Source organism: Sphingobacterium sp. JUb20 (assembly GCF_004342035.1).
Classification (GTDB): Bacteria; Bacteroidota; Bacteroidia; order Sphingobacteriales; family Sphingobacteriaceae; genus Sphingobacterium; species Sphingobacterium anhuiense.
Genome location: NZ_SLYV01000016.1, coordinates 57,672 through 115,342 on the forward strand (window position 1 = coordinate 57,672; position 57,671 = coordinate 115,342).

Sequence of the window (57,671 nt, forward strand, 5' to 3'; positions counted from 1 at the left end):
CAGCCCATTATGGTTTCATATTCCTTTTCATAGTCTGTTGGTATTTTTTCGGATAAGTTGTCAAAAACTACTTGCAATAAGTTCTCATCCGAAGTCGTGTCAATAATCTGTTCTGTCAATTCTTTGTGAATAGGTCTATTTTTAAATGCTTCAACAGACTGGGTTAGTTGTTCTTCTATTTCTTTTGTAAGCCCACTCACATTTTTATTTGTCTGTCCTGTACAGCCAAATAAATTTAAGATTACCGTTATTAGTCCCATAATTATGATTCATCTTATCATTGGCGTTTTGTATTTTTTTTTAGGCTGACCACTAACATTTTGTAAAAGGAAACTAATATATAAACTCTTTCTGCAATCTAATTCTCAAAGCGTATTTCGTTGCATAGAACTTTTTATTAATAAATTATTTATTCGCTACTTGATATCTTTATTAGTATTCTCAAATTCGACAAATAAATCAGCTAATGAAATTTTTTCAAATTTACATAGTTTAAAAAGTGTAGATAATGGGACATCATATCCTAAACCTTCTGTGATTCTTGTAAGAGTAGAACTTCCAATATCGCTTTTTTCAGCATACATATTTCTTGAAACTTTTTTATTATCGATTTTGTAAGGATCACAAAATTTGTTTTTTAGAAAATTAACAAGATTTTTTTGATATTCTTCTAGTTCTTCTGATGTTTTCATTGTCAAAATTTTAAAAATTAAAATAACTGGTCGATTTGTCGACCAGTTGATTTTTTATTATTATATTTGTATAACTAATTGATATTAAGCTGACCTCTAGGAGGACAGTCAAAATAATTTACGAGACTCGATGCTTGACTAACGACCACTTTCGAGACAGTAAGAATTGCCCTTTCAAAGGAAAGTACTATCTTTGTGCTTCCCTTAAAGGGAGGGCATGCCTTACTGGAAAGCTATTGTGGTGGTCGTTATCAAGCACTTTGGTGAGTACAGTAAGGCATTGCTCTTTTTGTACTTCCAGAATGTCTTGTTCACATAACAAAAATTAATTATGATAGAACGACTATTAACCACCCAAAGAACCAACCACGACATAATCCAGGATTATTGTCTCCGGTTCGCACATTCCCATTTTATAAAGAACATATCCTGTCCGCCAGAATAGGGCGTTTAGTAAAACATAAGTGCAAATAGGGAAGGGGAAAGCTAGTCCTGAATCAAAAGGTGCGCAGATAGTAGAAAGCATGGTGTGATGACCATACCTCATACTAAAAAATGCGAGCTCTTGACAGGTTAATATCAGCTTCTTACCATCCTTAATGGCTTATGTTACCGACTTTCATTTTGATATACAATTGCTTGCATAGGCTAAATTGGATCGGATTTTAACGTTTTGCAACTTAAAATTACACTTTTCTAGTCATAAAGCAAATCATTGTCATCAAGTTTTATTAAATTACATCAATAATGGAAAGTCGGATCTTGTTCTTTAACCCAAATAATGCAATAATGAAGACCATTATATAACCAATTGATGACGACGTAAAATTGCATTTTCTTGATTTAATATTTTTTAACTGGTTTCCTTACGGCGCGAGCCATGTCCAAAAAGTAAGGTTTTAAGGGAGCCAATTTAAACCTTAAAAAAATGCAAAATACTTGCTACTGGGACAGGTATGTACATGTACCAATAAAAGGAGAAATATGTTCTAAGTAGTAACTTCTGTAATGCATTAATTATTCAAAAAACAATTAAGACAATGAACGCAGATTTTTTTAAATTAATACCATTTGACCAGGTCTTTAATGAGGTCCATGTTGAAGGATACAATCCAATATTAAATATTGAGAATTTTTGGAAGAAATATGATATAAACAGTAGTAGAGATCATATTGTAGCTATGTTTTTGGGAGATGTAGATGATCCCGAAGGTATAATGGAGCAACCTGATAAACGTTATCTAGAAGCGTATTCGCTAGACTTGTTTAGAGCACTGGTTGCGTATTATCTAGCACATAAATATAAGATGAGTATGGAAGATTTAGAAATACCATTGCTTCCTAGCAAAAAGCTAACGGAACAAGAAGTGAGGTTAAGACAATCTAACCATTCACTCTTTGGGAAAAAGGATTGACGTAGATGAAGACTGTTGCATCATAAATAATTGGAGAGAACTAACTTGATGCAAGTCTAAATTGAAATGCAATAATGAAGACCATTATATAACCAATTGAAGACGACGTAAAATTGCATTTTCTTGATTTAATATTTTTTTAACTGGTTTCCTTACGGCGCGAGCCATGTCCAAATAGTTCGGTTTTAAGGGAGCCAATTTAAACTTTAAAAAAATGCAAAATACTTGCTACTGGGATAGCTATGCGCTAACCCTAAGAGAGGAAATGTCTTCTTATCTGCGTGAAATTCGTGTTCCTGTTATTAAAAAACGAACTATGATCACTCTTTTACCCGAACGATTTTTTAAAAATGCGTCGTTACCAATTTCCGAAAGCTTCGCGCAATCGGCGATGAAGTATGTCATGAAAGAAAGACCGGAGCACCGTTATTACTCGCTCATGATCCGTCTGTTAGAGCCTTCCGATTCTTTCAGTATGGTTGTGCGCAATGACAATACCGATGTACTGCGGATCTCACTGATCAATATGACTGTCATTGAGATTTATCTCTTTGCTTTGGGACTACCTGCTAATTTTCCGATTAACCAAATACTGGTTTTGGGAGAGCATAAGGAACAGTTCATACCAAAAGAGAAAGGGGAGAGTATCTCCTCATATTGCTATGAACTAGCGGTGCCAGCACGGACAGAAAGGGAACAGTACCGACAACGGATATTGAACGATCTCAACAAGCACTTCGGAATAGAAGTGACCTTAGAAAGATTGACCATCGTAAAAGATAGTCGCAAAGTATTGAGCATAGCAGGAGAGTCTGTAGAGTTGATCTGGGAGGAACAGCTTATGATGATCATTAAAGCCAAAAGAACGGTTAAAGAAAACCAAGAGTTAATCTTAGAAAAGTATTAGTAAAGTTTCACTACCTGTGATCTCCGGATGCTGCCAAGGGAAAAAGGCTTCATGATTAAGCCTCCCTCGGCAGTAAAAGGAGCAGGGAAGCTTTATGTCTAAAAAATTAAAATAATGAACATAAACATACAATATATAGTCAAGTTCTGGGATTATCTTCGGAAACTATTTAAGCCTGAAAGGGAAGGTGTGCTATTGAGCAAAAAGGATACGGAATTACCCGAATGGGCTTTTGCTAAAAATGTGTTTAAAAATAATATTGCACATGCAACTAATTGTAGTTTAATCGCTCGTTTATACGATGCTGGTGAAGCTATGGTTATCCTTAGGGACCGCCTTGCACCTGAGTATGGACTGGCTCGGCAATCCATGGGTAGATCTTTGATAGCTGATCGGCAATATACCGAGCAAACAGTAATAAAAGAGCACAGAAAAGGCAAGCAAGGTGTAACGGAGTCTGCAAGGAGAAGCCTGCAAGAAGTAAAGAATAAGCCTAGAAACGGTAACGAATTGGCAATGAAATGCCAGACAAACGGCAATGAATCGGCAATAAACAAGCAAGGAAATACCAAAGAAATAGCAGAAGGTAAGCAAAGAAAAACTAGAAAAATGGAAAGGTTAATAAATTCTAATTTTTTCCTGACCAACTTAACACCAACTTCTAAGTTTCTGCGACTGGGCTTCGACTCTGCATCGGGATTTCATCGGCTACAGTGCATGAAAAGTCGAAGGATAGTCGAGCAAAAGTCAAGTGGAAGTAGAAAAAGAGGTGAAGAAAGGGTTGAGAAAGTTAGTAGCAATTTACTGGATGTGGCAAACAGTAAATTGAGGCATTGTCTGGGAGGTACCCGATATCTACCTGCTTTTAACCCGTTTCGGACCTTGTTTTACCTCCGGTCGTCGATGCACCGTATGTGCACCGTACCTCTCCCGTCCCTGCACCAGGAAAAGGACGGTGCAACTACGGTGCAAGTGTGGTGCAGTTACGGGGAAACTTGCTACAAGGGTAAAAGACGGTTAAAAGAAAGTCCGAACAAGATCCGAACCAATGGCTTTGCTTTTTTTATGATTTTCATGAAGAATGTACTTGCTAAAATCGGTCTTGCTGTACGGTCAGTGTACGGTTTATTCACCAATGCCCTACTGAAAAGGTACCAAAAAGGTACTGCGAATGTACCTGAGAGCTACCAAAGAGATACTGAAGATGGTAGCTTAGCAGTGCTGGGACTGGCTTGTGCTAGGCTAGTATGGAAATTTAGTTTTCCATGTATAGCCCAAGCGTCCGTAATGCGTATGCTAAGTACTGGTAAAGCATGGATAGTGCGTAAAACGGTACCGATTTACGCACTACTAACGCACTATCAACGCTTTATCTATGCTTCATCCATACTTAATCCCTACAAGGAAAGTGCTTTATCTAAAATAAGAGGATTTAAGCGATCTAATTTGTTTTGTCAGGCATCTGAGTGGTTTTGCATTAATAATTTGTCTAATCGCTTAAAATGCTTTTCAAATCAAGTGCAAGGGGGTGTTAGAGATGTTGTGAATGAGGGATTTGTAAAACGATCGCTAAAATCAACGTTCTCACCAGTGCTGCTTTTACTTCTGATGATGACTTTCGGATCGGTATCTGCACAAGCTCAGAATAAGCAAAATTATGTGCTGCAGGGAACGGTTATTTCTGCTGTAGATAAGAATCCATTACAAGCTGTATCCGTGCGTGTTGAAGCGGACAATGTGAAGACATCGACCAAGAAAGATGGCTCTTTTAGCATCTCTATATCCCAGCGTACGGGCAAAGTGAAGTTTACCTCTGTCGGCTACAAAACCCAAGAGCTGGAGTATACTTCTGGAACAGTGTTGCATGTGCAACTAAATCCTGTCGAAAATCAACTTGACGAAGTGGAAGTGGTGTCTACGGGATACCAGAAAATACCCAAAGAAAGGGCGACCGGAAGCTTTGAATTTGTGGATAATAAGTTATTCAATAGGAAGGTTTCGACAGATTTTGTGAGTAGGCTGGAGGATATAGTTCCGAGTATATCTACAAACAAAACTTATGCACCTAGCCGAGGTAAATTATTGGGGATCAATATTAGAGGAACGAGTACAATGGACTGGAATGTATGGCCATTAGTTGTAATTGATGGAGTACCCTATCAAAATAATTTTGATCCTCTAAATGGTAGCTTTAATAATATCAACCCGAATGATATCGAGAATATCACCGTATTAAAGGATGCTGCAGCTTCATCAATTTGGGGAGCACAATCTGGAAATGGGGTAATAGTGATTACGACAAAGCGAGGTAAATACAATCAGCCTTTTCAACTTTCAGTGAATAGTAATGTGACCATTGCGCAGAAACCCGATCTCTATTATTATCCTCAGATGAATACATCAGACTATATCGATTTGGAAAAAGAACTGTTTGACAAAGGCTATTGGAATAGTAGGATCAATCGGTACGATGTTAATTTAACACCCGTGATTCAATTGCTAAAAAAGCACAAAGAAGGTGATTTGAGCCAAATGGATTTGAACCAACAATTGGATGCTTTACGTGCTATCGATATGCGGGAAGATTTTCTGAAATACATTTATCGCGAGTCTGTTAATCAGCAATATAATGTGCAGTTGAGTGGGGGCTCGGAAAAGATGAATACTACTTTTTCTATTGGTTATGATAAAAATTTGGCCAATCTGGTGACTTCTTCCTATAATCGTTTGATCGTTAAGAATAATACCCAGCTTAGACCGATTAAAAATCTAACCTTGGATTTAGGTATTACCTATACCGAGTCTAAAAGAAAGGACGCCATGGCAAATATGGTCGGTTATAATAGTATGGGGCGAGGAGCTGGAAATTTCCCTTATATGCGTATGGCGGATGATAATGGAAAACCATTAATTGTAGATGCTATTGGTTATAATCCAATCTTCAGGGATACTGTAGCAGGAGGAAGGTTGTTAGACTGGAAATATCGACCGCTTGAAGAATTGGATGATACGCACTTACTCACTAATATCAGGGAAACGTTTTTAAATTTTAAAGCTAAGTATCAGATTTTACCTTCAATAAGTGCATCAGTTTTATATGCGTATCAAAGAGCATATCAACCTACTGATGAATGGCAAGGGTTGGGCTCAGTTCATTTGCGTGAAACAATTAACTATCGTGCATCGTGGAATAAGGATAAAGTGATCTGGAATTTACCTGTAGGTGATTACCTCAATACATCTCACAGAAACAATGATACGTATCAGATTCGCAATCAACTGGACTTTCATAAAAAATGGAACGAATTGCATGAAATAAGTGCTATAGGAGGTGCAGAGGTACGTCAAATTAGAACTACAGTGCAGAATGCTGTGTATTGGGGTTATGATCCAGAACTGTTGACACATCAGCCAGTCCAGAATGGTAAACTTATTCCTGCGTTAAATGGTATATCAGGTTCCTTGTATTTGAGAGATTTTGCAAATATGGCAGCTTCTACTAATCGCTATACTTCGTTCTTTGCAAATGCAAACTATACGTATAATGATCGCTATATAATAAGTGGAAGTGTCCGTAAAGATGCGTCCAATTTATTTGGTGTAAAATCAAACGGGCGTGGGCAACCTTTCTGGTCAATAGGTGGATCATGGTTGTTATCGAAAGAATCTTTTATCAATGATCAGCTATTTCCTTTATTGAAATTGCGTGCAACTTATGGTTATAATGGCAATGTTAATAACAGCACGGCTGCTTATCCGATTATTAGTATACAGACAAGTCCTGATTATATAACGGGTCAGCCTTACGCAAGTATGCAGTCGCCACCGAATCCTTCATTACGTTGGGAGCGGGTGGGAATGTTGAATCTGGGATTGGATTTTTCTTTTAAAAATCGGATATCGGGCTCATTGGAATATTATATTAAACGTCCAAAAGATCTGATAGCAAGTGCTAAGATTGATCCGACAACGGGCTATAGTTCGCTTAACGTGAATTCAGCAAATTTAGATGGTCGGGGTGTCGATATTTCATTGAATAGTGTGAATATTAAGAGTAACCATTTTAATTGGACTTCTAATTTAGTTTTCGCATATAATCGTACAAAAGTACTCAAATCTTATCTTACTAGTACTAGAGGGAAAGATTACATAACAGGTCCTTATGGTATGACAATGACTCCAATAGAAGGTATGCAGCTTTACAGCCTTTTGACTTATAAGTGGGCCGGTCTAAATCCTGAAACTGGAATGCCACGCGGTTTTGTAAATGGAGAAGTATCCGAAGATTATAGTACAATAGTCAATCGCGGAACTATTGAAGATCTGGAAAATCATGGTTCTCTACAGCCGGTGTATTTTGGTTCGTTCCGGAATAATTTTTCGTATAAAAATTTAGAACTATCCTTTAATATTTCTTACCAATTAGGTCATAAATTTTTAAGGAATTCTTTTAGTAACCGTTGGTTTATTGACAATGGAAGAGGGCATTCTGATTATGCTCTACGTTGGCAAAAACCTGGGGATGAACAACAGACAAATGTACCAGCGTTTATCTATCCAAATAATTTATATGCGAGTGAATTGTATTATTATTCCGCAGCATTAGTAGAACCTGCTGATCAAATCAAGTTACGTGATATCCAATTGAGTTACAATTTACATAGCTTAAATAGAGCAGGTTTTAAAAATGTTCGCCTTTATGCCTATATCCAAAATCCTGGTACGATTTGGCGTGCAAATAAATTAGGTCTAGATCCGGAATTTGGAGATGCGATTCCAGATCCGATGTCCGTTTCCTTAGGATTGAATTTTAACCTTTAATTGTAAGATGATGAGAAGAATAATAAATATGTTAATTATTGTGGCACTGCTTTCCTTGAGTTCTTGTTCTAAATTTTTAGATCTCAAACCCGACCAGAAAATGGCTGTTCCTAAGTCATTAGAGCATTGTGAATTACTGTTAAACGATTATTCAACTATGAATACTGGTTATCCTACATTGGGTGAGATTGCTAACGATAATTATTTTTTAAGAACATCAGATTGGTTTTCATTGTCAGAATTTGAAGAACAGCAGACTTACATCTGGTCAACTGATATGATTAATTTAAATTCGCAATGGCAAAATCCTTACAAGACAGTATATCTCAGTAATCAGATCTTGGATGTTGTCCGTAAACTGGATCCAAATCAGTATCCTCAAAAGTACAGTAACGTATTAGGTGCAGCTCATTTTTTTAGAGCTTTTGCCTTTCATCAAGTAGCTACCACTTTTACAATGCCATACCGGGAAAGTACTGCTGCTCAAGAAATGGGTATTCCACTGCGATTGAAACCTGAAATGGACTATAAATCGGTCCGTGCAACTTTAAAGGAAAGTTATGATCAGATCATTTCCGACTATAAAGCTGCCATAGCACATCTTCCTAAGTCGGAAGTATTGAAGGGTAGGCCTCATAAAGCTACTGCCTATGCGGGCTTAGCCCGTGTATACTTGGAAATACAGGATTACGCCAAAGCTTATTTATACGGAGATTCTTGTTTGCAATTGCAACATGAGCTGTTGAATTATAAAGAGCTTAATGCATCTGCCAGTTTTCCTATGGCACGTTTTAATAAAGAAGTACTTTTTCCTGCTACTGGTCTGTATACACCAATATTGTCTCAATATATTGCTCGTGTGGATTCAAATCTATATCTAGAATATGGCCTCCATGATTACAGAAAAAAACTGTTCTTTCAGCCTAATGATTCCGATCTGGGTACTTATGGGTTTAAGGGTTCTTATGATAATTCGGATGCACAGCCTTTTGTTGGCCTGACAACCTGCGAGGTCTATTTGATCCGGGCGGAATCAGCTGTCCGTACTGGTAAAGTCAACCAGGCTTTGTCTGATATTAATATGCTGTTGAAAAATCGGATCGATGCTAATCATTTCATCCCGATAACAGAGACTGATCCAGATAAATTGCTTCGTATTGTTCTTGAAGAGCGTCGAAAAGAGTTGATATTTCGCGGTCAGCGCTGGTCTGATCTGAAGCGTTTGAATCAAGATGATCGATTTAAAAAGACATTGGTACGTGTTATCGATGGAAAGGAATATCGCTTAGAACCTAATAGTTTAAAATATGCACACTTGATACCAGAGTTAGTGATTTCAGAATCTGGTATGTCCCAAAATAAAAGATAATCTAATGAATAAGAAACTGATAATAATAGCAATCATGATTTTTTTGTGCCCAATAGTCTGGGCACAAAAACAAATCGACCGTAGTCAAGAACTGAAAATAGGACAGGTCATGCCTAATATGCCAGTTCAGCCCGTTCTTAATTATAAAAAGAGTAATATCGATATTAATTCGTTTCGGGATAAAGTGGTGATCCTGGATTTTTTTGATACTTTTTGCACCAATTGTATTTCGGCTATGCCGAAATTACAGAAGCTCCAAAACGAATTGGGAGATAAGCTGCAAGTGATTTTGGTGACTTGGCAGGATCAAAAGACAATTGAGAAATTCTTTCAAACGAATAGTTTCTTGAAGGAAAATAAAGTCAGTTTACCAACGATATATTCGGCGGATCTTTTACGTAATTATTTCCCGCATAAAGGTGTGCCACATACGGCATGGCTTTACCACAATAAGGTGCAGGCTGTAACTCACTCTGATTTTGTGAAAAATGAAAATGTTGAGAAGCTTTATAAAAATGGTTTCATTAAGTTGCCTTTGAAGTCTGACTTTAATGATGGATTACAAGATGCAAATTTGTTGATTCAAGATGAAATAATCGGATCTGTAGATATTTCTAAATATAAAGATGGGGTTGAAACAATAGGTATTCAAATAAAATACGATTCTATTTCGAATCTTCAAAAAACGAACTTTTACAATATGGATATACTAGGTGCTTACACTGGCGCTTTGAGTAAAATCAAAAAACCTAGCTTTATATTGAAGGATGAGCGTATTTTTTGGAATGTTCAAGATTCCAGCAGGTTTAAATATTTCAAAGGTGCGGAGGGAGTCAATGAATGGTTGGTGAAAAATGGAATTTGCTATGAACGCTCTGATAAAATTAAAAGATCGGAAGCGGCGCAGGCTCAGATCATACTTGATGACCTCAATGCATTCTTTGGTTTGAAAGTATACTGGACTAAGAAAGAATTACCTTGTCTAGTTATTAAGAAGCTAAAAGGAGAGAAAAAAGCTGTTTCACCATTGAAAAGTGATGGAGGTGTAGAAGGTACTGGTGTACTCGCTTTTATGATTGATTATCAGGGTAATTATCCTCCTGTGGTGGATGAAGTAGATGGAAAGATGAATATTCAGATTGATGATTACTCGAGTTTAGAGAAATTGAATCAACAATTGAAAGCTTATGATCTAGTAATTATAGCGGAAAAGCGACCCTTAGAGGTGTTGCTTTTTGAAGAGATCATATAAAACAGTTACGGGGTAGCCAATGGTTACCCCGTTCTAAATCTTTATATTTCGCTTCGGAACCCAGTTCCTAGGCATTTGCTAGCGTGCTAATCCTAAGCATTCTTTAACTCTACATTAGTTGATGCCGTCCTGTTATGTAGGGCTTCGATCATTTCATCTTTCAATGCTGCAGAAAGCACAGGAGTATTACCTGGACCTGTAGTTGCTTGCACTGCACAGATTTGATTTGTACCGCTACAACCCGTTGGAGGGTTAGTCAATAATGTATAGTCTGAAGGCTGTATAGGATTACCGCTTGGTTGTAATGAGAACCATGCCATAATATGCTACAATCTTATACTTTATCATATTTTGTGATTTATATTGGCCCCGGCTCACCCGTAAGTGTGCCTACAGTAATTATGGCGTCGGGACATTGTTTCATTCGGCCACACTGTTTTGTTTTCTTCTTACCCTGCCCAATGGGGAAGGTCGTAAATCTGCGTCCATGTGCATCTCTGACCGGACCGGCGCAACAACAGCTTCCTTTCAAAGAATGGTGGCGGTTCCCAATTCGGTCAACCATTCTGCAGCATATCGCTGTGGTTGCATAGCTTACACCTGCTAACCGTTTTCTGTGCGGTGGTTTTCCAAATTGTCCTTTTCTATTTGCCTGCTCTTGCATGATCGTTTATTTTAGTTTTTTCTTATTTACATTTTAAATGCGCCAGCTCTTTTGGAGCCGATTAGTTATACTTGTTTGCATTCCCTGTATTGTATTAATATCATATCTCAAAGGTATAGCTAACATTATATCGTGTGTTAGGTAGAATTCATTTCTTGACTATGCAGAATTCATCATTTGATAAAAGGAAACTTTTTAGTTAATTGTAGTCCCTTGTATTAACTGAATCATTTTCTAGCTTTAATGAACCTTTTGAATTTAATTCCTTCAGTTATTGCAGTTCAATTTCATGTCGCTAAATTATTGCAACTATTTATTAATCAGTTATTTGTATTTGTTTATTTAATAATTGTGTTGTATCTTTATATTACCATTTATAAATTTCATTTCGTGTATATATAACTATCCCAACTATGGGAAATATACCGCCTGTATTTTCATTTAATTTTTAATTAATTGATTATCAGCGGTATAATTTCACTTTTTTTCATTGGGATAGTAGAGGAATGGACATAAAACCTAAGATATGGTAAATGAAGCATTTAGAATATTAATTGATGATCCGGATCTGGGACTCCGGCTTATCATGGAGCTGCATGGCCCTGAGCTGGTGAAGCAGATAAGCCGTTGCATCCAGAATGATGATGAATTGGTAAAAGATGTTTATCAACTTACCCTGATCGCGATATGGACGGATCATAAAAAAATAGGGAAATTGGAAGACCCTTTTGCATGGATAATGGTCATTGCCCGAAATACAGCACTTAGTACGCTTCGGTCCGAAAGAATACGACTAAAAGAACCGATTGAAGATCATGAAAACCTACGCAGTTCTGAACAGGCCGATACGGCTCTGGTCTATAAAGAGACGCTCGATGAACTGCTGCAGCACGCAAAACAGCTTACACCACGGGAAGAAGAGATTTTTATAGCCTCTAAAGTGGACGGAATGGATAATAAGGAGCTGGAAAAAGTCCATAACCTCAAGGCTCAACGAATCAGGAACTTGCTGAGTTCTGCAAAAAAGAAGATCCGGAAGTTGCTAAAACGGTGAGCGCAACAGTTAATTGAGTTATTCATGCATTAGAACTATACACAATGGGACACACAGATATAAATATAAAAGAGTTAATCAAAAAGCAGTTATTGGAACAGTTAACTGTGGAGGAAGAGAAGTTGTTGGAGCGTGAGAAGATAAGGTATACTGAAGATGAATATGAGCTTATGGTTATAGAGGTGTTGCGGGAACTGGGCGGACAATTGCCCAAAGGTATTCTGCAGGATTGGCAACCGGATGTTGATGCGATCATCGAAAAAGCGAAAGCCTTAAAAGCCGAAAAGGAAAAAGTGGTTAAAGTACAAAAGGAAGAAAAAATTTACTTGGCTGTTGCCGTTGCAGCCCTCTTATTTTTTGGACTCGCTACGCTAATATATTTTGCCTTAAGGCAGGAGGTTACGTATGTCCTTCCTGCTGGAAACAACAGTCTGCACTTTGCTAATGATGGAGATATTCCTTCTGAGGAGTCCTCCTGTATGCTTCTTGTCGGTAAGTCGACCTGGATTAAAGTTTACCCCGATCATGTCGGCAGAATCAAGCAGATAGGGGATTTATTGATCAGCAGGACAAAAGAGGGTGTGTTGAAAATTGAAAGAAGGGCAGGGAATCATGAAGCGCCAACGATCGCAAATCTAGAGATCCACACGGAGGCGAGACAACAATGTGTCCTGGAGACTGAAGATGGTACACGTATCAGGATGAATGCACAGACCTGGGTGCGCTACCCGATACAGAAAAGGGACACATCTTATATTGATTTGATAGGTGAGGCTTATGTAGTGACCAGTGAGAAAACATTTATTGTCGGTACTGTGAAGGGTAAAGTGACGGCAACGGCGAGTGATTTTGTGATTAAAGCGGTAAAAGAATCGACCAAAATCGTACTCAATAATGGGAAGTTGGATCTATACGCGTACAGCCTTAAGAAAAGTAAGACGATGTATTGTCCCGGTGATCTTGGGGTACTGGTGGCAACAAAATCTGCTAAATCCAATGTGCCTAAAGATACGCTATTCCGTATGGAGAATATGGATTTTGAGATCGCTAAAATGTGGACCCGTAAAGTGCGCATTTATAAAAATATACCATTGCGTGCTTTCGTTGAAGAAATGAGCCGTTGGGAAGGATTTACAATCAAGCGGTGGGATTGTGTGCCCAAGAATAAATTAGTCACAGCATCTGTACATTATCGAAGCGATAAGCAAGAGGTATACAGTACTATACGCGATGCTGGTGTGCTTTTATACGAAGAAAGAGGAATGCTCAGTTTCTGCCCAGAAGATAAAAAGAATAAGATCGCAATGACTGAAAGGAGGAAATATCATGAGTAGTTATAAAAAGTTTGTGGACAGTGTGTTTTACAGTATCGAGATCAACGAAGTGATCGAGAGGCGCAAATGCCGAGCAACTGGGAAAGTAAGATTCAACGGTGTGGCAGAAGCGACCTTCTTTATTCATTGGCTTAAATGGCGGATTCGGAAATGGCTAGAAAAACCTGTGCGGCGGAAGCACCGAAATAAAGGTTTCGGTGCGAAAACTGCAACTCCGCGATATGTATACCACTGTGAATTTTGTGAGGGATATCACATCACGAAGGAGCATCCATATGATTACCAACTGAAAAAAGAAAAGTATCATCGGAAATATTTCGGATAGTTATGTTTAACGTCTTTAGGAACGAATAGTATGTGTTATTATAATTGACCATTAACTTTTTCTAAAAATATGTTAATTTTAAAGTTGGTAAGGGAACAAGGGGATTTGATTAAAATTAATTTTTTAAGCTCATTGAATTTGGTTATATTATAGATTTTGAAAGCTGATTATATAAACTAAAAGAGGAAAAGAAACAAATGCCTAATTCAGTAACTTTCCATCATGATGGAAAGATCGTGAAACAATTGGAAGGGATCACAGAATGCCCTGCTTTTTGCAACTATTCGATTAATGGATTACCTTGGGATGTCGCAACCCATAGCGATTACGTTTTCAGTATGCAACAAATGTTTTTTCTGGGGAATAATTTGCGGCTTATAGAATTTGAATCCAAAAGGAATAGTTTCATACATTTTTCTGTAGAAGCACCGACAGTTTTTGTCGTTATCATGATAGCAGGATTTGTTAAATTTCAGCGGAATGATACATTAGTGTCGTATGCTACGGGTGGAGTCTTTTATATGTGCTATAATCCAACTACCGATTTTATTCTTGAATCAAATCCAGGAAAGCATGCTATGATGGTAATATCTTTAAATCGTGACTGGTTCATAACTACTGAACGTGCATATCCACAACTTAGAGAACTAGTTGCTGGTGTGCGAGAAAATATCCAAAACGAGGTGATTCTTCCTATGTGTCGGCTTACTCAACCAATAACGGAAATATGGAAATCTATGAGGGTAATAAGTGTCGAGCCATTTAGACATCGTTCGAATCTTACGCAAAGACTAGTTGAGCTTTTAACATTTTATGACCAAGAATTAGAGAGGGAGAATTTTCTCAAAGGTCAACTTTCGGTTGATATTGCCAATCTAATGTTTGAGTATATTCAAAAACACTATTCTGATTCTGATCTTAGTATTGATAATGTTGCTATGTATCTTAAAGTCTCCAAATGGAAGGTTCGGGAGTATTCAGGCCTGTTATTCGGAAAGTCAATTCATAAATATATAAGACAGTTAAGGATGACAGAAGTAGTCCGTTTGCTAAAAACCACTAATCTTTCTATTGGAGATATAGCACTTCGCGTAGGGTATATCAACCTGCCTAATTTTTATGAAATGTTTCATAAATATTTTGGAATGTCACCAAATTCGTATAGAAAAATTGATGCGGAATAATCTACAGGTAGTATGCTATCTGTGTTATTTAGAGAAATTTGATACATCCAATTCACAAAAACCATTACTTCTCTGCAAGATATTCCATTTAACTTTGTTTAAGTATAGACCTAGGATCTTAAGCTAAACAATAAAATTCATAAAAAAATTAAATGAAGACTATCATGAGTAAAAATGAAATTAAAACAGATGATGTAAGTACTGCGATCTATCATTTACTAAATTTAAAGAATGATTCATATTCCCTTGATTTAACCTTAGAAAAGGCTTTAGAGATGGGGATTTCAAAAAAGGATTTTGATTATGTTACGGAAGAAATAAGGAAAACCAATGAACGAATTAAAGTAATAAAAAACGAAGAAAATCATGAGCTGGTTTTAATCGATCCTCAAAGTGTTAGTGAAGAAGTTTTAAAACAAACTATGCCGAGTGGGCAGCTTTCCAGTAATGGACAAGAGCAGGTTGGAGATGCATTTTTTGCGCCTTACGCCGCTACTAATGTTAATTTTCAATGTAAGGGAGGAGGTGCGCTTACACCAGTATATACCTGTAGAACTAAAGCCTTAGGAGGATGGAAGTCAAAGTCAGCAGTTGGTAATCCAATTTCATGGACTTCAATAGATGTAGGTCTTGATGCTTCAAATATCTCAGTTAGTATTACCTTTCAAACTACTGATTCTAATGGAGGTAAAGCAAATTGGAAGGCAACTACATAAAAAAAACGTTATCTTAGAAGGATGAAAAAGCTTGTTTTTATTCCATTTATAATTTTAATATTATTCTCATGTCAGAATAGTAATAAAACAGTAGAAAATAAAAAAGTAACGGAAATTAAGAAGGATGAGCCTTATTTTAAACCAGGTTATCATTATGTACAACAGATACCGGATAGTTTACGAACGCCGGAACAGCAAGCATTATTAAAAAAGCTTGCGACTGTTACTTATGAAAATCTTGCCGTAAAAGATAATAAGATGGTGTTTAACTTAAGTGAAAAAGAGTTTGTAGCTAAAGGAATTCCTGTTGAATATTATGAATTAATCCAAAAAGATCTGGTCAATAATAATAAATTTATCAAAGAAAGTAATATTACTAATATGGATTCTATCTTAAAAGAATCTAATAAGCAGATCAGAGATTCACTAGGGTTATAGCAGTTTAATAAACTACTCGTATCGTTGTCAAATCAAAAAAAAGCCGTTTGCAATTATGTAAACGGCTTTTTTAAAAAATAAGTAGTTGATTAAATAAATCCTTCTTTTGTGTCAATAATTTATGAAGTGAATGTTCATTATACTCTTCAAATATTCCTACGGAGTATATAACATAAAGCTATCCTTTAAATCACATACAGTAAACCAGATTGGTCTTAAGAAGACGCTAAGTTGTACAACAAGTAGTCTGGAGGGTGGTGTATACCATATCAAACTGTACGAATGAACACAAATACCTTACGAATTGTAAACGATGCCCCTCAAATATTAATTGGTTATAGAATGCTACCGATAAAACTTGTAATTTACGGGAGTTCTTCATTTTGCTAAATGAATATAATCATGATGAGAAAATATCTTTGTATAATGCTTCTTTTTATCGCTGCAGTGGATGCTCTGCATGCGCAAACGGTGACCAGTAAGTTGCTTCCAATCAAATTAAAGGCAAGTTTTGAACGTGTAAAAGATGCTATCCCAGATATGGATGGCTGGTATATTGATCAGGATATGGAGGTTAAAGCCCTGGCGCATACAGATACTACGGCGACCTTTGAAATCCAGGAGAAGGGTTTAAGTACTGAAATTCTTGTTGACAACGAAAAAGAGTATAATAAGCTGGTCGCAGCAGCAGCGAAAGACGTTTCTAAACCAAGTATTTATATGCTCTATAATTACAAGTTAAAAGGCAAAAAAACGCAATTTGTGCCGATAAAAAAAAGCTTTTTATTCTTTGAATACGGGTTTATCTGGACACTGACCGTAAAAAAAATAGCAGAAAACGAAACTGAGCTTTCATTTGCATATAAATCGCTGGCCCCCACATTTGCCAATAAAATTGAAAGCGAATTTAAAAGCGATACCTATTATAGCAACAAAATTCTAAAAATTTCGGTCGATGATAAGCGCATGCGTGAACGGATCAACGATATTTTGATCAATAAAATGCATGTCGACAGGGATTATCCTGCGCCATCATATCCAATGCGTAATTAGGTTTTATACTTTGTGCCAAGCTATAATCAATGAAATGTGATCCTGTTCAAATATTTCTACGGAGTATAGACCATATAGCCATCTTTTAAATCAACTCCAGTAAACCAGATTGGTCTTAGGAAATCCTCTTTTGTAATAGGAGTAGTCATATAATGACGAATGATTTCAAAGGGGTCTCCGTCCTGAAGGTCTACTTGTTTTGTATCCGAAATTTGGAAATGAATGGTTGAATTTGCCAAGATTGCCTCGTCCTGCTCGGTTACTGCTCTTTTATAATATTTTTTTTCTATCAATGTTTTTATCGTTTCATAGTCCGCATCAGACTCAATAAAAATTGATGCAGCCCTACCAAAGGAGATTCCATCAACATACATATAGTCCTGTGGGTCACGACCTTTCATAGCAACATGTGCTCTTGCTTTGGCATAATCAGGCATACAATCTAAACTATAGATAAGATTGGTGAATTTTGCAGCATAAATCGGTTTGGAATTTTTAGCTTTTGGGTTGACGGCAAGCATTATTTCTGGATTTATCTTTTGACCAAAAAATGCCCCTAATTTGTCATAAGATGTTACTTTTCGGGTATGGGGTGACGATTCGCTTACTATTACTGGTAATACATCCTCATCAAAATCTTTCATTATAAAGTTGATCATCGCAGATTTGCTCGGAACTATGAGCGTGACATCTGTTGTTTGTAAATAGTCTACAGGCGGGAGGTTTGCAGCTTCGACAAATTCATAATTATCGGCATTGAGCGAACTGATCTTCATTATTGCACCCAGGTATAGTTTCTCAATATTTTTATTGGTGAAAATCCTGTCTCTGTCATCCTCGACTTCTTGTGCTATGACGTTTAAACAAAATAGGTGCAATAATATGATGAGTATTTTTACTTTCATGACTTTATATTTTCGGGTACATAAATAACCTTGATCTTTAACCAGATCGTTTTCATAGCGGCTCTACTTTTATCACTCAATATTTCATTTATCGACGATGGGTTGTAAAGCTGACCCGAGCGGAGGGCATTGGAATTCTCGCTTTTTAATTGGCTGTTATAGAGTGCAATATTCAATGAGATTTCATTTTTATCGTTCTTGGTAGCAAAATGTTTCCAATCCTTGTCTTGATCCTGATAAATAAACAACTCTTCTATTTCCCATTTTATTTTATACGACTCCTTATAGCCACCAGCTTTAGTAATGAACAGTGAATCCTTTTTGAGGGTCATAGCCTGAGGTCTGAAATATTTTGGACGGTTCTTGAAGTTCTTATCTTGATCAGTCGATCCAAATGAAGATATTAACGCATTATTTTGATATAGGCCAAATTCCAATTGGCTCTCCGTGCTGTAAACATATGTCTGATCCTTGATCGGGTCTGGACCTTTCTCAGGTTCTGGCTCAGGTATTACTTTTGGTTCTTCGGGAGTTGTTTTTGTACAGGATTGGAATACGATGGCTCCTAGAAAAAGTATAAGGATATATCGAATATTGATAGCGGGTATCTTCATTTCATTAAACTTATAAAGTTAAAAGCTCTATTTTTGCTTATATCATATTTGGTTTTCTTTATAAATGTAGTGATTGTAAAATAGATTAACAAAATTAAATTCTCTTTGTGGTGAATGTTTTTTGGCGTAAAATATATTTTTTGATAAAATATTCAAAAATTTTCAACTACTCTTTTTGGACGGGACAATTTAACTGCTGGACCGTCTTTACTAATCTAAAATTATTATAAAATGAAGAAAATTTTATTAACATTTGTGGCTCTGATGGGTCTAACCGTAGCTTCACAAGCACAAGAATTTGGTTACAAAAAAACTGATTTTATCATTGAAGGATTTTTTCAGTCTTCTAACAAAAATGACAAAGGAGCTGACGAAAAAACATCTCTTTTTAATTTCAGTCCAAAATTTGGCTATTTTGTAACGGACAAGATTGCTGTTGGTATGCAGTTGGGGATTGGTAACGAGAAAATCACTAAAATGGCAAATGATGTAGAGATGGTCGATAAGACAAATTCTTTTGGAATCGGTGCCTTTGGTCGTTATTACTTCCTTGAAGTTGGTTCACGTTTTAAAACTTATGCTGAACTAGGTGCTGGTTATAATCAAATAGGAGGTGAAATGAATGATGGTACTAATACAGTTGATGATATCAAAACTAAAGGTTTTGGAATCAATGCAGGTATAGGTGCCAACTACTTTTTGACAGAAAGAATTGCAGTTAGCTTCGCTTTTGCGGATGTTTTGTCATTCAATTCATATAAATTGGATGTAGACGGTGCCAAATCTAATACAGAATTTAATTCAAACATAAATGTGTTTGACAACTTTTTTAGTACTGCTAAATTTGGTTTGACTTTCAAGTTATAGACCAATTAATATGGGACGAAAGCGCAAAGGAATTTTCCTTTGCGCTTTTTTGTTTAGGATATATACCAGATCCAGCAGGATATACCTGATTTAGTTAGTCACTTATTTAGTCTTAGAAGGAGAAGATGTCTTTGGAAAATGTTGATTAATAAGGGACAATATTTGTTGTAAATCGTTTATAGTTGTGTAAACAAAAAAGTAATCTATAAATTAAGGACCAGCAACGATTTACTTTCGTAAATAATAATAAAGACAGATATGTTTAAAATTACATTTATTCTACTTGTAACGGTTTTCTTCACGCTTTTCATCACTTTAACAAGTTTTGCATTCGAACAAGATAGTACAATCAGTACTGAGGGTCTTCAATTTCAGACTTCAGATGACACTTCAATGGCTATTGAATCATCAACTGAAGGGTTGTCCTTTTCAGAAAGTCCTGATACTCTGAGTCAAGATACGGCTAAAACAGTAATACAGACCGCAGTTGATCAAGTTCCCGAAGAGAAAAAATCACTTTGGGGTATATTCTTAGCAGGTTTAGCCGGAGGTTTTATAGCATTATTGATGCCTTGTATCTTTCCGATGCTTCCCTTGACCGTCAGTTTTTTTACAAAACAGTCTGGATCAAGAGCAAGCGGAGTAAAAAAAGCTTTATTATATGGATTATTTATCATCATCATCTATGTTGCACTGGGCATGATCATTACCATATTCTTTGGTTCTGATGCACTTAATGCGCTTTCTACAAATGGTATCTTTAACTTTTTATTCTTCCTACTACTAGTCGTTTTTGCAGCGTCATTTTTTGGTGCATTTGAAATCACGCTACCAAGTTCATTTGTCAATAAAATGGATGCCAAATCGGACAAAGGTGGTTTGGTAGGTCTATTTTTCATGGCATTTAGCCTTTCTTTAGTTTCCTTTTCCTGTACAGGACCTATTATAGGTACGTTGTTGGTGGAAGCAGCATCCAAAGGCGAGCGCTTAGGGCCAGCAATCGGTATGCTTGGTTTTTCTATTTCTTTAGCAATTCCTTTTGCATTATTCGCAATGTTTCCTTCATTATTAAAATCCCTTCCAAAATCAGGAGGCTGGTTAAATAGTGTAAAAGTAGTCCTCGGATTTCTGGAGTTAGCCTTAGCATTAAAATTCCTATCAAATGTTGATCTTGCCTACCATTGGAATTGGTTTGATCGTGAAGTATTCCTTTCCTTATGGATCGTTATTTTCGGTTTAATGGGTCTCTACCTGATTGGTAAAATTAAGTTTTCTCATGATAGTGAGCTCAAATTCTTATCCGTACCACGTACATTTTTAGCGATAACAGTCTTTGCTTTTGTGATGTACATGATACCAGGACTATGGGGGGCTCCTTTGAAATCCATATCCGCATTTTTACCACCATCAGCAACTCAGGATTTTGATCTATCTGTCGGAATAGCAAGTACGCCAACGCATTCGGACGGTAAAGTGAAAAAATATGCAGAGATATTCCATGAACGTGGTACTCCCAAAGGATTTGATCCTTACTATGACTACGACCAAGCTTTAGAAACTGCTAAAGAATTGAACAAACCTGTCCTAATTGATTTTACAGGTTGGGGTTGTGTCAATTGCCGTGAAATGGAAGCAAATGTTTGGACCGACCCCGGAGTTGCAAAATTATTGAAAGAAGGTTTTGTAATGGCGGAGTTGTTTGTTGATGATAAGACCGATCTTCCAGCAAGTGAGCAATTTGTCTCTAAATATAGTGGCAAGAAAATTAAAACAATTGGTAATAAAAATAGTGATTTTCAAGCTTCGGCTTTCAACAGCAATTCGCAGCCTTTATATGTAATTGTAGATCCATCTGGCAAAGTATTAGTCCCGCAGTCAGGTGCCAATAGAAATATTGCTGAATACAAAGCTTTTTTACAGAGTGGAATTGATCAATATAAAATTAAAAAATAGTATAGTTTTTAAAAGTACTGCGTTCAATCTTTAGCTGAACATCAAATCTGTAATTATAGGCATCAAATTAACAATCATTTAGCTAAACGAAATGATGAAAATAGGAATTAGACTGCTAGAAAAAAAATCGTAACTTACTGGGGTGTAGTGTTAAAAAATAATTATTTTTAGCATATTGTCGTGTAAATGTCGTGTATTTGTAGTTGTGGTACCAAAACCTTCTTACTTAATTTGAAATAAAAATACCGCCATGAAAACAGGACAATTGATAAGAGACTTAAGGTTAAAAAAGGGTATCACACAGGAGGAACTGGCGGCAAAGACAGATATTAGCGTGAGGACAATACAGCGCATTGAGAGCGGAGACGTAGACCCACGTGCCTATACACTGCAAGCTATAGCGTCAGCATTGGAAGTGGAATACCATGTACTTGTTAATAGTGAAGGTGACTTAGAGATGTCTGACGAAAAAAGCACAGATAAATGGTTACCGCTATTGCATTTAAGTGGCTTACTGCTGTTCATTATACCGCCGATCATCATTTGGATCTTAAAACGTGATCAAGTTAAAGGAATTAGAAGACATGCTACAGATGTCATTAACTTTCAGCTGAGTATGAACCTTTATATCTTACCTTGTCTGCTTCTTTCTATCCACCCGATATCGATAGTCTTAGCTGTGTTTAGCCAGGTGATGATTATTGTAAACACCATAAAAGTGACAAATAAGCAGGCGTATAGATACCCTTTAAATATTAACTTCCTCAAACAGTCTCCCGTAGATTGATGACGTTCAGTATACATCACTCACGTCTAAAACTTATTTTTTGCCATTTGACAAATAATTATATTTTTGTTGATCCAAATTGGATTTTTATTTTTAAAGTCATTAATCTGGCACATAGGTTGAATTGAAAATATTAATTATGATGAATATGAAAAAAATGCTAGGTATTGTCATCCTTTTACTGGTCACCCAGATGAGTTTTGCTCAATATTTTAAACTAACGCCTAAGGGTTTTGTATCCAGCGACAACAGTGATTATACGGTGGTGGAAGTCCCGAATGTAAAACAAACGGATCTGTATAAAAATGTCCTCAATGCGATTAATAGCATATACAGAAATCCACAGAAAGGGCTTAGTGTTGTTGAGGGTGAAAGTATTAGTATAGCAGCGTATGAGGAGGAAGTTCTACCCATAAAACTTTCTAATGGTCTCGGAAAAACCCTTCGTAAATATGATTTATCGTATACACTGACTTTTCTTTTTAAAGATGGCAAGATTCGGATCAACAGTCCTGCTTTTGAAGCGAGACGATATGTTGAAGGTTCTTACAAAGGGGCAAGTGGCTGGAGTGGGGATGAATGGGTTACGCTAAACCTGATAAAAGTCGGAAAATCGAAATTATATCTTTTTGAAGATAATGGAAAAGTAAGATTTGAAGATGCCTACGATGGTTTAAACAATCATTTTAATACGCTTCTAAAGCAAATTATTGATAAGTCCGGAACGATAAATAACTGGTAATTTACTTTGAAATAAAGCCGTGGCCTTCTGAAAATCACGTATCTCTAAAAACTTATTTTTTGCCATTTGACAAATAATTATATTTTTGTTGATCCAAATTGGATCATGCATGATTTAAATCATGAATCCAGCAACAAAGGTAGAATTGAAAATTTTCAAAATGATGAATATGAAGAAAATGCTAGGTATGGTGATACTTCTGCTGGTTACACAGCTGAGTTTTGCGCAATATTTTAAATTAACAGCCAACGGTTTTGTATCTAACGACAATAACGATTTTGCGGTCGTAGATGTGCCTAACGTAAAACAGGCGGACTTGTACAAGAATGTACTCAATGCCATAAATTCGCTGTACAGCAATCCTCAAAAAGGCCTCAGTGTCTTAGAGGGTGAAAGTATTACCTTGACAGCATATGAAGAAAAAGCCATACCTGTAAAACATAGCAGTGGTGGTTTTGGAAAAACGAATTATAAATATGACCTGTCGTATACCTTGTCCTTTCTTTTTAAAGATGGCAAGATTCGGGTCAACAGTCCTACTTTTGAACTTAAAAGATGGTACGAAGGAACTTTCAGAGCTGGAAGAGGCTATGGTAATAGTGGCTGGACGACGCTAAATCTTGTTAAAGGCAAGAAGGATCGAGTGGCGATTTATGACCAAAATGGCAAATTGCTATTAGAGGATGCCACCAATGGATTGAATACTCATCTTAATGCAATCGTAAAACAGATTATTGATAAATCGAATACGATCAACAATTGGTAATAAGTGTTTAAAATAGATTTTAGTTAGGATAAGTTATGGCAGAAAAATGGATTCATTCCATGAACGGAGTTCCTTGGACAAACGTTAAAATGAATGATGCAATTCAAATATTGCGACCTAATGCTTCTGTAACATTTGCTTTTGGAGCGGAAGAATTATCAGTATTAAAAGAACTAAATGACATCGTTTTTCAGGTAAGACCAGATTTAATTCTTCATGTTTGGAGTGTTGCTGACAATCGCATCATAACAAATGAAGAATTGTCATTATTGACAAAAATGGGTAATGTCAAAAAGCTTTATTTCAATGGTTTTAATAATACTTCTTTACAAGAAGTTGCAGAAATGGTGCAACTGACAAGTTTACGACTTGAACCTAAAAAAAAGCTTGATCTTTCCTTTATTGAAAAATTAAATCACCTGACCAATATTAGTTTGACAGGAAAATTTATGGATTTAGAGCCTTTGTCAAGTTGTAATAAATTGACTAATCTACATTTATCTACTACAATTAATTCGTTTAGTTTTTTCAAAACTTTGAACAATATTAGGCATTTGAGTATTGATAATTGCATGACGTCAAGTGATTTTAACCAATTTAATAAGGAGACCCTGATCAACCTGAGCATTACTTCGATAAAAATGTTAGAAAATGTTGATTTTTTGGCAGACTTTCAAAACTTACAGTCTTTAAGACTTGGTGCTACAAGAGTAAAGACCTTACCAAGCTTAGCTAAACTCACAAAGTTGAAAAAATTAGAATTTGATTGTATGAAAGTTTGGGAAAATCCCGAAATTCTGCAAACCTTGCCCATGTTAGAAGAGTTATTACTAAAAGAAATTAACACGAAACTAAAAGCAGAGCAATTTTATTTTTTAACAGCAATGGATACTTTGACATCACTTGACTATAGGTTTATGGACTTCAATAAAAGTAGAATTGAAAAGCTAAATAATTGGTTTAAAGAAAAAAGTAAGGAATATATCCTAAAAAATAATAATACGTAATAAGTTGGTTATTAGTGGTTATGTAATGCAGTACTTAGCCCTTGACTTTGAGATCCTTGACAGATGGCAATAAAATAACCAATTGTTGCAGGATATGCTCTTGGTAAAGCAATAAAATTGATTATTACAGTACTACCGTCGATAACCGATCCGTTAAATAGGTATTCAAGGTCTTTAAACAAGAAAAAGCTAATCGAAAGATTAGCTTTTTCTTTTTGGATCTCGCTGACATTCGAATAACAAATGTTGCAGCTGTAAACCATCAATTATCTAGTCCAGACTTGTTTCCGGTGCTTTACCGATAAGTTCCATAAACTGATCTAACTTAGGGGTAATGATGATCTGTGTTCTTCTGTTTCTTGCTTTTCCAGCTTCGTTATCGTTAGGAGCGATGGTGTTATATTCGCCACGTCCCGCTGCGGTTAAACGTTTTGGATCTACTCCATAATTGTTCTGCAAAGCCATCACTACGGATGAAGCTCTTAACGTACTTAAATCCCAGTTGTTGCGGATATTAGGCATGCTGATAGGCACATTATCGGTGTTACCTTCAATCAGTACATCGTAACTGTTATAATCGGTGATAATCTTAGCAATCTTCGCTAATGTTTCACCTGCTTTATCTGAGATCTCATAGCTTCCCGATTTGTACAGCATATTATCAGCTAGAGATATATAGACGACTCCTTTTAATACCTGAATATCAACATCTCTGATTTCTTCTCTGCTTAGGGAGCGGGTCAGGTTATTGGTCAACACTAAATTAAGGGAATCACTTTTGTTTTTGCTATTGACCAACTGCTGAATGTATTTGTTAGAAGAATTGATTTCATCGACAAGTTTCGAAACATTAGCATTTCCCTGCGTGCTGGAATTTAGACAATTGTTTAATGCTGTCTGTAAAGCGGCAACATTTGCTTTTTCGGAAGCAATCTGCTCATCCAAACTCTTAATTCTGATTTTTGAACCGTTTAAATCACTTTCAGATGCCTGTAATCGGCTACTCAGGTCCTGATTACTTTGTTGTAACTGGGTGTAACTTGCTTGTAGTGCGGCAAATTTTTTATTACTGGTACAACTTGATCCTAAAGTTGCCAGCGCTAGGAGAGCGCAAATAATTAACGGATATTTCATAGTTTTTAAAATTAAAAATTACTGCTTGACAGGCATCTCGGAGATATAATAAAAATAGTCGATTACCTTTTTTTATTACGTCTCTAGCCAGACCAATAGTATAACACAAAATTGATGCCTTATTGGCTCACAAGCTGATGTTATTTCATAGATACAATCATAAACGAAGAAAATCGTTTCTTATTTTAGCAAACAAAAGTTTATAGAAAAAGTGTGCTGAGCTTCTTTCCGGCAATCGAAAATTAAGTGATGATTGCTGGATAATTCATCGTAAAAAAAGACTCGTAATGCATCATTAATAAGAGCAGCACCTCCGTATGGAAGTGCTGTTTTTTTATATTGCAGCGTAGTGACCTGCGATCATTATTTAATTCTGTTGCCATAAAAGTCATGATAAAGTGCTGATCCAGTTGAAAGTAATAGAGCCAGAAAATAGATCAGATCATTTACTTGCTTCCGTAGGGGGGAAATCTATCCACGAATAGCTTTTATGAACTATTTTCCAGGTACCCTCATATTTTAGGAGTAAAAAATAATCGGTAAACCTGCGCACATCGGGAATTACAATTTCAGCTTTGGCAATGGCGGCATCCTTTTCAATGTCAATGGAGATAATTTTCCCGATTCTATTTACTTTTTCTCCAACTTTTATATTCGAGATGTATTCTTGACCAGAGCGTGTCCACAGCGAATCTTTTGCTACGGTGTATAGATTAAAATTGGGATGAAAGGCTTTGCGAAGCCTTTCTGGTTGTCCGTTTGCCGTTCCTTCTATATAATGCAGAAGTGTTGTTGTTACTTGCTCTGAATCGGTTTGAAAGACAGGAGTGGTGCTTTTTATAGTTTTGTTTAAAATTTTCACCACTTCATTGGCCACTAACGTCGCTGAACTTGGATCTTGACCTGTTACAAATCTGCCATCGACTATATAAAAGCCATCGCCTGCATTGTCGGAATAAACAAAATTGCCCTCATTTTTTTGAATGGCCTGGTCTATTGAAAACGGGAATGCTTTGTAATAGTCCATCTCGGTATCTTCAAATTTGTCGGGGTAGCCGGTAATTCTTTTCCCTGCATACAGCGATTTGCCGTTATGGTCCTTTAAATAGGCTATTCCGGCTGTTCCGTGACAGAGTGTGGAAATAAGACCATTTTTATTGTAGATGTCTCTGGCGATCTGCTGAATGGTCTGGTCTTCCGCTACTCCGAACATGGCAGCGCCACCACCACTGTAAAAAATGGCGGTGTAATTATCTGCTACTATTGCGTTTGGTTTCAATGTATGTTCCAATTTATCCATAAACAACGCATCATACAGGTACTTCTTCTGGAGACTATCGGAAGTGTTGAGGTAACCAATAGGGATTGCGCCACCTTTTGGGCTGATGAAATCAACTTGAAATCCCGCTTTTATAAAAACATCGTAGGGATGAATAATTTCACCGAAATGGTTGGACGTACTGATCTTGGTGTTTCCGTAAAAATCCTGATTTGAGGTAACAAACAAGATTTTATGTTGTGTTTGAATACTGACATTCAAATCTATATGCGCGTGAATGTTTACATTCAACCCTACAATAGCAAGTAGCAATATGAATAGTTTTGTCATGTTAGATCGATTTTTATTTTGCTGGAGCAGTTGGGGTTTCTAAGGTTCTGTGCGGACTTCTGGTCGAAATTTTATCGACAATATACCAGCCGTCACTGGTCTTCATGAGATTAAAGTAATCGGTAAACAGCAATTTTGTTGTGCTGATTTCCACTTTTGCGACGGCAACAGTGTTGGTGATATCAATAAAAACAATACGTCCTGACCATTTAGCCGATTTTGCATGGGGAGCACTGTCAAAACGTTCCATATATTTTGGTTTTTTGATGATATTTATATTGTCATCCTCAAAATATTTCAATTGCCAAGAATCGTGAAAAGATTTAGATACCTTGATGGAATCGCTCGTGCCTATTCCGTCTAGGTAGAGATTTAGGGTTTTTTGAACCGAATGCCAATCGTTATTGGCATCATCAGTTTGAGCGTTAACCTGTAGCATCAACAGAATTAGCCCAATAAATAATAGTACTTTTCTCATTTTTTTAATGATTTGAAATTGTTAAAATTAATAAGTTCAAATATCTGAGAAAGGCTATTGAAAGGGGTTTTAGGTTATAAATAAGAAGTTCGATGTTATAAAATAGAACTTATTTGGACTGTGATTTTTGATATTCAGCAGGAGTGGAACCGGTGATTTTTTTAAATGCGGTGAAGAAAGTTGACTTCGAGCTAAAGCCACTGTCGTAACCTAGACTTTCGATGGTGTAATTGCTCTCTTTTTCCAATAATTGTTTTGCTTTTTCAATCCTGTACTCTTTGATGAGGTTGGAAAATGATTTCCCCAACGTTTCATTGATGTACTGCGACAATAGATGCTTTGTCACTTTTAGTTCTTTTGCGGCGGTCTCCAGGGTGAAATTGGGGTCCAGGAACAATTCCTGATCAACGATGATAGCGAGTTTCTGATGCATGAGATCTAATGTTTCGGTATCAATTTCTTTGTTTTTGTATTTTTCTTTTTCCTGGAAAAAAGTAGTTTCCCGGCTATTTCTAAAAATGATAAGTAACAGAATTAAGTAGAAAACAAAAGAAAAGGACAATGACCCCACAATATAAGAGGCGTAAGCACCAAATTTGTAAGCAAACCAAATAATGGCAACACCTGTATAAATACTGAGCAACCAAACCTCGAAATCCATTAATTTTTCTTTTGCCTTTATTTTCATTAAAATCGGTATCAGGTATTTAAATGATGCGATCATATAAACCAGCCATTGCAGGTAAATTCCCAGGACAATCCAGTGGCTCCAGACACCTCGATGTTCGGTATAGGGATAGGCAATTCCTAAAATTGTAATGCCCACGATAAACGGCAGGATATGAACGACCCAACTGGAATTTTTGTTGCCGGAAAAAGATTTAAGATACAAAAACAGGAACGGGCCGATCAAAATGCAAGCGGAAAGCCCGATCTGAATAAAAATATTGGATAATTCAGGATTAAAATAGAAAAAGACGGATTTGATAATCCGGATACTTAGCACCAGTAACAAGAAAGCTAAAAAATAGTTGGCAAAAACCTTTTTCTTTGTATTGATCGCAACATAAAGAGAAAGTAGCAAACCGTTGAAAGCACCTAATGCACTAAAAAAGAAAAGCAATTGATTAGGCTCTGTCATGGATTGAACTAAAAATATGTTTCAGCTAAAATAGTGAAATTTTAGCTGATAGTTTTTATAAATAATCGTGTTTTTTTCGTTACAATTATATTCTTTCTAGAATTTTTGGTTTGCATAATACCAAACTTGAATGCACCTTTTAGGAGTTCATGTTTTTATTAAGTTAAATAGCAATTTTATGGGTATTGTATCAATTATAACCAAAAAGCGCCTCCATATGGAAGCGCTCTTTGGTTATAATATAACCTTCGTCTCATTTAGTGTACACAGGCTGATGCAGCTCTGTCCAATTGGTTTTCTTCTTCGTTTTCTGAGATCTTCTTCGGGAAGCTTACAAAACTTAGGATAAACGTAACCGACAGCAACAGGATACTCACCCATAAAACGTAATGAACACCATAATGTACACTGATTATTCCTCCAAGAAATGCCCCTAAGGAAATTCCGATATTAAAAGAGGAAGTCAGTAAGCTGTTCACAAATTCTAAGGCATGATGGGGAACAGATTGTGTGGTGCGGATATTGGACACCAAAAACCCGCCGGTATGGATCATTCCCCAGAGGGATACGATGATGACCATCGGAATATAATGTCCGCCAAAATAGTATGCTAAGATCTGTACCGTCACTAAGAGTATTAAAAACAGTCTGGCTGTTAAGAGTACATTTCTGTTCAGGGCCAGTCCCATCAGCCAGTTTCCTAAAGTTCCCATGCCACCGAAAAGGAGCAGCATCATACTGATCTGCGCACCGTCCATCTTGGTAATCTCTTCTAGATAGGCGGTCAGGTAGGTATAGCTGGCAAACATGGCCGCTAAAGTGGCTATGGTCGAAATAAGATTGAGCCAAAGAAGCGGGCTTTTCAACACTTCGACCTGATTTTTGGTGGAGATCGCCTGATCTGCCGGCATTGAGGGAATAAAGAGCAATAGACCGATAAAGGCGATTAAACTGATTGCGCTACTGAGGAAAAAGGAGGCTTGCCAGTTCTGGAACAGATCTACAGCATAGGTGGTGAGGGGGATACCCAGTACCGTCGCTAAGCTTAACCCCAGCATAACGGTAGAAACGCCTTTTGCACCCTTTTCTTTAAATGCAATGGCGATGGCGATATTCCAGAATAGCGGATGCAGGATCGCAGGTAAGATACGGGCGACCATCAGCATGTTGAAGTTGGTCGAAAAGGCAGAAATTAAATTCGAAAATACAAAGATACTCATGACCAGACAGAGCAATAGCTTTCGGTTTATCTTGGTCGTAAATGAGGTGATAAAAGGGGAGGAAACGGCGACGGTGATCGCAAAGGCACTCAACAGCCAACCTGCCGTATCGATGGATACGTCAAATTGCCGACTGATGGTCGGTAGGATGCCGACGATCCCAAATTCTGTGGTTATAATGCCAAAAGCGCCAAGTGCTAAGACGTAAATTGATGTTTTCATTATTTGTTAAAATTTATGTATGGCAAAATTGAACAGAAAAAATGTGAAAAATCAGTATATTTTCATGATAATTAGGTATTTTTGCCTTATGAAACGCGAGAACATCGATGAATTGGTCAAGGTGGAATACCATCAGGGCGCTAGCTGTCCATTACGGGATATGCATTTTTCCTTTTTTCAGATTGTGTATGTTATTTCTGGAAAAGGATTTCTGAACATCAACAACAATATGGCTTCTTACAGTAAAGGGAGTCTGATTCTTCTGACTCCGAATGATCAGCACCATCTGGAAATCTTGGAAAGTACGGACCTGTTGCTCGTGAAGTTCAGTGAACGCTATGTGAAAAACTACCCTTGGAACAGCATTAATTCCATGGAATGCCTTTTATATGGTGCTTCCTTTCTTTCCGGATGTATTTTACAGAATAAGCCTGATATCGTTTTGGTCAATTCGATTGTGGAGTCACTGCTTCATGGTATCCATCATCCGGATCTGTATCAGGATGAGCTGACGTTGAATTACGTGAATGCCTTGATTGTCATCGCAGCACGAAATATCTCCAAGATGCGAGCGGAGCAGATTACGGCCAATTCAGATAAAAGGGTGATTCAGATTATAGATTATATCCAAGGCAACATCCATGATCCCGCATTATTGAAAGTTGCTGTGATCGCGAAGAAATTCGGGTTTTCAGAAACCTATCTGGGCAGTTACTTTAAAAATCAGTCCGGAGAAACGATTCAGCAGTACATCTTGAATTATAAAATGCGCTTGATTGAACACCGGGTGCTGTTCAGTGATATGCGGGTCAATGAAATCGTCACGGAGTTTGGTTTTTCAGATGAAAGCCATCTGAATAAGTTTTTCAAAAAACGGCATCAGATGAGCTTATCAGAATTTAAAAAGACGAAGGGCAGTAAGGTCGTTGCCTAAGGCCTTTTTTGATTAGAAAAATTTTAAACTTCTACAATTAAATAGGACTGACCCTCTTTCTCCCGTTTTAATACCGGAAGAGCGACATTGTATACTGGGATTTCACTTGTGGTATGACCGCTGAGTGTGCCGCCATGTGCATGACCATGAAAGGCAATCGACACCTGTCTTCTGGTCAGGGGTTCTGCCAGGTGTGATGAGCCAAGAAAAGGGAACAGTTGCTCGGGTTCACCTACAACGGTATCTTTTATCGGTGCATAATGCAGCAGTACGGCTTTGGGCAGATGTGGACATTCTTGTTCTAAACGTGTGAGTGCACGGTCAAGTTGCAAAGATTCATTGACGACTTCATGCACAAATTGCTTCATCATATCTTCTCCGAAAATAGACAGCATATATTGATCAAATCCACCTCCAAATCCTTTTACCCCTGCAAATGCAACATCTGCTAAGACAATGGATTCACCATCTAAAATAGTCATATGATGTTCAGTCAGAATTTGTTTGATGATTTTCTGTCTGCCTTTTTCGTAATCATGATTGCCTAAAACGCCGACAACAGGTATGCGCAATGCTTTTAACTCTTCACCTAATATTTTAGCTTCTTCTTCGTCCCCGGTATCAGTCAGATCACCGCATATCGCCAGTACATCGGCTTTTTCATTTAATTCTTCAAATATGCCCCTGAGCAATCCTTTGTCTGAAACACGAACATGTATATCCGCCATGGCGGCGATTCTCGTTTTTTTGCGTACTTCCATAGATTATATTGTCGTTATCGTGTATGATTTGTAATTCCATTCTTTTACATCTACCTCATATTGGGTTTGGTCAATAAGCGGACCGCGACATACTTTTTCGACGGGCGAGGGAATGTCATATTGCTCTGCAGCTCTTCTCATCAGTTCGTCAAATAACCATTTGGGGATGATCTCGCGATAATCTGAAGGGTATACAAACTGGAAAATAAGCAATTGTGCCAAGAGGAGGTGCCAGTGTGGATCTAAGCGTTTCAGCAGTAATTCCCAATCTACATTTTTTCCATATTTCAACAGAATATGGTTGATGTCTGCACTGTCGTGACGCTCTCGGTTCTGCACATAAATTTTACACCAAAGGAGTTCCTCTACGGGAATAAATTTAACAGGTACGTCTGCAAAATGACCGCTTGGTGCCCGTTCATACCAACTATCGTCTACTGTACAGATATTGTTTACGGTATCGAATATAATATCGATAAAATAGTCCCCATGGAAGACTTTTGCAAGCCATCTTACGTCCGTCAGCTCGGTTTGATAACCCTTTTCGGCAAAGTGTTTCAGAATTTTAGGATATTCACTGCTCTTGCAGAAGATATCCAAATCTTTGGTGTCTCTAAAGATGCCCGTGTAGTGGAACATGGCAAAAGCACCGCCTAACATAAACTGACACTCACACTCCTGTAAGAGGAGTAGTGCGTCTTTATAAAAATCTCCTGATTCCCGTTTTTCTTTGTCCGTTGTGAGCATATAGTATACTTAGTAAATGATATCGTTTAGAATACAACAATTTCACAACCCCATTAGTTTGGTAGCTAACAAGTCAGCATTCAGGAATCCGTGTTAGTGCTTATTGAATGTACTTAATTAAATGAATCATTCTAAATTTTTGAAAGGAGTAAAGCCACATAATTCCTTGTGAGCAGGGCCTTACAAGGAATTATGATAAAAAAGTGATAAGCTGGAAATTCCATCGGGTGGATCTTTGGCTCTATGGTTTGCTATTTAACGACCGTAGCTTCTAATTCAACTTTTAGGGTTTCAAATAGTTGCTGTACTTCAAGTACAGTACTTGTTTGCTTGATTTGGTTGCGATTGATCCATTCCTGGAAAAGATCAAAATTTTCAAACAATGCCGCTGAGTCTGTCGTGTAGATATTGAGCCTGACGATATTCTTGAGATCGAAGTCAGCTTTACGAATTACTTTTTCAAGATTTTCCAATGTCTTCTGCAGTTGGACGCGCATATGCTCATCACTTGAAATTCCATGCTCGTCGATCGCTGTCTGGCCGGATACATACAAGGTGCTTTCAACATGTTTCACTTCTACTGCCTGGACATAGCTTCTGGCATCTTGCCAAGTCCATGGATTAATGATCTTTTTTTCCATTTTAATGTTTTATTAAAGTATGGTACAAAGATCACGATGTTGCTTTATATGAGCGTGTGACAAATATCACAGTTTTCAAATGTCTTATAAGATGCGGCTCAATGTTTCGCGGGATACGCCGAGATAGGATGCCAACAATGTTTTGGGAATGCGCTGTATCAAAGAGGGCTGGTTTTTAATGATCTGCTCGTATCTTTCCTTTGCACTGGAAGTAAGAAATGATAAAATACGTTGTTGCGAGCCAATATGCCCAGCGATTGATTTTTTAAGGAAAAAGTGCTCCATCTTTTGCATTTGCGTACATAGCTTCTCAAAATTTTCTAGGGTAAGGCAAAGCATTTGTGTGTTTTCAATGCATTTTAACGATAAGGTAGCGCGGCTCTGGGAATAAAAAGCTACGAAATCCGTTTCCCACCAGTCTTCCATCGCAAAAGAAATGAGATGTTCCTTTGCATCGCTATCAGTATATGTTAGCTTTACCAATCCTGAAATTACAAAGTACACATGCTTAACCGGTTGACCTGCTGCAATGATCAGTTCATTTTTCTTAAATTCCTGAAATGTGAAATTATCAAATAGCGATGATATTTCCTCATCCGAAAGGCTGACGATTTTTTCGATATGTGCTCGCAATGTATCTTTTATACCATTCATGTGAGATTATAATATGTGAAGTCACTTGCAAGTTATGCATCGTATAGGAAGTTATAAAATGATTGCGCTATTTTTTCTAAATTGCCCCGTGACCTTTGGCAATATATATGGACTGGCACTACCGTCTGTCATTGATGGTATGGCTCAAAACTAAACACGGCGGTGTTTTGTTATCTATTGGAGTAATTCGAATGGAAATTGACAAACTGAACCGTCTCTTTTAGACCCTTTAAGATAATATTTGATCCCAGACAATGAAAGAAAAATTTAATCAGCTGATCGCAGAAGTGGTAAAACCGTTACTGAAAGAAAATGGCTTCACGAAGAAAGGGATGAATTTTTATAAAAGAAATGCTGATCTGGTTTTCCTTTTGAACGTTCAAAATAGTCATGGGAACACTTCTGAACAGACAAAATTTTATATTAATTGTGGTATTCATTCGACCGTTATCGATAAAGTGATAGGTCGATCGGAACTTGTGGAACCGAAAGAATACGAGTGTTATTTCAAAGATCGCATTTCTTCGCTGATCAATGCCACCGATGACGGCTACTTGATCACAAAGGACACGGACCTGGAAACTTTAAGTTTGACACTTCACCAGGATCTAAAAGCGGTGCTGGTGCTATATGATAACATCAACAGGACCAGCGATCTGACGGACTTGATGATCAACAAAAATGGACTCAACAATTATCAGGAACTATTTGAATATTTACTGTTAACAAATAATCAGGCAGATGCAAAACGTTTTGTCAAAAATCTGCATGATAATTTTGGACAGCAACGAAGGTGGACGATATTTGAAGACAACCTGTCTGAGCTGTTAAGAAAAAATAAACGAAAAGAAACCATTGCGGACTTATTACGCTAGCGTACATGACCTTGAATTGAACTTTATGAAAAAACTTATTCTACTATTTGCTTTGCTTCCTGTCCTGGTATCTTGTAAAGACCGCGACAAGATAAATCTTTCCCAATTGCACTTGAATGAAAGCATCGAGAGCCTCATTGATTTTGGTGAACCTAAAACAATCGGTGTTGAAACGGTTGAATACCCCTTTTGCTTGATGATTGAAATAAATGATGGTGCAAACTACACTTTTGACGGTCTTGATCTGACGGGCCAAAAGGTATTTTTCCAGATCGATTCGGAATTGCTTAAAACAGACAGCCTGACGAAACAGGGCGGTGGTCATATCGACGTGCGATCTTTCAAAGACAAGAATGAGCTTGCTGAAATTCTTAAAAACTACCAAGCAGCAAATACCATCTACGGTATGCGGATCGAAATGAAAACGGAGGACTTCAAGAAACAGATACTCGCAAAACTGGAAAGCAGGTATGGGAAAGGAACTAAAAATCCGAATACCGATAACGGGCTATATTGGAATCTCGCGAAAGAGCAAAAATACATTTTCTTTGCGCCAGATTATGACCGATTGATCGTTTTAAACAGTACAGATCTCTCCAAAACCTGTTATTGGGATATCATGAACGGAACGATTGATTTTGGCGGATGTGATCAGGAGGCGTATACGAAGGAACTGCTTAAAAATACCAGTCCTGAAAAGGAAGTGACAGAAAAGCCTGTTGTGAAAATAGACAAAGATTGGAACCTCAATCAGCTGGTCGTAGGGAAAACTACGGAACAGGAGTTCGCATCCGCAGCTATGAATAAAAATTTTGAGCGGACGGTTGTGATCGACGGCAGTACGGCTTCGACCACGGAAGTATCTTATGACAATAAAGACAAAAACTTCTTTTTCTATTTTTCTGCAGGTCAAGGTGATGGTGAGAATCCCAAAAACAATCTTTTAAGTGGCTATAGCCTGCAGGATTTTAAACAGGTGGATATTTCATTTGACAATGGTCTTCGCCCTGGAATCTCTTTTAAGGAAGCTATCAAATTATTCAACAAAAATGACATCATCAATTTCAATGATCTAAAATTTTCGAATTATATAGAAGTCAAAAGAGGGAACGGTAAGGTTACTCTTAACTTTGATGAAGACTATTTGTTTTCGGGTATTTATATAAAATGAGCGATATGATCTGCTTAACAAGAACATGTTGCAGCAATGGAATCAACAAAAAAAGTCTTTTCAGCGATTAGCTGAATAGACTTTTTTGATTTTGGATTAATTGTGTTACGGGTTGTATTGTAGCATTATAACTGTTATGATCTAAAGTGAAAGTATGTAGTAGATTCTGATCGTAACCCATATTTTCCAATATATATTATCATTCATGTGAGATTATAAGATCTAACGTTACCTGCAATTTATGCATCGTAGGCCAAGTTTACATATGACAACGCTATTTTCTCAAGCGAATAATGCTCGATTGAATTTTACAACCTCTGGATGCGAAGGATAGCTAGACATCGCTGAAAGTTCGGCAATAGCTTTATCCCTCAAAATGGGTGCATCATCTTTCACGCCGTCCTCCAATGCTTGTTTTAGTGCTGTCGCATTCAATTCTGTGCAGTAGGCTGGCGTTCCGGGTTGGTGTCTCCAGGATTCTGAAAGTGGGCCAGCGTCAACGACATCGTATCCCGCTTGATCAACTAATGTCGCAATTACTTTTTTTGCCTCGGCATCATTACCCGCTATAGCCATGGCAATTCTGTCTTCGGCTCCCGCATCTTTTCCGCCACTGGCAAGTGTTTCCGCCAATAAGTTGTTGAATGCTTTTATGACAGGTCTTCCTAATTGTTCAGATACCCAGATGCTCTCTACTTTTCCATTTTTGATCTCTTCAATATCAGCATCACGGAAGGGATAATAATTGGAGGTATCGACCACAATGACCTCTTCAGGAACGTCTGCAAAAAGATCTTGAGGTAATTTCGGGATTGCTATGGTTGGTATCGCTAAAATGATCACATCAACATCTTTCACCACTTCCTTCTGATCGGCAGCTGTAACACCTAATTCCTGAGCGCGCGCATTCAATTTATCCTTGTCGCTTGTATTGTTAATTTTCACCTGGTGACCAGCCTCAGCCATTTTTTTAGCGATTGTTCCGCCTATTGCACCGGTACCTATTATTCCTATTTTCATCTGCTCCTTATTTTAATATGGATTATCTTGTATTCATGCTATCATTTGCCTTCTCTTCAAAAGCTGTTCGGAATGATCTTTCGCACAGTACAAAGTTATCGCTATTTCACTATCATTTGTATAGGCCTTTCCTGAAGGAAAGCAGACTTTTGGAGTTAAACGGCTCCAAGTGATCTTCATAACTTTCACTTTCCTTTAGGTAACTACTATCTTTTGGTTAGTAATTTTGCTGTAATTTTGTAAGGTGTAAAATTAGTGCGGTCAATAGTTAAGAAAATCTCGAATTGAGATGGCGCCTTTTATATAAATCACCACGTATTATGGGTAATAAAAAGAAATTGAAACTCGCTGCGATAATTGATGGACCTGGATGGAATCATACTTCTTGGCAACATCCGGATATGCCATCAGACGCAGGCGAAAATATCGACTTTTACGTTCAGCAGGCTAAACTTGCGGAAGATGCCAAATTTGAAAGTTTATTTTTGATTGATGTCAGTCATGTTGGTCCCGGGAATATTCCACATTATCTGAGTATGTTCGAGGGAGTTTCTATTATGTCTGCCTTAGCGATGAAAACCGAACGAATAGGACTCTCTGTAACAGCTTCAAGTTCTTATACAGATCCCTATAATATTGCGCGTCAGGTCTTGTCTTTGGATAAAATAAGCAGCGGAAGAGTGTCACTGAATGCCATTACTTCCAATCCGGGAGGGATGGTAAATTTCAGTCGGGGTCATTTGTCGAAAGCAGATCAGTATCCCATGCACATCGAGTTTTTAGAAATTATAAGGAACTTGTGGGACACCTATGAGGACGATGCATTTGTAAGAGATAAAGAAAATGGAATCTTTTTGAATCCACACAAAATGCATTTAACAAACTACAGGGGAAAATATTTTTCTGTTGAAGGTCCTTTGAATATAAGCCGTTCTGTTCAGGGAAGACCTGTTCTATACACCGCAGGTAGCTCGCCAACATTCGTTGATATTGCGACTACTTACACAGATGGTGCTTTTATAGGAGGCTTTTCCATGGAAGAGACAAAACATACCGCTATGGCGTTGAGAAGAAAGTTGGATGAGAAACAAAGAAACCAGGACAACTTTATCATCGCCACTTCGCAAAACCCGATCGTGGGAAGAACGGATGCTGAAGCGCATCAGAAATATATGGAGCTGGCTGTCCTGAATCGGTATCAGCGAATTGCTCCACCGTTGTTTTTAGGGTCTGCCGAAAGTGTTGCTGATGAAATTCAAGAATGGCACGAACAGGGAATAATGGATATGCTGATCATTAAACAGGATCATCCCTACGGTCTCCGAGATTTTATCGAACTGGTCGTTCCTATTTTACAAGAACGCGGAATTTTCCATACGGAGTACGAAGAAACAACGCTACGCGGAAATCTCGAACTTCCAAAACCAGCATTCAGAAATTTTCAAAAGCATCAAGGGATTTAATGAATTCAAAAATACAAAAACATGAAAAAACATATCGCTCATTCCATTTTAGAACTCGCCATCGTTTCAGAAGGCAGTACATTTGGACAGACATTACAGCATTCGCTGGAACTGGCTAAAGTAGCAGAAGCAAATCATTATAAACGTTACTGGTTTGCGGAACATCATAATTCTGCTTCGGTAGGCAGCAGTGCCACTTCGTTATTAATTTTATACGTAGCCGAAAACACCAGTAAAATAAGAGTAGGGTCGGGTGGTATTATGTTACCCAATCACTCGCCTTTGATTATTGCAGAGCAATTTGGAACATTGGCACATCTTTATCCAAACCGGATTGATTTAGGTCTGGGAAGAGCTCCGGGTACAGATACACTGACAGCTCAGGAGATCCGTTCGGACTTTATGAAAGCTGCGCACTCTTTTCCTGCGGAAATTGAGAAAATTGAACATTATTTTTCAGAATCCAACAGTACGGGTAAGGTGAGGGCTCCGATTGCAGAAGGTGCTGATGTGCCGATTTATATTTTGGGATCAAGTACCGATAGTGCGCATCTCGCCGCTCGGAAAGGATTGCCTTATGCATTTGCAAGCCATTTTGCCACCGATCATTTAATGTCGGCATTAAAAATCTATCGGGAAGAGTTTCAGCCTTCTGAAGTACTCGAGAAACCTTATACGATTGCAGGTGTTAATGTGATTATTGCTGAAACGGATGAAGAAGCACAAAAATTGTTTACATCAGTGGTCAGAATGTTTTTGGGTATCTTGACTGGGAATTCTCAACCGCTGCATCCACCAACAGAAATGACAGAGGATTTGCAGGATATCTTCCATCATCCAAGTGTACATCAGATGCTGAAGTACTCATTTGTGGGCACTAAGGAAAGGGTGAAAGAACAAACGAAAGCGTTTCTTGAGCAAACACAAGTGGATGAGCTGATTGTCGTATCGACAATGTATGATTTCAAGGATCGAATCAAGTCGACCGAATTGTTTGCTGAAGTCATGAGCGAAATCAATGCGGATGATAGCACGGATTAACATTAACCTAATCCGCTTTTCATTATATTTAAAACTAAAACAATGGCACAAAAAAAAGTTCACTGTGACTGTCTGGAAACCATAAGGCCGGTGCGCGACACGTTGGATGTTATCAATGGTAAATGGAAAATACCTATTATTATATCCATTGGTGTCGGTAATGATCGTTTCACGGATATCCAGGAGAGTATTCCTGGGATCTCGCCCAAAGTTTTGGCTAAAGAACTGAAAGATCTGGAGCAGCATAAGCTGGTCAGGAGAATTGTTATCGAGGAATATCCGGTAAAGATCTCCTACCAGCTGGAGGAATATGCCGATACGCTGACTCCAGTTATTTATGCACTGAAGGATTGGGGTATTAATCATAAGAAAAAGGTGCTGGAGTAATATTTTCTGAAGTTAAAAATGCTACTGGCTATGATTTCCGTTTTTAACTGGATTATAAAATTATAGTTTTACATTTGAAACTAGTACTTCAAACCTTAACATATGAAATCTAATTTATTGGCTTTACTTTGCTGCTTTGCGCTGATCATCGTTATTCATCCTGCATTTTCTCAGATTTCTGACAAGGATATCATCAAGGAACAGCAAAATAAAAGTCTGAAGATCTTAGTTATATCGGATTTAAATGATAGTTATGGATCTACGACTTACAGTCAGGAAGTGTTGGATTTAGTGGGAAGTGTTTCCACATTAAAGCCAGATCTTATTTTGTGCGGTGGCGATATGGTTGCAGGACAAAAGAAGACTTTAACGAGAGAGGCTATTCAGGCTATGTGGAAGGGATTTGATCAGGCTGTTCTGCAACCTATCAAGGCTTCTGGAGTACCATTTGGATTTACGATGGGCAATCATGATGCATCTCCTAATTTTGTGCTGGACCGTGAAGTTTCGGCATCATTTTGGGCTAATCATAAAGTTGATGTCAATCTTACTTTCATCGAAAGCAGTCATTTTCCGTATTACTTTTCTTATTTAAAAAATAATGTGTTCATGATCTCCTGGGATGCGTCATCATCTCAAATCCCAGCTGAAGTGAAAAGCTGGATGAAGGAGCAGCTGGATAGCCCTGTGGCTAAAGAGGCGAGATTTAAAATCGTATTAGGTCACCTGCCGTTATATGCACTCGTTGAAAGTAAAAATAAACCAGGAGAAGTTCTGGAGCATGCTGATGACACCTTGCAGTTTTTGAAAGAAAATCAGGTAGACCTGTATTTATCCGGTCATCAACATGTGTATTACCCTGCTAAAAAGGACTCGGTGATTTTATATCACAGCGGTTGCCTGGGTGGAGGGCCTCGTTCTTTATTGGGGCAGCATGAGGCTCCCTATAAGTCCTACGGCTTTATTGAAATCCCGAAAAACATCAAAAATAAGGATTCGGTAAAAGTAAGTGCGATAAGAGCGGGTGATAAGCATGAAGTTAAACTGGAAGATTTACCTGCTCAAGTTTCAGGATTTAACGGGAGCTTAAATAGAATCGATCTCTCGAAGTAGTATATCAAAAAGACCTTTTTAGCCCATAGCTGAAAAGGTCTTTTAAATTATTGTGTTAGCTGTTATGTGCTCTATTATAGCTGTATAATAAATATGATCTAAGGTAACAGTTCATATACACGAACGTAATCGATTTCAAAAACATTCGGGAATATCTTGTCGTCAACTCCATGTTTACCGCCCCAATTTCCGCCGATGGCTAAATTGAGCAGCCAGTGAAATTTTTGATCAAAGGGCCATTCGGCAAAGGTTTTATGTTCATTTTCAACAGAAAAAATCTCCTGATCATCGATAAATCCTTTGATATATTCGGGCGTCCAATCCACACGGTAAAGGTGAAAATCATCGGAAACACCTGCTACTTTTGTTGTTGCTGTTTTTTGGGTGTTGATATTATGGTTGTAGGCTTTGGTATGGGTTGAGATATGGAGCACATCCTGATCGTAACCCACGTGTTCCAAGATATCGATCTCACCCGAGTTAGGCCAATTGCCATATTTAGATGCTGTTGGTAGCATCCAGATCGCAGGCCAATTGCCTCGTCCCCGCGGTAATTTGGCACGAGCTTCAAAGCGGCCGTACAGGAAATCACCTTTGTCTTTGCTCACTAATCGGGCAGAAGTGTAAGGTTTACCGCCTTTGCTTTCTTTTAAAGCTTTGATTTTTAAGACCCCTTTACCGACGACCGAGTTTTTTAGCGAAGATGCAACATAATACTGATCCTCATTATTGCCCCAGCCGTTATATTTTGAACCTACATCATACGACCATTTGGTGGTGTCGGGTAAGCCCTCGTAATTAAATTCGTCAGCCCACACAGGTTCAGTCGAAAAGCGGTAAGTGTTTTTTGCGGCTGCGGCGCTGGTGTTTGACTTTTTAGCCGTTACATAGAAGGGGATATTGGCAGTAGCCACGTTGTTATGACCATCGCAAACATAGACAAACAACCGGTATGCGCCTTCTTCCGCAGGAGCTGTGAGCTGTGTGTGCTGCTGCCCCTCATCTGCCACACGTCCTGGGATAGCCTTCGGTCTTTCTTCACGGTCACCACCTTCTTTCAGGTCAGTACTTTCGTGCAGAAGCTCCCAGCGTGTCGTTAACTTGTCGCCATCCGGATCGTTTACAGACACAGCAACGGGATAAGTTTTACCCGGTTCGACATAAACAAAGTCAGTCGCCTTTTTTCCATCTAACAGGAGGGAAGACACATGTGGAGAACGGTTTTCAGGCCATTTTTTTGACCAGAGGTATTCCATCACATCGACCACTTCGTTTTCTTCACCAGCTTCGGTGAACAGTCCGTACCAGGTTGGGGTGCGCTCTTGTTTCTGTCCCCATAAGAAAACATAAGACCCTAAGCAGTTCTTGTCTGTGCCGATAGAGGCTTCATAACGGCTTTTGTAGACAGCAGCTTTTTCACTGCTGTTCTCCTCTATGGAAGCAGACCAAGGGGTCTGTGTCACCTCCCAGTGCCCTGTAGGACCCCATTCGGTCACCATATAAGGTTTAGTCCAGCCGACACTTTTAATCTGTTGCGGTACGGATGCGAGTCCTCCATATACCTGAACAGCAATCAGATCGATCGCCGGGCATTTCTCCTGAATATAATCAAATTCCTTTTGGTTGATACCTGCCAACATGGTTGTCACCAAGTGATTAGGGTCTAGTTCATGAATCATTACTGCAATCGCATTGACTGCATCCCATACCTTTGGGTTACTGTAATGCAGGTTCAGTTCATTGCCGATTCCCCAGGCTAAAAGCGCAGGATGGTTTCGGTACTGCAGGACGGTCTTGCGGATGCCCTCCAATTGTTGTGCTACCTGTTCGGGATTGTTGTAATCAAATCCGTGTCTTTCGGCCCCTACATCCAGTCCTAAGGTCACGGTAAGTCCCAAGCGATGCGCATCGTCCAATATTTTGCCTGCATTTTGTGGACTCCAAGTACGTATGGAGTTACCTCCATACGCTTTTAGACGATCCATATAATTGCTGCCACCAGCGCCTTTGATAAAATACGGCTGCCCGTCACGCTTGATGGTATAACCACCGTTTTCTTTAGCGATGACGGTTTTGACGGGTTTGTTATCTTGCGATACCGCCAGCTGTACGTTGAAAAGGAGCAGGGAACATAAAATTCCTGTTTTTATATGACTCATAATTTATCTGAAATTAGGGTTAGCATCGATTTGCGTTTGCGGTATAGGCAGAGATTCACTCACACCAGGAATAAAATTAGTGCCAAATACTTCTTTTGCTTTACCTGTACGTACCAGGTCATTGAAACGCTCGCCCCACCATTCACAGGCAAATTCTGCTCTGCGCTCGTCTAATATCTGGTTTAGCGTCACATTGGCAATAGCACCCAATTTAGCCCTTTCGCGTACCAATCGGAACGGTTCGTCGCCATTTTGTCCTTTCCGTACTTTTGCTTCCGCATTTAAAAGCAATACATCTGCATAACGTAAGATACGAACATTATTGTTGGCGCCATATTCCATACGTCCTTCGGTCATCTGTGCTTTTGGAAGATAAGCTTTTCCGTTGAAATATTTAATACCAAATGGATTGCCATAGACCACATCACCGCTCGGGGTGGTGACAGAAGTTGCAGGATTACCGTTGATGCCACAGTACTGAATCGTGTTTTTCAAACGTTCATTATCGCCACGGTTTGTCAGGAAATCGACAATATTTTGAGATGGCGGTACCCAGCCGGCTCCGGAGATGGGACTTCCTTTTTGATCACCCGACGGTCCCTGCCACCTAAAGAATGTTCCCCAGTCCACTCCGGGACGTACAATATCGCCTGTACCTACACCAAAATCGGAATATTGCAGTTCAAATAAGGATTCATTGGCCAGTTTTCCGGGAAGCTTAAAGAGCTCATACAGGTTTGGATATAAGGAGAATTTATTGCTCGCAATGATCTTATTGGTCGCATCCAAGACTTCTTCCCAGTGCGGACTGCTGTTATCATTACCGGCAAGATCTGCAGCGGCTTTGGCTTTGAGGAGCAGTGCCGTATACTTGGTCACGGCACCGATATGGATGGACTGATTCGGACGTGCATCTTCCAGTGCTTCGATGCATTCATTCATTTCGGAAATGATAAATTGTCGTACTTGGGCCGCAGTGCTCTTTTCGATGGTCGCCAGGCGTCCAATATTTTCACTGTCGATCAAAATAGGAACGTTTCCGAAGAGGCGGGAGGCCATCAGGTGGGCGTATGCACGCAGAAAACGGACCTCCGCTTTGTATTGCTTATTGAGATTGAGGTCTTTGCTGTTGCCGGCCGGTATTTTTGCCGCGAAATTATCCAGTTCGATCAGGGCATTGTTGGCCGCGATGACCAGGCTGTAATAACTGATCCACGATTGGTTCAGTCCCCAGTACGACTGCACGGTTACATCGTTCTGGAAGTTTTTGATGGCCATGAGCTCCGGATTATCATTGGGGCTGGGAGCAGCCTGCAGGTAATCATCATCGCGCATGCAACGGATGGATAGATCGATCCAATGGACCAGGTTGTCATCAGCTGCTGAGCGGTATACGCCAGAAACGGGGCTGTACATCAGCGCAGGGTTACTGTAATCGATTTCTTCCGAACGCTGCTGGTTTTCAAGAGGCTTGTCCAAAAACTTTTTACAGCTCGTCATGGATAACGGTACTGCTATACAGCTTGCTATGAGGATATATTTAAAGGTATTCATAAGATTAAAAAGTAAGGTTAAAAATTAAAAGGAAACTTTGACGCCTAGGCTGTACGTGGATGCAATTGGATACACATTGGCATCAAATCCCATTCCTGATACTTCAGGAGTAAAACCGTTGTATTTGGTAAACATAAAAGGTCGATCTGCCGTAACGAATATGCGGGTTGGCATTTTCGGGAAGTCAAAACTATAACCTAACTGAATGTTTTGTACGCGGAGGTAAGCGCCACTTTCGACAAAGAACGAACTAGCCTGTAGGTTCCATGAAGCCACCGAACCTGCTGCCGATGGATGGGTGTTGCTTGTTCCTTCACCGGTCCATAGTTTATCAACAAAGGCCGCATCCACATTCATCTGATTGTATTTTCTGCGCATAGCCCGGTTGAGGTTATGGATTTTATTGCCGCTCACCCCTTGAAAGGCAACGCTTAGATCAAACTTTTTGTAATCGAATGCCAAGTTGAAGCCATAGGTGATCTTTGGCAGGTAGTTTCCGAGATTGATACGGTCGTTTTCATCCAGTTCGCCATTATTATTCTGATCCTTATACTGGAGATACCCCGGTAAAATAGGGGCGTTTGGATTTTGCTCGTTGTACGCCTTTGCTATTGGGTCGGCATCGATCTGCGCCTGATTTTGGTACACGCCAGCGACTTCATAACCATAGTAAAAGTTGATGGGTTCGTTGATCTGGATTCTAGCCGGAAATTCTGCCGACCATTCCGGGTAACCGTTCATGATATTCTCAAGCCCGCCCAGATTTTTAACGGTATTTTTCAATGTGGTTACATTTCCGCCAATGGAATAGCCCAATGCACCGACTTTATCTTTCCATTGAAGCGAAAGCTCCCATCCGCTGTTGGCGACACTGCCCCAATTTCCATATACACGATCCCACGAAAATGGAATAGGCCTGCTGAAGGCAAGATCATGCGTTGTTCTGTGGTAATAGTCTAATGTACCGCTCAGACGGTTGTTCAACAAGGCAAAATCTATCCCGCCATCCCATTCTTCCACCACTTCCCAACGGACCTGTGAAAAGAACCTGCCGACGCGGTATCCCGGAATACGGGTTCCGTTTGTCGTGCCCTCACTGCCAAAGATGCCTGAGAAATTGTTTCCGGAATACACGGTTGCATAGCCTGCATTGGGCTGGATACCGTCATTCCCCAGTTTACCCCAGCTTCCACGGAGTTTCAGTTGATTGAAAAGCTTTTGGTTTTCCATAAACTTTTCTCTCGTCAGCACCCATCCTAAACCCACAGATGGGAAATAGCCCCACTTGGTCTGGTATTTTGAACTTCCGTCAGCACGGAAAGTAGCGGTCAGTAAGTATTTGTTGTCATAATCGTACGTTCCTCTCGTAAAATAAGATATACCGGCATTTCGGGAGCCATTCTCACCATATCCTGTTGCCGAACCGATTCCCTGAGCCCCGACACCTACATACCAGAATTCTTCCGATTCAGGTACATCATTGGCCTGCACCCAGGTTTCACGCCAGCGTTCCTCACGTGTCGACTGTCCCAACAGGACCGACCAGTGGTGTTTGCCCGCTTCATCTTTATACGTCAATAAATTGTCTAAGATGTAGTTGTTGTTACGTGCCTGTGCCGAACGTAAGAAAGAGCGGTCATTTCGCTGGTCGTTATCGATGTAATAAATTGGGTTATAGCCGATGTTATGTGTCGATTGATAGCGCTGGCTGAGCTGTGACTTAAAGGTAATTTTATCTTTCCATAGTTCTGCCTCTACATAGAAACTCGGCAGGATCTGAAATCCTTTCGTCTGATTGTTGTTGTAGAAGGCTGTCGCGATCGGATTGTTGTACCAAAATCCCGACTGCATACCGATTGCCGTACTGGATCCGAACTTTTCAGGTTTTGAAAGTTCGATGGTCGGATCGTAAACAGGGTATAAAGGCGATGCAAAATACGCCTGACGGAAAGCTGCATTATTAGGGTGGTAGGATTTAAAGTTATTTAAATGTGCCATAAACCCAACTTTCAGCCAATCTGTAACCTTAGCATCGGCCTGCATGCGCATGTTAAATTTTTGGTTGTTGTTTTTAGCATCCATGATGCCTTCTTGTTTGACATAGTTGAGACCAAAAGCATAGGTAATCTTTTCACTGCCGCCCATGATGTCAAGATTGTGGTTCGTGATGAGTGCTTTTGAGCGCAATAGTTCATCGAACCAGTCGGTATCCATGGCCGGATTGGTTTCGGTACCACCATACTTTTCAACCGATTTTTTGACAAAGGCACCATTTCCGGTCGCATTGGCATAATTCGCGTATTGTTGCGCATTGGCCATTTTTAAGATGTTGGTCGGGGTTTGGAAACCTGCAAATCCATTGTAGGTGACACGCGATTTCATATTGATGCTTCCTTTTTTTGTAGTGACGAGGATAACCCCATTTGCGGCACGGACACCATAGATGGCAGCACCGGATGCATCTTTTAAGATGGAGATATCGGCAATGTCATTGGGGTTTAGGAAATCAATGTTATCCATAAACATCCCATCGACAACATACAGCGGGCTTTCATTGTTGAACGAGCCTACACCGCGGACACGTACGGAGGGTGTTGATCCCGGAGCTCCAGAGCTGACAACCTGTACACCTGCAACGGCACCCTGAAGGGCATCCATCGAATTGGAAACTGTACGTTTGGCCATATCCTGCATATTGACCGTTGAAATAGGTGCTGTTAGATCGCCTTTTCGTTGTGTACCGTAACCGACTACCACGACTTCATCCAGATTAAAATCGGCTTTAGCCTTTAATTGGATGTTGACGGCATTGCCGGTGATGGCGACTGTTTTGGTTTCATAGCCCAAAGAAGAGACGGTCAAATAACTGGTGTTTTGGGGAATAGTGAGGGAAAAATCTCCCTGCTCGTTGCTACTTGTTCCAATTTTGGAACCTCCAGATAAGGTAATACTTGCCACTAGCGGAATCCCCAGTTCATTTGTGACCTTACCTGTAATCGTTCTGTTTTGTGCACTTACCGTATGGGTAAGACAAGACAGAAGAGCAACACTTGCCATGATGCTAACATTATTTTTCATGCTTGCTGAATTAAAAAATTTAGGAATGTTTATAATTAGCTCAAAATTAGATTTAGATGGGCATAAGTTAAATTTAAACACTACTTCATTACTACTTCATGTTGCGTTAATGCGGTTAAAATCGCTATATTTGGGGTACGTCAATTGTACGTCAACCCTTATAAACAGTTTGTATGAAGTATCTCGCAGTCCTTTATTTTTTCGTTTTTTTTATAACACCCATTTCATTACGGGCACAAAATTTATTGGGATTACCGCTGGTCAATAATTATAATAAAACCGTGTATGGCGGAGGTAGCCGGACTTGGGATATTAAACAAGATAGCAGGGGCATCCTATATTTTGGAAACAGCGAAGGGCTGATTACTTTTGATGGCCGGTACTGGAAATCGTATGCGTTGCCCAACCATACCATTATCCGTTCGTTATGGATTGACAGCCATGATCGGATCTATGTGGGCGGTCAGGGGGATTTTGGTTATTTCGAACCTGCTGAGCAGGGTGGTCTGACCTATACATCATTAAAAGCATTGATTCCGGAAGAATACCGCAATTTTGCTGACATCTGGAATACACTGTCTTTTGGACAGTCTGTTTTCTTTAGAGCGACGAATGTCATTTTTGAACTCAAAGGGCAAAAAATAACGGTACATCCTGCTGCTGCGGAATGGTATTTTATGGGCAAGGTGGGTGAATCGCTTTTTGCGCAAGATAAAAAAAATGGCTTATTGGTCTACCGCAATAACCACTGGTCACCCGTGCTGGCAACGTTGCCTTACCGCGAAATGAAAATCGCATCGATGCTTCCTTTGGGTAAAGACCGGATCGTCTTATCTACTTTAAATAACCAGAACTACTTGTTGAAAGACAGGGTATTATTGCAATTGAATAAGGAGCGCTGGGATGATAGTTATACACCATCTGCCGCGCGTATCGATGACTCCACCTTTGTTGTCGGCAATGCCAAGGAGGGCTGTCATATCCGTGATCGTGATGCCAGAACGATTCAACGCATCGGTATTCGGGAAGGTTTGGTGAACAAGAATATTTCAGCGGTATTTGTAGACCAGCAAAAAAATATCTGGGTGGCCAGTGATAATGGGATTTCGGTGATTTCGTACGGATCTGCGGTACGGTATCTGCGTCCCAATCTTGAAAATGAGGTGACTGGGCTATCGTCGCTGATCTTTGATCATAAGCTTTATTTATCTTCATCCAACGGAGTATATGTGGCACCTATCAGCAAAGGGCTGAAAGATCAGAGCCGTTCATTGAGTTCTTTTTCACTTTTTCCGAAAAGTGATGGTGGCGAGGCCTGGTTGCTGGAAGAACTGAACGGACGCTTATTACTGGGGCATAATAAAGGATTGTTTCAGATTCAGGATCAAGCTTTGTTGCCCTTGTCCAATCGCACAGGCACCTGGAATGTATTGCCGTTAAGTTCCGTTTATCCGGTAAATCAGGCTCTGGTGGGTACTTATCAAGGTTTAGAGCTGTTAAATTATCAAAACGGTATTTTTCAGTCAGGGGGTCAGTTGCGCGGGTTTGTGGATTCTTATCGCTTTTTAGAACTGGACGAGAAGAAAACGATTTGGGCCTCGCATCCTTATCGTGGCATTTACCGCATACGCTTGGCGGCAGACCGTCATGCATATGATGCTGTGCTTTTAACCAAGAAGAACGGTTTACCGTCAGACTATCAGAATTTTGTGTTCAAGATCAAAGATCAGGTCGTTTTTGCTACAGAAAAGGGTCTGTATACCTATGATTATCGGAAAAATGCATTTGCACCGGCAACTGATTATAAGGTATTCGATGGTCTAACGATCCGCTATTTAAAGGAGGATAAAGAGGGTAATATCTGGTACTGTACGGATAAATACGTCGGGGTTGCACAATTTGATACTAAGAATAAAACCTATCAGCTTATTAAATTTCCGGAAATTGAAGGTATGAATACTTCGGGATTTGATCATATCAATACGTTTGATAAAAATAATATCTATATCGGTGCTGAAAAAGGGATCATCCATATCAACTATGAAAAATATATTCAGGAAGCGCGGAAACCACTTGTGCTATTGTCGCAGGTAACGGCAAAATCAGCGCAGGACAGTATTCTATTTGCCGGGTATTTCACTAAAAATGAAACCGGAGCTTACGAACAGCTCCGTGCGGACCAGTTGGAGCTGGCCTCCAAATTCAATTCTTTTCAGTTTGCTTTCTCTTCGCCAAGTTTTGGTATCCATGAGCATATGGAGTTCAGCTATCAACTGGTCGGTTATGATGAGGATTGGTCCACATGGGCAAATATCGCTGAAAAATCATATACCAACCTGCCAAGTGGAAAGTATCGTTTTCAGGTTCGGGTTCGAAACAATTTAAATCAGATCTCCGAGACCGTTAGCTATGATTTTACGATTTTACCACCCTGGTATCTGAGCATCTGGGCAAAGCTCGTCTATATGCTATTGGGAGCATTGGGCATCTATCTCTTTTTTAAAGTGCAAAAGCGGGTCTGGAAAAAGCAACAGCTTCAGTATGAGAAGAAAATGGCACAGCTCCGCTACATCCATCAGCTGGAAATCGAAAAGAGCGAAAAGGAAATTGTCAAGCTCAATAATGAAAAGCTGGAACAGGAAGTACTGGTGAAGACGAAAGAACTGGCCAGTGCGAGTATGCAGCTGTTGGAAAATTCGGGAACGCTTGTCAAAGTCCGCGATGAACTGGCAAAAATAGAAGGGAGTGAGGAAGAGGCTTCGGAATTAAAACGGATCAACAATTTACTGAAAGATGTGGAGAAAAATAGTGCCAACTGGGATCAGTTTGCGCTGCATTTTGATGAACTGAATGATGGCTTTTTGAATAAGCTGAAATCCAATCACGAGGGGTTATCACGGAATGATCTTAAAGTCTGTGCTTATCTGAAATTGAATTTCACCACCAAGCAGATCGCGCAGTTGCAGAATATTACGGTCAGAGGAGTTGAAATACACCGGTACCGTTTACGTAAAAAACTACCAGTAGGAAAAGATCAGTCTTTAAGTGATTTTTTGAATGAAATCTAAAGGCATTTAAGCCTGGTTTTCTTTCATTAGGAACAAGAAAAGCGAATGATCTGTGGCTCGTGATGCAGCCTGTTGCTAGCTATATATTTAAAAAGCTCCTGAACGGATCCGTTCAGGAGCTTTTTTGATGAAATTAAGGTTAATCTTGATAAGTGCCCACTTCGTTCAGCGCCGCCCATTGGGTGCCATCGGTGGCACTTGAAATCGTTACTTTAAAGTAACGGAAGGTTAGGCTATTGGGTAAAGTCACGTACGCAGGACCTGCCGCATCCGGGAGCACATAACTGCCGGCATTTTGCCAGGTGCTGTTATTGGTACTGACCTGAATTTGAATATTCTTGGGTTTGCTTCCTCCAGAGCGCTGTACAAATGTAAAGCGGTTCACCGGTTTTGAGGCTCCCATATCAATGGTAAAGAAATGCGGATGGGTAGAACTGGCACCAGACCAGCGGCTCACCCATTGCGTTGTTTTATCTCCGTCGATGAGATGGACAGCCTGACCGCTTTCTGCTTGAGTCTCTTCCGAGCTTACGGCAACGATACTCCAATTTGCCTTATTGTATTCGGGTCTGTCGCCAAACTGAATATCGGGTTTACCGTTCTGCATCTGATAACTGTAGCTGCTCCAATGTCTGTAGCCATTTTCATGGATCAGGCTGATTGTAAAATCGTTCTGCAGGTTGCTGCGGTCTTTGAATTCGGTAATGGCGATCTCGGTATAAAAACTATCCAGACCGATCGGGGTGGTTACCCAGTTTTCCGAGTCGTAGTTTCCATCTCCGGCACTGCGTTTGGCATCGTTTGTAAAACCGATGAAGTCGATCTTTTTGTTGCTGCTGAACCGTCCGGATACAATTACTTTTTGTGTAGCATCGTCATAGCGGGCATTCAATTTGGTGATTTTCGCATTGGCAGCGGCATACCAGTCCGAACGAGTTGTGGTACTGAACACCTGTCCGCGGCTCAGTACGGCACAATCCCAGGCATCTAAATAAGTCGGTGCTACGACAAAAGTACCACCGTTTCCGGTGATTATGGGTGTACCGTAGAGATTGTTCTGCGATACCAGACCGCCATTATGCGGCAGATTGAGACCGTGCATCATCTCATGCGTATTGCCTCCGATCCAGGAAGAAGCCAGTCCAGCTGTATCTGTACGGCTCATATTGGCGATCTCCATATCGGGGAAATCGATGCCGTAGCATTTTGTTCCGATGCCATAGTATGGCGCATTTTGCTCACCGAACTTATTAACCGTGGTCAGGATCAGGTAATGGTCACTGGATTTTTGATGGGTCTGAAAATACGTGGTAATTTCCTGCCACATGGCCGATTCTCCACCCTCATATGGATAGGAGGAAGTCGGGAGATTGCCCTGTACAACATGGATTTTGACCCTGTTGGAAGCATTTTTTAACAATCCGAAGGTTTTGTCGCCATGTCCCCAATGCTGCATCCAGGTTTTGACAAAGTTTTGTTGGTAGATCAGTGTTTCGCTGATACGTCTTTCGTAATCGGGATTGGGAACCATGTCCGAGGGGACAAACAAGACGACGTTGAGGTTGTAGGGGTGGTCTGACGTGTAGACGGTGTCGAGGGTGTTCGTATTGGCATCAATACGGGTGAGAATTTCTGTTCTTTTACAGGAACCGAATAAGAGGGCCACTGCAAGTACGAGATGGTAAATTTTCATAACAGTTGTTTTTGGTTAAAGGATATATGGGTTATTCTAAATGATCGTATTGAAAAAACGGGTACTTGCATCTTATTCGGGACGAACCGTATATGTACGGATTTAGGCAATTGCTATACGTGATCTTGCTCTGGCTGTCAGGTGTTTCGCTAAAAATCTCCCGCTTGATTATTTGACGAAACAAATGATTAGGTTAAAAATAGGAGGTTAGAATGAATAAAAATGCAAGTTTATTACCTTTTATTAAAACTATATTACCTTTAAATTGACTTTAGAAAGACTGCCGCTCAGTCTTAAGTCTTCGGTCGGGGCTTGTTGCGCCGGGGATCTTTGGAAACAAATCGGAGGTTATGTTGTTACTAGTAATAGTGTCGGTCATGTGAAGGGTACCGACATGTTCTAATCTTCATCCATAACTTTATTTAAACATGGCTAAGCAACAAGAAAACAAAAAAGTGCAACAGATTCAGGAGCATACGATTGACAATGCCAATCGGGTATTGACGACGAATGATGGAGTTCCTATCAATGATAACAACAATATGCTCAAAGCAGGAGAACGTGGCCCTGCACTTATAGAAGATTTTATTTTTCAAGATAAGCTCGCTCATTTTGACCGCGAGCGGATTCCGGAACGTGTGGTACATGCAAGAGGTTCTGGTGCTCACGGTGTTTTTGAAGCGACAGCAGATGTTTCTCAATATACCAGTGCCGCTTTTTTAAAGAAAGGTACGGTAACGCCGTTATTTATCCGTTTTTCAACTGTTGCGGGCTTCAAAGGATCGACTGATCTGGCGCGCGATGTAAGGGGATTCTCGGTAAAGTTTTATACGGAGGAGGGTAATTATGATTTAGTGGGTAACAATATTCCGGTATTTTTTATTCAGGATTCGATGAACTTTCCGGATTTGATCCACGCTGTTAAGCCAGAGCCGAATAATGAAATGCCTCAGGCCGCATCGGCTCATGATACGTTCTGGGATTTTATTTCTTTGATGCCTGAATCTGCACATATGCTAATGTGGGCGATGTCCGACCGTGCTATTCCACGTTCTTTTAGAATGATGGAAGGTTTTGGTGTCCACACGTTCAAATTTGTCAATGCAGCAGGGAAGGGCACTTTTGTGAAGTTTCATTGGAAACCGAAATTGGGAGTGCATTCGGTGGCATGGAATGAGGCGCAAAAATTATCGGGATTTGATTCGGATTTCTTACGCCGGGATCTGTGGGAGAATATCGAAAAGGGTAATTTTCCACAGTGGGACCTGGGTGTACAGCTTGTACCGGAAGAGGATGAACAGAAATATTCGTTCGATTTATTGGATGCAACGAAGATCATTCCGGAAGAATTAATTCCGGTGACGATTATCGGAACGATGACACTGAACCGTAATCCGGAAAATTTCTTTGCAGAAACCGAGCAGGTAGCCTTTGATCCAGGACGTCTGGTACCGGGTATTGACCTGACCAATGATCCTTTATTGCAGGGACGTATATTCTCTTATGCAGATACACAGAATTACCGATTGGGAGGTCCTAATTTTCATGAGCTTCCGATCAATAGACCGGTCAACGGTAAACATAACAATCAAAAAGACGGTCTTGGCAGACAGGATATCCTGAAAGGCAATGTCAGCTATTTCCCAAATAGCTTGGGTGGCGGTTGTCCTTATCAGGCCATGTTAAAAGGCGAGACCGGTTTTAAGAGCCATGAAGAAAAAGTGGATGGCTATAAAGTAAGACGCAGGTCTTCGTCATTTGCTGATCACTTTACACAAGCCCGTTTGTTTTTCAATTCGCAGACAGCACCTGAAAAGGAACATATCATCAGTGGTTATAGCTTTGAGCTATCGAAAGTCAATTCGGTAGCGATCCGCACACGGGAGCTGGCGATCTTAAATCAGATCGATCAGGAACTGGCGAAAAGAGTGGGTGCCAATTTGGGATTGACACCTCCGGAGCAACTGGATGAACTGACGTTACAGTTTGCGCGTCAGAACCATCCGGAATATCCGGTGAAAGCGCCTAAGCCAGAGGTAGAGAAATCTGCCGCATTGAGTATGGCTACCGCTCCGGGCGAAGGAACGATTGAAACTCGGAAAGTGGCTTTTCTAGTGGCAGATGGTGTGAGCAAAGCATCGGTCGATGTCATGAAAAAAGCATTGGAAGCGGAGGGTGCTGAGGCCGTTCTGATCTCGACACATACGGGTAACGTGAAGTTTAAGGAAGGTGGAGAAGCGGAAATCCAGCATACTTATCTGACGGAAGCTTCGGTCTGTTATGATGCATTCTATACACCCGATGGTGATTCGGTTGCAACATTGGAGGATGAGCCGGATTATATCCATTTTATCAACGAAGGATTTAGACATTGTAAGGCTTTGGCCTTTGCTAAAGGTGCTGAAAAATTAATTGCAGGATCGTATATCGCCAAGCAGGAAAAAGATGCCGGCGTGGTACTCGAATCAAAAAATAACCTGACGGCAGACTTTATCAAAGCGATGAAAGGTCACCGGGTATGGGATAGGGAGAAAGGACGGAAAGTGCCTGCTTAGTGCGGGAACTATCGATCTCGTACATATATAAAAAAGTCATGCTTCTGATGGGAGCATGACTTTTTTTATAAGGGTATATGTTGCTTATTTCGTCACAATGAACTGAAAATCCGCTTGGAATTTTACTTCGTCGCTTACCATCAATCCACCTGTTTCTAAAGCCGCGTTCCAAGTTAATCCGAAATCCTGACGGTTGATTTTACCAGTAGCGGTATAACCGATTTTTTCATTACCCCAAGGATCTTTTGCTACACCACCAAACTCCACGTCGAATGTAACGGATTTGGTAATGCCTTTGATCGTTAGATCGCCTGTTAATTTAATATCATCACCGTCTTTTTTACTGCTCGTAGCATGAAATGTAATGGTCGGGTTGGCCGCAACATCAAAAAAGTCTGCACTTTTCAAATGCTCGTCACGTTGTTCGTTTTTCGTGTTGATAGACGCTGTCTGAATGGTCAGGTCTATTTTGGCATTTTCTAAATGGTTTGAATCACTATCTATCGTAACGTCGAAATCTTGAAATTGACCTTTTACGTTAGTAATCATCATGTGTTTTACTTTAAACTCTATTTCACTGTGTGCTTTGTCTAAACTCCAATTTGCCATAACTTTAATGTTTAAATTTGTTTATAAATTTTTTATTTTCTTCTCTAATATGATGCTACAAAAATAAAGGTTAACACCGTTATAATTATTGACCTAGATCAATATCGTACATGTGCCTTGCCTTCTGACATTAGGTAAACAAAGAGGCGCTGTATTGGTTTCGATTTATTTTTGCACATCTGTTCAGATCTAGTAAGGAACATTGAATTTTGTCAATCTCAGTACCACCTGTTGCATTTTGGGTAAAAAGATCAGCATAATAATGACCAGTACGACTCCGGTAAGCATCAGGTCATAATAATCGCGGCTTGCGCGGGCGAGGATCTGTTCTTTGAGCATGGTATTGAAAAAGGCATTGGCGGCTACCTCCGATTTTAAGCCATCATTACCTGCATTTTGATAGGTCTGTTCGATCTGCTGCAAAGCGAGGGGCAACTGCGGATTGATTTGGTTGACCGCATGGCGTACCTGATCCTGAACCGCGGCCCGGGTAACTAACTGCAGTTCGTTGTTAACCGCCATACTGCCGCAAAATCCGATAAATCGAGCCAGAATACCGATCATTGATGCATTTACAGCGATTTTAGCAGGAGCGGCGGATGCTGTGAAGGTTACGATAGGCACAAATAAGACTCCGGTCGCAATGCCATAGATAAACATAGGCAGTATAAAGTCTGCTGTCGATCCGGTCACGGAAATAAAGAACAGCATATACGTATAATACAAGCCCATGATGATAAATCCGACGGTGATCATTCGAATCAGATGGGTTCCCAATAGTATAAAGCGCGCTGTTACATACATACTGAGTACTGTTCCGGATATGACAGCCAACCAGATGGGAATGGTATGTAAAGGATCGGTTTTTAAGATCGTTTCCAGATGGCTGTAGGTCAGTCCTGTACTGCCTTTGAAGAGGTAAAATACAAAAAGCAGTAAAAGACCGATAACAAAGTTTTTCGCTTTGAAAATCCGCAGATTAATCAATGGACGTTTTAACCGCATTTCCCTGATAATAAAAAGTATAAGGATGCATACTGCGGCCAAAACCAGCTGGCAGATCACGGTACTGCTGAACCAGCCCAGCTGCCTGCCGTAAATGAGGATATAGCCCAAGAGCAATACAAAACTGGTATAGAAGAGGTAGCCGATCCAGTCCACCTGATAGAGCGGTATCTTTTTATGCAATCTTGCTTGGGCATCCATCGTGATTAATACGGTAGCGGTGAGCAGCAGCAGTAAGATATTGGCTCCGTAAAACAGCCAGTTAAAATCCAGATAATGAAGCACCATGCTGCAGTAGATGGAATAAAGTGGAATAGAAATCTGAATGCCGGCATAGAGGATGGTGTACCCGATGACTCTGGCCCGGGTGCTATGCAGTCTTGGGAACACCAGATGGAGTACAATACCCGATAGCAGTGCGCAGGTGATGCCCTGTGCAAATTGACAGACGAGAAAGAGGGGCCAGCTTTTACT

The 57,671-nt window shown here is 39.5% G+C and carries 50 protein-coding genes (2 of these 50 cut by a window edge); 27 read left to right on the top strand and 23 right to left on the bottom strand.

Annotated features, from left to right (window positions below; all coding sequences use genetic code 11):
* Positions 1-260 carry the beginning of a DUF4375 domain-containing protein gene (locus EDF66_RS22505; RefSeq protein ID WP_132845249.1) on the bottom strand. Its footprint begins 397 nt before the window's first position, so the window shows 260 of its 657 coding nt (coding positions 1-260); the start codon lies at positions 258-260; its stop codon lies off the left edge, out of view.
* Between the two features lie 156 nt (positions 261-416).
* Positions 417-692: a hypothetical protein gene (locus tag EDF66_RS22510; RefSeq protein WP_132845251.1), complete on the bottom strand. Its 276-nt coding sequence runs from the start codon at positions 690-692 to the stop codon at positions 417-419.
* 1,040 nt (positions 693-1,732) lie between these two features.
* Between EDF66_RS22510 and EDF66_RS22515 the strand changes: the two genes are divergently transcribed.
* From EDF66_RS22515 to EDF66_RS22535, 5 genes are all read left to right on the top strand, one after another.
* Complete coding sequence (locus tag EDF66_RS22515; RefSeq protein WP_132845253.1) at positions 1,733-2,107, top strand: hypothetical protein; 375 nt, start codon at positions 1,733-1,735, stop codon at positions 2,105-2,107.
* 214 nt (positions 2,108-2,321) lie between these two features.
* Positions 2,322-3,014 carry a hypothetical protein gene (locus EDF66_RS22520; RefSeq protein WP_132845254.1) on the top strand — a complete coding sequence of 231 codons (693 nt, stop codon included), beginning with the start codon at positions 2,322-2,324 and terminating at the stop codon, positions 3,012-3,014.
* Between the two features lie 114 nt (positions 3,015-3,128).
* Entirely contained in the window at positions 3,129-7,835 is a 4,707-nt protein-coding gene (locus tag EDF66_RS22525; protein ID WP_132845256.1) for a SusC/RagA family TonB-linked outer membrane protein, read from the top strand.
* 7 nt (positions 7,836-7,842) lie between these two features.
* Entirely contained in the window at positions 7,843-9,204 is a 1,362-nt protein-coding gene (locus tag EDF66_RS22530) for a RagB/SusD family nutrient uptake outer membrane protein (RefSeq protein ID WP_132845258.1), read from the top strand.
* Between the two features lie 4 nt (positions 9,205-9,208).
* The gene (locus tag EDF66_RS22535) at positions 9,209-10,456 is read left to right on the top strand and encodes a TlpA family protein disulfide reductase (protein ID WP_132845260.1); all 1,248 of its coding nucleotides are present in this window, start codon (positions 9,209-9,211) and stop codon (positions 10,454-10,456) included.
* Between the two features lie 92 nt (positions 10,457-10,548).
* Here the strand turns inward: EDF66_RS22535 and EDF66_RS22540 are convergent, their stop codons facing one another.
* Both EDF66_RS22540 and EDF66_RS22545 read right to left on the bottom strand, forming a co-directional pair.
* Positions 10,549-10,776 (bottom strand): hypothetical protein, encoded by a 228-nt coding sequence (locus EDF66_RS22540; RefSeq protein WP_132845261.1) that lies wholly within the window; start codon positions 10,774-10,776, stop codon positions 10,549-10,551.
* A gap of 38 nt (positions 10,777-10,814) precedes the next feature.
* On the bottom strand, positions 10,815-11,120 hold the full coding sequence (locus EDF66_RS22545; protein ID WP_132845263.1) for a hypothetical protein: 306 nt from the start codon (positions 11,118-11,120) through the stop codon (positions 10,815-10,817).
* A gap of 586 nt (positions 11,121-11,706) precedes the next feature.
* Between EDF66_RS22545 and EDF66_RS22550 the strand changes: the two genes are divergently transcribed.
* From EDF66_RS22550 to EDF66_RS22580, 7 genes are all read left to right on the top strand, one after another.
* Positions 11,707-12,174, top strand: coding sequence for a sigma-70 family RNA polymerase sigma factor (locus EDF66_RS22550; protein ID WP_259194805.1), 468 nt, complete (start codon positions 11,707-11,709; stop codon positions 12,172-12,174).
* A 44-nt stretch (positions 12,175-12,218) separates the two neighbouring features.
* Positions 12,219-13,508: a FecR domain-containing protein gene (locus EDF66_RS22555; protein WP_132845267.1), complete on the top strand. Its 1,290-nt coding sequence runs from the start codon at positions 12,219-12,221 to the stop codon at positions 13,506-13,508.
* 13 nt (positions 13,509-13,521) lie between these two features.
* On the top strand, positions 13,522-13,833 hold the full coding sequence (locus EDF66_RS22560; protein ID WP_207898746.1) for a hypothetical protein: 312 nt from the start codon (positions 13,522-13,524) through the stop codon (positions 13,831-13,833).
* Positions 13,834-14,030: 197 nt separating this feature from the next.
* Positions 14,031-15,017, top strand: a complete 987-nt coding sequence (locus tag EDF66_RS22565; protein WP_132845270.1) for an AraC family transcriptional regulator — start codon at positions 14,031-14,033, stop codon at positions 15,015-15,017.
* Positions 15,018-15,169: 152 nt separating this feature from the next.
* Complete coding sequence (locus tag EDF66_RS22570) at positions 15,170-15,733, top strand: hypothetical protein (RefSeq protein ID WP_132845272.1); 564 nt, start codon at positions 15,170-15,172, stop codon at positions 15,731-15,733.
* Between the two features lie 21 nt (positions 15,734-15,754).
* On the top strand, positions 15,755-16,171 hold the full coding sequence (locus EDF66_RS22575; protein ID WP_132845274.1) for a hypothetical protein: 417 nt from the start codon (positions 15,755-15,757) through the stop codon (positions 16,169-16,171).
* Positions 16,172-16,573: 402 nt separating this feature from the next.
* Complete coding sequence (locus tag EDF66_RS22580) at positions 16,574-17,224, top strand: transcriptional regulator (RefSeq protein ID WP_132845276.1); 651 nt, start codon at positions 16,574-16,576, stop codon at positions 17,222-17,224.
* Positions 17,225-17,280: 56 nt separating this feature from the next.
* Here the strand turns inward: EDF66_RS22580 and EDF66_RS22585 are convergent, their stop codons facing one another.
* Together EDF66_RS22585 and EDF66_RS22590 are read right to left on the bottom strand one after the other, a co-directional pair.
* A complete protein-coding gene (locus EDF66_RS22585; RefSeq protein ID WP_132845278.1) occupies positions 17,281-18,129 on the bottom strand; it encodes a hypothetical protein in 849 nt (282 codons plus the stop codon).
* Positions 18,126-18,743, bottom strand: a complete 618-nt coding sequence (locus EDF66_RS22590) for a hypothetical protein (protein WP_132845280.1) — start codon at positions 18,741-18,743, stop codon at positions 18,126-18,128. The genes EDF66_RS22585 and EDF66_RS22590 overlap by 4 nt, the downstream gene beginning before the upstream one ends.
* A gap of 231 nt (positions 18,744-18,974) precedes the next feature.
* Here EDF66_RS22590 and EDF66_RS22595 point away from each other — a divergent pair, with 231 nt between their 5' ends.
* The 6 genes from EDF66_RS22595 to EDF66_RS22620 all read left to right on the top strand — a co-directional run bounded on the left by EDF66_RS22595 (position 18,975) and on the right by EDF66_RS22620 (position 24,865).
* Positions 18,975-19,610, top strand: coding sequence for an OmpW family outer membrane protein (locus EDF66_RS22595; protein ID WP_132845282.1), 636 nt, complete (start codon positions 18,975-18,977; stop codon positions 19,608-19,610).
* Positions 19,611-19,868: 258 nt separating this feature from the next.
* Positions 19,869-21,563: a protein-disulfide reductase DsbD family protein gene (locus EDF66_RS22600; RefSeq protein ID WP_132845284.1), complete on the top strand. Its 1,695-nt coding sequence runs from the start codon at positions 19,869-19,871 to the stop codon at positions 21,561-21,563.
* A 250-nt stretch (positions 21,564-21,813) separates the two neighbouring features.
* Complete coding sequence (locus EDF66_RS22605; RefSeq protein WP_132845286.1) at positions 21,814-22,350, top strand: helix-turn-helix domain-containing protein; 537 nt, start codon at positions 21,814-21,816, stop codon at positions 22,348-22,350.
* 139 nt (positions 22,351-22,489) lie between these two features.
* A complete protein-coding gene (locus EDF66_RS22610) occupies positions 22,490-23,092 on the top strand; it encodes a DUF4468 domain-containing protein (protein WP_132845288.1) in 603 nt (200 codons plus the stop codon).
* A gap of 121 nt (positions 23,093-23,213) precedes the next feature.
* On the top strand, positions 23,214-23,858 hold the full coding sequence (locus tag EDF66_RS22615; RefSeq protein ID WP_132845289.1) for a DUF4468 domain-containing protein: 645 nt from the start codon (positions 23,214-23,216) through the stop codon (positions 23,856-23,858).
* A 35-nt stretch (positions 23,859-23,893) separates the two neighbouring features.
* On the top strand, positions 23,894-24,865 hold the full coding sequence (locus tag EDF66_RS22620; RefSeq protein ID WP_132845291.1) for a hypothetical protein: 972 nt from the start codon (positions 23,894-23,896) through the stop codon (positions 24,863-24,865).
* 270 nt (positions 24,866-25,135) lie between these two features.
* Here EDF66_RS22620 and EDF66_RS22625 read toward each other — a convergent pair whose 3' ends face one another.
* The 6 genes from EDF66_RS22625 to EDF66_RS22645 form a co-directional block, all read right to left on the bottom strand.
* Positions 25,136-25,999: a flagellar motor protein MotB gene (locus tag EDF66_RS22625; protein WP_132768623.1), complete on the bottom strand. Its 864-nt coding sequence runs from the start codon at positions 25,997-25,999 to the stop codon at positions 25,136-25,138.
* A 242-nt stretch (positions 26,000-26,241) separates the two neighbouring features.
* Positions 26,242-26,382, bottom strand: coding sequence for a hypothetical protein (locus EDF66_RS26165; protein WP_165902504.1), 141 nt, complete (start codon positions 26,380-26,382; stop codon positions 26,242-26,244).
* 59 nt (positions 26,383-26,441) lie between these two features.
* Positions 26,442-27,608 (bottom strand): nuclear transport factor 2 family protein, encoded by a 1,167-nt coding sequence (locus EDF66_RS26170; protein ID WP_165902505.1) that lies wholly within the window; start codon positions 27,606-27,608, stop codon positions 26,442-26,444.
* 13 nt (positions 27,609-27,621) lie between these two features.
* Positions 27,622-28,086, bottom strand: a complete 465-nt coding sequence (locus EDF66_RS22635) for a nuclear transport factor 2 family protein (RefSeq protein WP_132845293.1) — start codon at positions 28,084-28,086, stop codon at positions 27,622-27,624.
* A 109-nt stretch (positions 28,087-28,195) separates the two neighbouring features.
* On the bottom strand, positions 28,196-29,227 hold the full coding sequence (locus tag EDF66_RS22640) for a helix-turn-helix domain-containing protein (protein ID WP_132845295.1): 1,032 nt from the start codon (positions 29,225-29,227) through the stop codon (positions 28,196-28,198).
* Between the two features lie 257 nt (positions 29,228-29,484).
* Entirely contained in the window at positions 29,485-30,669 is a 1,185-nt protein-coding gene (locus tag EDF66_RS22645; protein WP_132845296.1) for an MFS transporter, read from the bottom strand.
* Between the two features lie 88 nt (positions 30,670-30,757).
* On the opposite strand from EDF66_RS22645, the gene EDF66_RS22650 reads away from it, so the two are divergent.
* Positions 30,758-31,603: a helix-turn-helix domain-containing protein gene (locus tag EDF66_RS22650; RefSeq protein WP_132845298.1), complete on the top strand. Its 846-nt coding sequence runs from the start codon at positions 30,758-30,760 to the stop codon at positions 31,601-31,603.
* 23 nt (positions 31,604-31,626) lie between these two features.
* Here EDF66_RS22650 and EDF66_RS22655 read toward each other — a convergent pair whose 3' ends face one another.
* The 4 genes from EDF66_RS22655 to EDF66_RS22670 all read right to left on the bottom strand — a co-directional run bounded on the left by EDF66_RS22655 (position 31,627) and on the right by EDF66_RS22670 (position 34,406).
* Complete coding sequence (locus EDF66_RS22655) at positions 31,627-32,364, bottom strand: metallophosphoesterase (protein WP_132845300.1); 738 nt, start codon at positions 32,362-32,364, stop codon at positions 31,627-31,629.
* Positions 32,365-32,367: 3 nt separating this feature from the next.
* Positions 32,368-33,111, bottom strand: coding sequence for a nucleotidyltransferase (locus EDF66_RS22660; protein WP_132845302.1), 744 nt, complete (start codon positions 33,109-33,111; stop codon positions 32,368-32,370).
* A 251-nt stretch (positions 33,112-33,362) separates the two neighbouring features.
* A complete protein-coding gene (locus tag EDF66_RS22665; protein ID WP_132845304.1) occupies positions 33,363-33,752 on the bottom strand; it encodes a RidA family protein in 390 nt (129 codons plus the stop codon).
* 84 nt (positions 33,753-33,836) lie between these two features.
* The gene (locus EDF66_RS22670; protein ID WP_243656119.1) at positions 33,837-34,406 is read right to left on the bottom strand and encodes a Crp/Fnr family transcriptional regulator; all 570 of its coding nucleotides are present in this window, start codon (positions 34,404-34,406) and stop codon (positions 33,837-33,839) included.
* 254 nt (positions 34,407-34,660) lie between these two features.
* Here EDF66_RS22670 and EDF66_RS22675 point away from each other — a divergent pair, with 254 nt between their 5' ends.
* Positions 34,661-35,281, top strand: coding sequence for a DUF4304 domain-containing protein (locus EDF66_RS22675; RefSeq protein WP_132845306.1), 621 nt, complete (start codon positions 34,661-34,663; stop codon positions 35,279-35,281).
* 25 nt (positions 35,282-35,306) lie between these two features.
* On the top strand, positions 35,307-36,452 hold the full coding sequence (locus EDF66_RS22680; RefSeq protein ID WP_132845308.1) for a hypothetical protein: 1,146 nt from the start codon (positions 35,307-35,309) through the stop codon (positions 36,450-36,452).
* 282 nt (positions 36,453-36,734) lie between these two features.
* On the opposite strand, the gene EDF66_RS22685 is transcribed toward EDF66_RS22680, so the two are convergent.
* Positions 36,735-37,472, bottom strand: coding sequence for an NADPH-dependent F420 reductase (locus EDF66_RS22685; protein WP_132845309.1), 738 nt, complete (start codon positions 37,470-37,472; stop codon positions 36,735-36,737).
* Between the two features lie 320 nt (positions 37,473-37,792).
* On the opposite strand from EDF66_RS22685, the gene EDF66_RS22690 reads away from it, so the two are divergent.
* The 4 genes from EDF66_RS22690 to EDF66_RS22705 all read left to right on the top strand — a co-directional run bounded on the left by EDF66_RS22690 (position 37,793) and on the right by EDF66_RS22705 (position 41,476).
* Entirely contained in the window at positions 37,793-38,935 is a 1,143-nt protein-coding gene (locus EDF66_RS22690) for an LLM class flavin-dependent oxidoreductase (RefSeq protein WP_132845311.1), read from the top strand.
* 21 nt (positions 38,936-38,956) lie between these two features.
* Complete coding sequence (locus EDF66_RS22695) at positions 38,957-39,976, top strand: LLM class flavin-dependent oxidoreductase (protein ID WP_132845313.1); 1,020 nt, start codon at positions 38,957-38,959, stop codon at positions 39,974-39,976.
* 90 nt (positions 39,977-40,066) lie between these two features.
* Positions 40,067-40,363, top strand: coding sequence for a winged helix-turn-helix transcriptional regulator (locus EDF66_RS22700; RefSeq protein WP_243655380.1), 297 nt, complete (start codon positions 40,067-40,069; stop codon positions 40,361-40,363).
* A gap of 102 nt (positions 40,364-40,465) precedes the next feature.
* Complete coding sequence (locus EDF66_RS22705; protein ID WP_132845315.1) at positions 40,466-41,476, top strand: metallophosphoesterase family protein; 1,011 nt, start codon at positions 40,466-40,468, stop codon at positions 41,474-41,476.
* Between the two features lie 98 nt (positions 41,477-41,574).
* Here the strand turns inward: EDF66_RS22705 and EDF66_RS22710 are convergent, their stop codons facing one another.
* Genes EDF66_RS22710 through EDF66_RS22720 form a run of 3 tightly spaced genes read right to left on the bottom strand, consistent with a single transcriptional unit; the run spans position 41,575 to position 48,267 of the window.
* Positions 41,575-43,635: a glycoside hydrolase family 16 protein gene (locus tag EDF66_RS22710; RefSeq protein ID WP_132845316.1), complete on the bottom strand. Its 2,061-nt coding sequence runs from the start codon at positions 43,633-43,635 to the stop codon at positions 41,575-41,577.
* A gap of 3 nt (positions 43,636-43,638) precedes the next feature.
* A complete protein-coding gene (locus EDF66_RS22715) occupies positions 43,639-45,189 on the bottom strand; it encodes a RagB/SusD family nutrient uptake outer membrane protein (RefSeq protein ID WP_132845318.1) in 1,551 nt (516 codons plus the stop codon).
* Positions 45,190-45,213: 24 nt separating this feature from the next.
* Positions 45,214-48,267 (bottom strand): SusC/RagA family TonB-linked outer membrane protein, encoded by a 3,054-nt coding sequence (locus tag EDF66_RS22720; protein ID WP_132845320.1) that lies wholly within the window; start codon positions 48,265-48,267, stop codon positions 45,214-45,216.
* A gap of 173 nt (positions 48,268-48,440) precedes the next feature.
* Between EDF66_RS22720 and EDF66_RS22725 the strand changes: the two genes are divergently transcribed.
* A complete protein-coding gene (locus EDF66_RS22725) occupies positions 48,441-51,335 on the top strand; it encodes a triple tyrosine motif-containing protein (RefSeq protein WP_132845322.1) in 2,895 nt (964 codons plus the stop codon).
* Positions 51,336-51,474: 139 nt separating this feature from the next.
* On the opposite strand, the gene EDF66_RS22730 is transcribed toward EDF66_RS22725, so the two are convergent.
* Positions 51,475-53,028 carry a discoidin domain-containing protein gene (locus tag EDF66_RS22730; RefSeq protein ID WP_132845324.1) on the bottom strand — a complete coding sequence of 518 codons (1,554 nt, stop codon included), beginning with the start codon at positions 53,026-53,028 and terminating at the stop codon, positions 51,475-51,477.
* A 428-nt stretch (positions 53,029-53,456) separates the two neighbouring features.
* Here EDF66_RS22730 and EDF66_RS22735 point away from each other — a divergent pair, with 428 nt between their 5' ends.
* Entirely contained in the window at positions 53,457-55,583 is a 2,127-nt protein-coding gene (locus EDF66_RS22735; RefSeq protein ID WP_132845326.1) for a catalase, read from the top strand.
* A gap of 84 nt (positions 55,584-55,667) precedes the next feature.
* Here EDF66_RS22735 and EDF66_RS22740 read toward each other — a convergent pair whose 3' ends face one another.
* On the bottom strand, positions 55,668-56,192 hold the full coding sequence (locus EDF66_RS22740; protein WP_132768582.1) for a YceI family protein: 525 nt from the start codon (positions 56,190-56,192) through the stop codon (positions 55,668-55,670).
* 189 nt (positions 56,193-56,381) lie between these two features.
* Positions 56,382-57,671, bottom strand: the 3' portion of a protein-coding gene (locus EDF66_RS22745; protein WP_132845327.1) for an MFS transporter. Its footprint extends 300 nt past the window's final position; the window shows 1,290 of its 1,590 coding nt (coding positions 301-1,590); the start codon falls outside the window, past its right edge; its stop codon occupies positions 56,382-56,384.

Excerpts from the sequence above, each read along its gene's own strand:
- EDF66_RS22675 (WP_132845306.1), top strand. The coding sequence starts at position 34,661 with ATGAAAGAAAAATTTAATCAGCTGATCGCAGAAGTGGTAAAACCGTTA.
- EDF66_RS22535 (WP_132845260.1), top strand. The coding sequence starts at position 9,209 with ATGAATAAGAAACTGATAATAATAGCAATCATGATTTTTTTGTGCCCA.
- EDF66_RS22615 (WP_132845289.1), top strand. The coding sequence starts at position 23,214 with ATGAATCCAGCAACAAAGGTAGAATTGAAAATTTTCAAAATGATGAAT.
- EDF66_RS22705 (WP_132845315.1), top strand. The coding sequence starts at position 40,466 with ATGAAATCTAATTTATTGGCTTTACTTTGCTGCTTTGCGCTGATCATC.
- EDF66_RS22685 (WP_132845309.1), bottom strand. The coding sequence starts at position 37,472 with ATGAAAATAGGAATAATAGGTACCGGTGCAATAGGCGGAACAATCGCT.
- EDF66_RS22520 (WP_132845254.1), top strand. The coding sequence starts at position 2,322 with ATGCAAAATACTTGCTACTGGGATAGCTATGCGCTAACCCTAAGAGAG.
- EDF66_RS22555 (WP_132845267.1), top strand. The coding sequence starts at position 12,219 with ATGGGACACACAGATATAAATATAAAAGAGTTAATCAAAAAGCAGTTA.
- EDF66_RS22625 (WP_132768623.1), bottom strand. The coding sequence starts at position 25,999 with ATGAAATATCCGTTAATTATTTGCGCTCTCCTAGCGCTGGCAACTTTA.
- EDF66_RS22540 (WP_132845261.1), bottom strand. The coding sequence starts at position 10,776 with ATGGCATGGTTCTCATTACAACCAAGCGGTAATCCTATACAGCCTTCA.
- EDF66_RS22720 (WP_132845320.1), bottom strand. The coding sequence starts at position 48,267 with ATGAAAAATAATGTTAGCATCATGGCAAGTGTTGCTCTTCTGTCTTGT.
- EDF66_RS22525 (WP_132845256.1), top strand. The coding sequence starts at position 3,129 with ATGAACATAAACATACAATATATAGTCAAGTTCTGGGATTATCTTCGG.
- EDF66_RS22570 (WP_132845272.1), top strand. The coding sequence starts at position 15,170 with ATGAAGACTATCATGAGTAAAAATGAAATTAAAACAGATGATGTAAGT.
- EDF66_RS22690 (WP_132845311.1), top strand. The coding sequence starts at position 37,793 with ATGGGTAATAAAAAGAAATTGAAACTCGCTGCGATAATTGATGGACCT.
- EDF66_RS22640 (WP_132845295.1), bottom strand. The coding sequence starts at position 29,227 with ATGACAGAGCCTAATCAATTGCTTTTCTTTTTTAGTGCATTAGGTGCT.
- EDF66_RS22715 (WP_132845318.1), bottom strand. The coding sequence starts at position 45,189 with ATGAATACCTTTAAATATATCCTCATAGCAAGCTGTATAGCAGTACCG.
- EDF66_RS22545 (WP_132845263.1), bottom strand. The coding sequence starts at position 11,120 with ATGCAAGAGCAGGCAAATAGAAAAGGACAATTTGGAAAACCACCGCAC.
- EDF66_RS22565 (WP_132845270.1), top strand. The coding sequence starts at position 14,031 with ATGCCTAATTCAGTAACTTTCCATCATGATGGAAAGATCGTGAAACAA.
- EDF66_RS22530 (WP_132845258.1), top strand. The coding sequence starts at position 7,843 with ATGATGAGAAGAATAATAAATATGTTAATTATTGTGGCACTGCTTTCC.
- EDF66_RS26165 (WP_165902504.1), bottom strand. The coding sequence starts at position 26,382 with ATGGCAACAGAATTAAATAATGATCGCAGGTCACTACGCTGCAATATA.
- EDF66_RS22670 (WP_243656119.1), bottom strand. The coding sequence starts at position 34,406 with ATGAATGGTATAAAAGATACATTGCGAGCACATATCGAAAAAATCGTC.
- EDF66_RS22510 (WP_132845251.1), bottom strand. The coding sequence starts at position 692 with ATGAAAACATCAGAAGAACTAGAAGAATATCAAAAAAATCTTGTTAAT.
- EDF66_RS26170 (WP_165902505.1), bottom strand. The coding sequence starts at position 27,608 with ATGACAAAACTATTCATATTGCTACTTGCTATTGTAGGGTTGAATGTA.
- EDF66_RS22515 (WP_132845253.1), top strand. The coding sequence starts at position 1,733 with ATGAACGCAGATTTTTTTAAATTAATACCATTTGACCAGGTCTTTAAT.
- EDF66_RS22635 (WP_132845293.1), bottom strand. The coding sequence starts at position 28,086 with ATGAGAAAAGTACTATTATTTATTGGGCTAATTCTGTTGATGCTACAG.
- EDF66_RS22605 (WP_132845286.1), top strand. The coding sequence starts at position 21,814 with ATGAAAACAGGACAATTGATAAGAGACTTAAGGTTAAAAAAGGGTATC.
- EDF66_RS22730 (WP_132845324.1), bottom strand. The coding sequence starts at position 53,028 with ATGAAAATTTACCATCTCGTACTTGCAGTGGCCCTCTTATTCGGTTCC.
- EDF66_RS22660 (WP_132845302.1), bottom strand. The coding sequence starts at position 33,111 with ATGCTCACAACGGACAAAGAAAAACGGGAATCAGGAGATTTTTATAAA.
- EDF66_RS22680 (WP_132845308.1), top strand. The coding sequence starts at position 35,307 with ATGAAAAAACTTATTCTACTATTTGCTTTGCTTCCTGTCCTGGTATCT.
- EDF66_RS22575 (WP_132845274.1), top strand. The coding sequence starts at position 15,755 with ATGAAAAAGCTTGTTTTTATTCCATTTATAATTTTAATATTATTCTCA.
- EDF66_RS22655 (WP_132845300.1), bottom strand. The coding sequence starts at position 32,364 with ATGGAAGTACGCAAAAAAACGAGAATCGCCGCCATGGCGGATATACAT.
- EDF66_RS22590 (WP_132845280.1), bottom strand. The coding sequence starts at position 18,743 with ATGAAGATACCCGCTATCAATATTCGATATATCCTTATACTTTTTCTA.
- EDF66_RS22600 (WP_132845284.1), top strand. The coding sequence starts at position 19,869 with ATGTTTAAAATTACATTTATTCTACTTGTAACGGTTTTCTTCACGCTT.
- EDF66_RS22725 (WP_132845322.1), top strand. The coding sequence starts at position 48,441 with ATGAAGTATCTCGCAGTCCTTTATTTTTTCGTTTTTTTTATAACACCC.
- EDF66_RS22585 (WP_132845278.1), bottom strand. The coding sequence starts at position 18,129 with ATGAAAGTAAAAATACTCATCATATTATTGCACCTATTTTGTTTAAAC.
- EDF66_RS22645 (WP_132845296.1), bottom strand. The coding sequence starts at position 30,669 with ATGAAAACATCAATTTACGTCTTAGCACTTGGCGCTTTTGGCATTATA.
- EDF66_RS22735 (WP_132845326.1), top strand. The coding sequence starts at position 53,457 with ATGGCTAAGCAACAAGAAAACAAAAAAGTGCAACAGATTCAGGAGCAT.
- EDF66_RS22610 (WP_132845288.1), top strand. The coding sequence starts at position 22,490 with ATGATGAATATGAAAAAAATGCTAGGTATTGTCATCCTTTTACTGGTC.
- EDF66_RS22550 (WP_259194805.1), top strand. The coding sequence starts at position 11,707 with ATGGAGCTGCATGGCCCTGAGCTGGTGAAGCAGATAAGCCGTTGCATC.
- EDF66_RS22620 (WP_132845291.1), top strand. The coding sequence starts at position 23,894 with ATGGCAGAAAAATGGATTCATTCCATGAACGGAGTTCCTTGGACAAAC.
- EDF66_RS22595 (WP_132845282.1), top strand. The coding sequence starts at position 18,975 with ATGAAGAAAATTTTATTAACATTTGTGGCTCTGATGGGTCTAACCGTA.
- EDF66_RS22740 (WP_132768582.1), bottom strand. The coding sequence starts at position 56,192 with ATGGCAAATTGGAGTTTAGACAAAGCACACAGTGAAATAGAGTTTAAA.
- EDF66_RS22580 (WP_132845276.1), top strand. The coding sequence starts at position 16,574 with ATGATGAGAAAATATCTTTGTATAATGCTTCTTTTTATCGCTGCAGTG.
- EDF66_RS22710 (WP_132845316.1), bottom strand. The coding sequence starts at position 43,635 with ATGAGTCATATAAAAACAGGAATTTTATGTTCCCTGCTCCTTTTCAAC.
- EDF66_RS22695 (WP_132845313.1), top strand. The coding sequence starts at position 38,957 with ATGAAAAAACATATCGCTCATTCCATTTTAGAACTCGCCATCGTTTCA.
- EDF66_RS22650 (WP_132845298.1), top strand. The coding sequence starts at position 30,758 with ATGAAACGCGAGAACATCGATGAATTGGTCAAGGTGGAATACCATCAG.
- EDF66_RS22665 (WP_132845304.1), bottom strand. The coding sequence starts at position 33,752 with ATGGAAAAAAAGATCATTAATCCATGGACTTGGCAAGATGCCAGAAGC.